General features: G+C 56.5%; 41 protein-coding genes, 2 tRNA genes and 1 pseudogene (1 of these 44 running past the window's edge). 27 read left to right on the plus strand and 17 right to left on the minus strand.

The genetic code is table 11. The features are described 5' to 3' along the window. Positions 1 to 154: methane monooxygenase/ammonia monooxygenase subunit B (locus B2A78_RS21980; RefSeq protein WP_240502543.1), on the plus strand; the 154-nt coding region annotated here is incomplete at its 5' end. 211 nt (positions 155 to 365) lie between these two features. Beyond that, positions 366 to 1,145, plus strand: coding sequence for a TatD family hydrolase (locus tag B2A78_RS21985; protein ID WP_077732199.1), 780 nt, complete (start codon positions 366 to 368; stop codon positions 1,143 to 1,145). On the opposite strand, the gene B2A78_RS21990 is transcribed toward B2A78_RS21985, so the two are convergent. The 3 genes from B2A78_RS21990 to B2A78_RS22000 are packed head-to-tail and all read right to left on the minus strand — an operon-like array spanning position 1,142 to position 5,037. Continuing rightward, positions 1,142 to 2,260: an aminotransferase class V-fold PLP-dependent enzyme gene (locus B2A78_RS21990; RefSeq protein WP_077732200.1), complete on the minus strand. Its 1,119-nt coding sequence runs from the start codon at positions 2,258 to 2,260 to the stop codon at positions 1,142 to 1,144. The two genes, B2A78_RS21985 and B2A78_RS21990, sit on opposite strands and share 4 nt — an antisense overlap. A gap of 32 nt (positions 2,261 to 2,292) precedes the next feature. After that, positions 2,293 to 3,117, minus strand: a complete 825-nt coding sequence (locus tag B2A78_RS21995; RefSeq protein WP_077732201.1) for an undecaprenyl-diphosphate phosphatase — start codon at positions 3,115 to 3,117, stop codon at positions 2,293 to 2,295. A gap of 33 nt (positions 3,118 to 3,150) precedes the next feature. After that, complete coding sequence (locus tag B2A78_RS22000) at positions 3,151 to 5,037, minus strand: potassium transporter Kup (protein WP_077732202.1); 1,887 nt, start codon at positions 5,035 to 5,037, stop codon at positions 3,151 to 3,153. 787 nt (positions 5,038 to 5,824) lie between these two features. On the opposite strand from B2A78_RS22000, the gene tpiA reads away from it, so the two are divergent. From tpiA to B2A78_RS22045, 9 genes are all read left to right on the plus strand, one after another. Next, entirely contained in the window at positions 5,825 to 6,577 is a 753-nt protein-coding gene (gene tpiA / locus B2A78_RS22005; protein ID WP_077732203.1) for a triose-phosphate isomerase, read from the plus strand. A gap of 11 nt (positions 6,578 to 6,588) precedes the next feature. Next, a complete protein-coding gene (gene secG, locus B2A78_RS22010) occupies positions 6,589 to 6,969 on the plus strand; it encodes a preprotein translocase subunit SecG (RefSeq protein WP_077732246.1) in 381 nt (126 codons plus the stop codon). Between the two features lie 23 nt (positions 6,970 to 6,992). Further along, positions 6,993 to 7,077, plus strand: a tRNA-Leu gene (locus B2A78_RS22015). 74 nt (positions 7,078 to 7,151) lie between these two features. Beyond that, a complete protein-coding gene (tgt, locus tag B2A78_RS22020) occupies positions 7,152 to 8,279 on the plus strand; it encodes a tRNA guanosine(34) transglycosylase Tgt (protein ID WP_077732204.1) in 1,128 nt (375 codons plus the stop codon). 24 nt (positions 8,280 to 8,303) lie between these two features. Continuing rightward, the gene (gene yajC, locus B2A78_RS22025) at positions 8,304 to 8,648 is read left to right on the plus strand and encodes a preprotein translocase subunit YajC (protein WP_077732205.1); all 345 of its coding nucleotides are present in this window, start codon (positions 8,304 to 8,306) and stop codon (positions 8,646 to 8,648) included. A 68-nt stretch (positions 8,649 to 8,716) separates the two neighbouring features. Further along, the gene (secD, locus tag B2A78_RS22030; RefSeq protein ID WP_077732206.1) at positions 8,717 to 10,561 is read left to right on the plus strand and encodes a protein translocase subunit SecD; all 1,845 of its coding nucleotides are present in this window, start codon (positions 8,717 to 8,719) and stop codon (positions 10,559 to 10,561) included. Positions 10,562 to 10,593: 32 nt separating this feature from the next. Next, positions 10,594 to 11,532 (plus strand): protein translocase subunit SecF, encoded by a 939-nt coding sequence (secF, locus tag B2A78_RS22035; protein ID WP_240502636.1) that lies wholly within the window; start codon positions 10,594 to 10,596, stop codon positions 11,530 to 11,532. Between the two features lie 244 nt (positions 11,533 to 11,776). Then, positions 11,777 to 12,667, plus strand: a complete 891-nt coding sequence (locus tag B2A78_RS22040; RefSeq protein WP_240502637.1) for a M28 family peptidase — start codon at positions 11,777 to 11,779, stop codon at positions 12,665 to 12,667. Positions 12,668 to 12,678: 11 nt separating this feature from the next. Then, positions 12,679 to 13,389: a hypothetical protein gene (locus tag B2A78_RS22045; RefSeq protein WP_143735281.1), complete on the plus strand. Its 711-nt coding sequence runs from the start codon at positions 12,679 to 12,681 to the stop codon at positions 13,387 to 13,389. Positions 13,390 to 13,490: 101 nt separating this feature from the next. Here the strand turns inward: B2A78_RS22045 and mmoC are convergent, their stop codons facing one another. Both mmoC and hcp read right to left on the minus strand, forming a co-directional pair. After that, positions 13,491 to 14,528 (minus strand): aromatic/alkene monooxygenase hydroxylase FAD-binding subunit MmoC, encoded by a 1,038-nt coding sequence (gene mmoC, locus B2A78_RS22050; protein ID WP_077732208.1) that lies wholly within the window; start codon positions 14,526 to 14,528, stop codon positions 13,491 to 13,493. Between the two features lie 224 nt (positions 14,529 to 14,752). Continuing rightward, the gene (hcp, locus tag B2A78_RS22055) at positions 14,753 to 16,417 is read right to left on the minus strand and encodes a hydroxylamine reductase (protein ID WP_077732209.1); all 1,665 of its coding nucleotides are present in this window, start codon (positions 16,415 to 16,417) and stop codon (positions 14,753 to 14,755) included. A gap of 112 nt (positions 16,418 to 16,529) precedes the next feature. Here hcp and B2A78_RS22060 point away from each other — a divergent pair, with 112 nt between their 5' ends. Both B2A78_RS22060 and B2A78_RS22070 read left to right on the plus strand, forming a co-directional pair. Further along, the gene (locus tag B2A78_RS22060) at positions 16,530 to 17,219 is read left to right on the plus strand and encodes a Crp/Fnr family transcriptional regulator (RefSeq protein WP_077732210.1); all 690 of its coding nucleotides are present in this window, start codon (positions 16,530 to 16,532) and stop codon (positions 17,217 to 17,219) included. 399 nt (positions 17,220 to 17,618) lie between these two features. Then, positions 17,619 to 18,512, plus strand: coding sequence for an NAD(P)/FAD-dependent oxidoreductase (locus B2A78_RS22070; RefSeq protein WP_077732212.1), 894 nt, complete (start codon positions 17,619 to 17,621; stop codon positions 18,510 to 18,512). Between the two features lie 49 nt (positions 18,513 to 18,561). Here B2A78_RS22070 and B2A78_RS22075 read toward each other — a convergent pair whose 3' ends face one another. From B2A78_RS22075 to B2A78_RS22095, 5 genes are all read right to left on the minus strand, one after another. Beyond that, positions 18,562 to 21,999: a DUF748 domain-containing protein gene (locus tag B2A78_RS22075; protein ID WP_077732213.1), complete on the minus strand. Its 3,438-nt coding sequence runs from the start codon at positions 21,997 to 21,999 to the stop codon at positions 18,562 to 18,564. 888 nt (positions 22,000 to 22,887) lie between these two features. Beyond that, positions 22,888 to 23,676, minus strand: a complete 789-nt coding sequence (locus B2A78_RS22080) for a CpsD/CapB family tyrosine-protein kinase (protein ID WP_077732214.1) — start codon at positions 23,674 to 23,676, stop codon at positions 22,888 to 22,890. Between the two features lie 109 nt (positions 23,677 to 23,785). Next, positions 23,786 to 25,537, minus strand: a complete 1,752-nt coding sequence (locus tag B2A78_RS22085) for a GNVR domain-containing protein (protein WP_077732215.1) — start codon at positions 25,535 to 25,537, stop codon at positions 23,786 to 23,788. A 17-nt stretch (positions 25,538 to 25,554) separates the two neighbouring features. Next, entirely contained in the window at positions 25,555 to 26,874 is a 1,320-nt protein-coding gene (locus tag B2A78_RS22090) for a hypothetical protein (RefSeq protein WP_143735282.1), read from the minus strand. A 75-nt stretch (positions 26,875 to 26,949) separates the two neighbouring features. Then, positions 26,950 to 27,537 carry a polysaccharide biosynthesis/export family protein gene (locus B2A78_RS22095; protein ID WP_077732217.1) on the minus strand — a complete coding sequence of 196 codons (588 nt, stop codon included), beginning with the start codon at positions 27,535 to 27,537 and terminating at the stop codon, positions 26,950 to 26,952. 332 nt (positions 27,538 to 27,869) lie between these two features. Here B2A78_RS22095 and B2A78_RS22100 point away from each other — a divergent pair, with 332 nt between their 5' ends. Continuing rightward, complete coding sequence (locus tag B2A78_RS22100) at positions 27,870 to 30,266, plus strand: tetratricopeptide repeat protein (protein ID WP_168175521.1); 2,397 nt, start codon at positions 27,870 to 27,872, stop codon at positions 30,264 to 30,266. 88 nt (positions 30,267 to 30,354) lie between these two features. Here B2A78_RS22100 and B2A78_RS22105 read toward each other — a convergent pair whose 3' ends face one another. Beyond that, positions 30,355 to 31,176, minus strand: coding sequence for a hypothetical protein (locus tag B2A78_RS22105; RefSeq protein WP_077732219.1), 822 nt, complete (start codon positions 31,174 to 31,176; stop codon positions 30,355 to 30,357). A gap of 214 nt (positions 31,177 to 31,390) precedes the next feature. Here B2A78_RS22105 and mscL point away from each other — a divergent pair, with 214 nt between their 5' ends. The 10 genes from mscL to B2A78_RS22155 all read left to right on the plus strand — a co-directional run bounded on the left by mscL (position 31,391) and on the right by B2A78_RS22155 (position 42,770). Next, on the plus strand, positions 31,391 to 31,837 hold the full coding sequence (gene mscL, locus B2A78_RS22110) for a large-conductance mechanosensitive channel protein MscL (protein WP_077732220.1): 447 nt from the start codon (positions 31,391 to 31,393) through the stop codon (positions 31,835 to 31,837). Beyond that, entirely contained in the window at positions 31,813 to 32,808 is a 996-nt protein-coding gene (locus B2A78_RS22115; protein ID WP_077732221.1) for a cation diffusion facilitator family transporter, read from the plus strand. The genes mscL and B2A78_RS22115 overlap by 25 nt, the downstream gene beginning before the upstream one ends. A gap of 103 nt (positions 32,809 to 32,911) precedes the next feature. After that, positions 32,912 to 32,988: transfer RNA gene (locus B2A78_RS22120), tRNA-Pro, on the plus strand. Between the two features lie 189 nt (positions 32,989 to 33,177). Then, the gene (locus B2A78_RS22125) at positions 33,178 to 34,275 is read left to right on the plus strand and encodes an AAA family ATPase (protein WP_077732222.1); all 1,098 of its coding nucleotides are present in this window, start codon (positions 33,178 to 33,180) and stop codon (positions 34,273 to 34,275) included. Continuing rightward, the gene (locus B2A78_RS22130) at positions 34,275 to 34,961 is read left to right on the plus strand and encodes a DUF4276 family protein (RefSeq protein ID WP_168175522.1); all 687 of its coding nucleotides are present in this window, start codon (positions 34,275 to 34,277) and stop codon (positions 34,959 to 34,961) included. Before B2A78_RS22125 ends, B2A78_RS22130 begins: the two co-directional genes overlap by 1 nt. 244 nt (positions 34,962 to 35,205) lie before the next feature. Further along, complete coding sequence (locus B2A78_RS22135; protein ID WP_077732224.1) at positions 35,206 to 35,421, plus strand: hypothetical protein; 216 nt, start codon at positions 35,206 to 35,208, stop codon at positions 35,419 to 35,421. A 15-nt stretch (positions 35,422 to 35,436) separates the two neighbouring features. Further along, a complete protein-coding gene (locus tag B2A78_RS22140; protein WP_077732225.1) occupies positions 35,437 to 37,626 on the plus strand; it encodes a class I SAM-dependent DNA methyltransferase in 2,190 nt (729 codons plus the stop codon). Next, entirely contained in the window at positions 37,626 to 38,969 is a 1,344-nt protein-coding gene (locus tag B2A78_RS22145; protein ID WP_077732226.1) for a restriction endonuclease subunit S, read from the plus strand. The genes B2A78_RS22140 and B2A78_RS22145 overlap by 1 nt, the downstream gene beginning before the upstream one ends. Next, entirely contained in the window at positions 38,962 to 42,006 is a 3,045-nt protein-coding gene (locus tag B2A78_RS22150) for an HsdR family type I site-specific deoxyribonuclease (RefSeq protein WP_077732227.1), read from the plus strand. The genes B2A78_RS22145 and B2A78_RS22150 overlap by 8 nt, the downstream gene beginning before the upstream one ends. Continuing rightward, positions 42,003 to 42,770 (plus strand): SprT family zinc-dependent metalloprotease, encoded by a 768-nt coding sequence (locus B2A78_RS22155; RefSeq protein ID WP_077732228.1) that lies wholly within the window; start codon positions 42,003 to 42,005, stop codon positions 42,768 to 42,770. Before B2A78_RS22150 ends, B2A78_RS22155 begins: the two co-directional genes overlap by 4 nt. A 729-nt stretch (positions 42,771 to 43,499) precedes the next feature. Here B2A78_RS22155 and B2A78_RS22160 read toward each other — a convergent pair. After that, positions 43,500 to 47,543 carry a VCBS repeat-containing protein gene (locus B2A78_RS22160; RefSeq protein ID WP_077732229.1) on the minus strand — a complete coding sequence of 1,348 codons (4,044 nt, stop codon included), beginning with the start codon at positions 47,541 to 47,543 and terminating at the stop codon, positions 43,500 to 43,502. Between the two features lie 784 nt (positions 47,544 to 48,327). Between B2A78_RS22160 and B2A78_RS22170 the strand changes: the two are divergent. Next, a pseudogene (locus B2A78_RS22170) lies at positions 48,328 to 48,983 on the plus strand (IS1380 family transposase); the annotation flags it as partial. Between the two features lie 1,054 nt (positions 48,984 to 50,037). On the opposite strand, the gene B2A78_RS22180 reads toward B2A78_RS22170, so the two are convergent. The 4 genes from B2A78_RS22180 to B2A78_RS22195 all read right to left on the minus strand — a co-directional run bounded on the left by B2A78_RS22180 (position 50,038) and on the right by B2A78_RS22195 (position 54,511). Further along, positions 50,038 to 51,303: a hypothetical protein gene (locus B2A78_RS22180; protein WP_077732233.1), complete on the minus strand. Its 1,266-nt coding sequence runs from the start codon at positions 51,301 to 51,303 to the stop codon at positions 50,038 to 50,040. 105 nt (positions 51,304 to 51,408) lie between these two features. Then, the gene (locus B2A78_RS22185) at positions 51,409 to 52,971 is read right to left on the minus strand and encodes an MBOAT family protein (RefSeq protein WP_077732234.1); all 1,563 of its coding nucleotides are present in this window, start codon (positions 52,969 to 52,971) and stop codon (positions 51,409 to 51,411) included. Between the two features lie 510 nt (positions 52,972 to 53,481). Further along, positions 53,482 to 53,814 carry an EthD family reductase gene (locus B2A78_RS22190; RefSeq protein ID WP_077732235.1) on the minus strand — a complete coding sequence of 111 codons (333 nt, stop codon included), beginning with the start codon at positions 53,812 to 53,814 and terminating at the stop codon, positions 53,482 to 53,484. A 115-nt stretch (positions 53,815 to 53,929) separates the two neighbouring features. Continuing rightward, positions 53,930 to 54,511: a TetR/AcrR family transcriptional regulator gene (locus B2A78_RS22195; protein ID WP_077732236.1), complete on the minus strand. Its 582-nt coding sequence runs from the start codon at positions 54,509 to 54,511 to the stop codon at positions 53,930 to 53,932. Between the two features lie 330 nt (positions 54,512 to 54,841). Between B2A78_RS22195 and B2A78_RS22200 the strand changes: the two genes are divergently transcribed. Both B2A78_RS22200 and B2A78_RS22205 read left to right on the plus strand, forming a co-directional pair. Beyond that, a complete protein-coding gene (locus B2A78_RS22200; RefSeq protein WP_143735283.1) occupies positions 54,842 to 55,306 on the plus strand; it encodes a trypsin-like peptidase domain-containing protein in 465 nt (154 codons plus the stop codon). 124 nt (positions 55,307 to 55,430) lie between these two features. Continuing rightward, complete coding sequence (locus B2A78_RS22205; protein ID WP_077732249.1) at positions 55,431 to 56,225, plus strand: hypothetical protein; 795 nt, start codon at positions 55,431 to 55,433, stop codon at positions 56,223 to 56,225. Positions 56,226 to 56,509: 284 nt separating this feature from the next. Here B2A78_RS22205 and zwf read toward each other — a convergent pair whose 3' ends face one another. After that, on the minus strand, positions 56,510 to 57,671 hold the 3' portion of the coding sequence (zwf, locus tag B2A78_RS22215) for a glucose-6-phosphate dehydrogenase (protein WP_077732239.1). 314 nt of this gene lie beyond the right edge of the window; 1,162 of the gene's 1,476 nt are visible here — the last part of the coding sequence; its start codon lies off the right edge, out of view; the stop codon is at positions 56,510 to 56,512.

Here is a 57,671-nt window from a genome sequence, read left to right on the forward strand (position 1 = left end):
CACCGCCAGCGATGCGGCGTGGGAAGTCTATCGTTTGTCCGACATCATCTACGATCCGGACAGCCGCTTTGCCGGTCTGTTGTTCTTCTTTGACGATGCGGGCGGCCGTCAGGTCACCCAGATCGACGCTCCGCTGATCCCGTCCTTCATGTAAGACCAAGGGGGCGCCGGGTCCCGGCGCCCTCGAGGCTTTACGACCGACGGTCGGCACTGAAAAGCCCTCCTTCTCTGAAGGAGGGCTTTTTTCTATTGATCAGGTATCAGATAGACTCGGATCTAGACCAAACATGCGCTGTCTAGAGAAACAGAGATAGCTAATTTAGTTGACGTTCGCCCATTTCTTAAGAGGGCGCAGTATTTCCCTTATGTTCATAGATTCTCATTGCCATCTTGATCGCCTGGATTTAACGCCTTTTGAGGGTGAGTTCGCTTCGTTTATGAGAGAAGCGCGAGCGCAGCAGATCGAACACATGCTGTGTGTATCCATCGATCTTGACAGCTACTCCGAAATGCGCCGTTTGGTGGATGGATACGACGATGTCTCAGTATCGGTTGGTGTCCATCCTAACGAGCAGGTTTCAAGAGAGCCGAGTGTCGAAGAGCTTGTCGTCCTCGCGGAAAATGACAAGGTGGTCGCTATCGGTGAGACCGGATTGGACTACTACCGGAGTTCGGGCAGCCTGGATTGGCAGCGTGAGCGGTTTCGGCAACACATCCGAGCCGCCAAAATCGTTGGTAAGCCGTTAATTATTCACTCGCGTGAAGCCAAGGACGACACAATCAATGTGCTGAAGGAAGAGGGGGCAGATCAAGTCAGTGGTGTGTTCCATTGTTTTACCGAGGATTGGGAGACGGCGCGGCAGGTCCTGGATCTGGGGTTTTTTATCTCATTCTCGGGGATCGTCACTTTCCGGAACGCTCAATCGATACAAGAGGTCGCCAGAATGATTCCGGAAGATCGTTTCTTGATCGAAACGGATTCGCCATACCTTGCTCCGATCCCGTTTCGTGGAAAACCGAATTATCCTTTTTATGTAAGACACGTGGCGCAGTGTGTCGCAGAACTGAAAGGAATTTCTATCGAGCGCGTTGCAGAGCTCAGCTCGGACAACTTCTTTCGGTTGTTTCCAGGAGCTCGAGCCTAAGCGCGTAGCACGATATCGACCGCTCGTTCGAGCGCATCTAGGGGCGTATAGAAATGGGGCGAGAAACGGATGCCGCCGCCCCGCAATGCACAGACAACGCTATTTTGATTCAGGTGCTGATAAAGCCGTTGGTTTTCCAGAGATCGGTGGCGGAACAGCACGATGCCTGAACGACGTTCGGAAACGCTGGATGAGAGAAGTTCCAGTGCCGGGTGATTCATGATCGTTTCGACCAAGTAAGCGGTTCGCTCCAACAGTAAGGTTTCAATTCTTTCTATGCCGGTTTCCAATATCAGCGAGAGGCTGGCGGACAGCGCATGTATTCCCAGCATATTGGGGCTGCCGCATTCGAAGCGACGGGCGTTCCGTGCCGGAAGCCAAGACCGGTTATCGTAATCCCCAGCGTTCTCAACCATGTGCCAGCCGTATTGCATTAGACCCAGCAAGCCTCTCGCACGCGGCGAGGTATAAAAAACACCTAGCCCTTCCGGTCCGAACATCCACTTATGACCATCAGCCATGACAAAATCTGCGTGGCACCTTTGTACGTCGAAACGCAATGCCCCTAAGCTTTGAATGGCGTCAATGCAAAATAAAATCCCTTGGTCGCGGCAGAACCGGCCGATTTTGTCCATATCGAGGCGTAACCCCGAAGCGTATTGAACAGAACTGACGGTGATAAGCTTTGTGTGTTCGTCGGCTAGCTCAAACAAGGCATCTTCAGGCGTGCGAGCGGCATTTAGATCTGCCTCTTTGAACTCCACTCCTCGATCGCTTAGTGCTTGCCACGGAATTCGATTTGACGGGAACTCCTCGTTGCTGGAGACGATATTGTCGCCGGGTTGCCAGTCGAGACCAAAAGCCACGAGCGAGATGGCCTCGGAAGTGTTCTTGACTAAAGCGATATCGTCCGTGGATGGCGCATTGAGCAAGTCCCTCAACTGTTCCCGCAATAAATCTTCTTGTTTCACCCATTCCAAGTAACGGGACGCACCGTATCGGGCGTTTTCCTCTGCGAACTGGCTTACCGCCAGGGCCGTCCGCAAAGGCCACGGTGCCACGGCCGCATGATTCAAATAGATTAAGTCCGGGGACAATGGGAATTCGGGGTGCATCTGGTTGGAAACCGGGCAATGAAATCGTTGAATCAGAGCGAAACAGTGAGTCCGGTCGTCGACAGAAAATAGACCAATACCAATGAGCCGAACAGTATTCGATACCAGGCAAACGCTTTGAAACTGTGTCGGGCGACGAATGCCAGCAACGCTCGAATAACCAGCCAAGCGCTGAAAAAAGCCGCAACGAAACCGGCTGCCAACATCTCCAGATCTTCAGGTCTCATGATGTCGAGATTCTTGTACAGGTCGTAGAAAGTGGCGGCGAACATCGTCGGAATAGCGAGAAAGAACGAGAACTCCGTCGCAACTGACCGTGACATGCCACTTAGCAACCCACCCATGATCGTCGCGCCCGCTCGAGATACGCCCGGAAACAAGGCAAGGCTTTGAGCTAAGCCCACTTTGAGCGCCACATGCCAGGTCAACTCGTCGACGTGCTCGACATGATGAGTCCGGCGCCGGCTTTCGATCAACAGAATCACGAGGCCGCCGAGTATCAGCGCCCCGGCTACGGTAATCGGGTTGAAGAGCTGAGTCTTGATGGTTTTGTGAAGAAAAAGACCGAGTAGAGCTGCCGGTAGAAACCCGATCAAGACATTAAGCGCGAAACGGAATGCGGCTGGATCCGAGAATAGCGACCCGGACACGCGAGTAATGCGCTGCCGGTAATGCCAAACGATGGCACAAATCGCCCCAAGCTGAATAAATATGTCGAACGTTTTCGCCCGTTCCCCGGTGAAAGACAATAGATCATTGGCAATGATTAAATGACCGGTACTGGAGATCGGAAGAAACTCGGTGGCTCCCTCCAAAATACCAAGCACGATTGCCTTCAAATAAAGGGGAATGTCCATAAACTTCCTTAAGTAAAAATGCTTAAAACTCAATTACAGCATGCGTTGTACGCCCAGTTCAACGACGCGATCGGGCGGAATCCGGAAAAAACTTACAGCACTGCTCGTATTGCGGGACATGCCGATGAACAGCTTCAGGCGCCAAAGCGGCATTTTCGGAACCGTGCTGGGAATAATGGTTTCGCGGCTGAGGAAAAAGGTCGTATCCGAGATATCAATGTCAAAATCTCGACTGCTTGATTTAAGGACTCGTGGGATATTGGCCGCTTCCATGAATCCATAATGTAGATTGATTCTAAAAAAGCCTGCGCCGAGGCGGCGGATTTCGCGGCGTTTTTCGGGAGCTACGCGGGGAACGTTTTCGGTAGTGACAGTCATAAGCACGACAGTCTCGTGCAGTACCTTGTTGTGTTTTAGGTTATGCAGCAACGCGGGTGGAATGCCTTCGCGGCTGCTCGTCATGAATACGGCCGTGCCGGCGACGCGCAACGGAGGATTATTGACGATTTCGGCTAAGAATTGATCAACTTGTACCGAGTCTTCGCGTAGGCTCTCCCGGAGAAGATCGCGGCCGCGTTTCCATGTCGTCAGGAGCGTAAAGGCGATAAGCCCGATGACTAACGGGAACCATCCGCCTTCAAAAATTTTCGCTGCATTAGCGACCAAGAAGGCCAAGTCGACGGTAAGGAATCCAAAAGCCAGCATGCCGCTAATGATCGGATTCCACTTCCATAAGCTGTACACCACGACGAAAGCCAAAATCGTATCGATGGCCATCGTGCCGGTGACGGCGATGCCGTAAGCGGCCGCTAAGTTGGATGAAGACTGAAACCCTAGAACCAATCCGATGATAGCGACCATCAATGCCCAGTTGATCCAAGGAATGTAGATCTGACCCTTTTCCTCTTCAGAGGTGTATTGAATGCCGAGCCTAGGGCAGAAGCCCAACTGAATCGCTTGAGACGTAAGGGAAAAGGTTCCAGAAATTACCGCTTGGGAAGCGACAATTGTGGCTATCGTAGCTAGGCCGATCATGAAAACCAGCGCCCCGCCAGGAACAAGGAAATAGAACGGATTTTGAACCGCCGACGGATTTTGGATGAGAAGAGCCCCCTGGCCGAAGTAGTTCAGCATCAGTGACGGAAGGACGAACAGAAACCATGCCTTGCGAATCGGTTCGCGGCCGAAATGTCCCATATCCGCATACAATGCTTCGCCGCCGGTAACGGCCAGCACCACCGCTCCCAAGATCAAAACGGAAGGCCAGCCATGCGCTGCAAAGAAGTGAAAGGCATGTACCGGATTCACGGCAGCTAAAACGGCTGGACTTTTTATCAAACTGAGCGTGCCAAAAACTGCGAGACTACAGAACCAAATTGCCATAATCGGCCCGAATAGCGCACCGACGCCCGCGGTCCCTTTTCGTTGAAAAGTGAAAAGCCCTATTAGGACTGCAAGAGAAATCGGAACCACATAGGAATGAAGCTCCGGCTGAAGGACTTTGAGTCCTTCGACTGCACTCAAGACCGAGATGGCCGGCGTGATCATCCCATCGCCGTAAAATAGCGATGCGCCTATCAATCCGAGCCCGATCAGTAAAAATCGGAAGCGGGTACTTATTTCCGCCTTCTGCTGGACAAGGGATATCAGGGCCATGATACCGCCTTCGCCTTTGTTATCCGCTCGCATGATGAAGATGACGTACTTCAACGATATGACGATCAGAATGGCCCAGAAAATAAGCGACAAGATGCCGAGGACATTTGCCGGCGTTGGTTCTAGCGCCAGAATGCCGCCGAAGCACTCTTTAAGTGTATAAAGCGGGCTGGTACCGATATCGCCGAATACGATGCCCAGCGCGGCGATCACCAAACTTTTTTGTTCTCGCGATTGAGATGGGGCTAGGGTTGCCGAATTCATAGATTTTCTCCGTCGCCGACGCGAAAAGAGCATGTGCTTTGTTTAGGACACCTTCCGATACGGGTTGCGCTAATTCGTGCGTGGATCCTTCCTTCATAGATGAGACGGCCAAAGGCTATCGGTGTGCTGCCGGTAGGCAACTGGTGTGTTCGAGCGGGAGCGGGCACTAGCGAATGCGCCCGTGCGCGTCGGCTCAGGTTCAGCATCGGCAATCAAATTCGCCAAATAGAGAAAGAATAGCTTTCGTCATTCGGGAGAGGCGTTTTCCGCTTGAACGCAGTTCATGCACGACTACCTCTGCTATGGAAATGCAGATGCACGATCGCTCAGATTAGGCGGTGAAGTATAGGCAGGCAGGCGAAATATCGTAGCTCAACAAGTTTGATCATGCCTCGGCTCCATCCAATCGCATTTTTCGAGCATAAAGATTAAGCGTTGGGGTAAAAAGCTGTAATGTCGCGCTAAAAGGCTTTAGAAAAAATAGCGAAACGTCTCTTGCCCATGTCCATTGGGCAATATCGGGGGATGTTACCTGAGGCTTTCGGTTTACTGAACCACCAGAGAGTCTCATCCAGTGAATAGCAATTTTCTATGAGCGAAATTCTGGGCTGGTTGTAAAAAGTTGTGGGAGCTTAATCCAATAGACCGAGAATGTTGAGTAAGACTCTAGAATATTCTTATAACTTTTTGATAAGCGCAGGCACGCAGACCGAATATAGATCCTTTCAGCTTGAAAAACAGGCTCTGAGTCATTAAGCTTCTACGGTTTTACAACAAGGAGCGCTCAATGGTTCGTCGTCCTCTGGTCGTCGGAAACTGGAAGATGAACGGCACTCGAGAAAGTAAAAAAACATTGCTGACGAACATTCTTTCCGGCATTTCGGAAACCGCTCCGGCAGAGGTCGGTGTATGTGCGCCTTATGTATTCATACCCGAGGCAGCCGAACTGTTGGAAAACAAAGCGATTTTGCTTGGCGCGCAAAATGTAGCGGATGAGGACGAAGGCGCCTATACGGGTGAAATCTCCGCGCCCATGTTGCGTGAGTTCGGGTGTGACCTGGCTATCGTCGGGCATTCGGAGCGGCGACTGCGGTACGGAGAGTCCAATCAACTGGTGGCTGCGCGTTATAAAAAAGCGCTCGATCACGGTCTTACGCCAATCTTATGCGTGGGTGAGACTCTGGAGCAGCGTGAACAGGGTAATACATTTACTGTCATAGACGAGCAGTTGGAGGCGGTGTTTGATATGGCTGGCGTTGAATCGCTGGCAAATGCGGTGATCGCTTACGAACCCGTCTGGGCTGTCGGGACCGGGCGAACCGCGACAGTCGAGCAAGTGCAAGAGATACACGAATATTTGCGGCGAAAGATTTCGGAGCGGGAACCCGAAGTATCGGCTTCAGTCCGGATTCTATATGGCGGTAGTGTAAAGCCCGAAAATGCCCGTACCTTGTTCGGTATGCCCGACGTGGACGGTGGATTAATTGGCGAAGCGTCCTTGGATGCCGAGTCCTTTCTCTCGATATGCCATTCGGTTTAGGTGAAGTTTTTATGTATCAGGCATTGACAATTATTCATGTCGTGGTCGCCTTGGCGGTCATCGGATTGGTGCTTCTTCAGCAAGGCCGGGGCGCCGATGCCGGAGCGGGCTTTGGCGGTGGAGCGTCTAATAGCCTGTTCGGTGCACGGGGCGCAGCTTCGTTTTTGTCTCGCACGACCGCGGTGCTGGCTACACTGTTTTTTGTGACCAGTTTGAGTCTTGCGTACTTGGCAGATAAACAGGATAATAAACAAGTTGATATCATTGATGGTCCTGGTTTGGACCCGTCTCAACGCGATCTTCCTCCGGTAGTGGAAGAGCCGCCAGCAACTGACAAGGCCGATTTGCCCGATAGCGCCGATACGCTTCCGCCGGCAGAGCAAGAGAAATAGCCAACCTTGTTAGACCATGTTTAGCCGATGTGGTGGAATTGGTAGACACGCCATCTTGAGGGGGTGGTGACGCAAGTCGTGTCGGTTCAAGTCCGACCATCGGCACCAATTACGTCGATTCGAGATGGCCTGCCTATTTCAGATAGTCAGGCCTCTTTTGTTTTTGCACATCTAAAAATCCGATGGAGTTTATCGTAAGCAGCACTGACGGCAGGGCCCGACGGGGCGAGCTTATCTTTTCGCGCGGAAACGTGCGGACTCCGGCATTCATGCCCGTCGGCACCTACGGCACCGTCAAGGCAATGACGCCTGAAGAGCTCAAGGAGCTTGGCGCAGAGATCGTGCTGGGAAATACCTTTCACCTGATGCTCCGCCCTGGTACCGACGTCATCCGCCGCCACGGCGATCTGCATGATTTCATGCATTGGGATCGCCCGATCCTGACCGACTCCGGTGGATTTCAGGTGTTCAGCTTAGGTGCTATGCGCAAGATTACCGAGGCCGGCGTCCGGTTTCGCTCGCCGGTGGATGGCAGCGTCACGTTTTTGGGCCCCGAGGAATCGATGGCGGTTCAGCGGGACTTGGGTTCGGATATCGTGATGATCTTCGACGAGTGTACTCCTTATCCCGCTAGTTACGAGCAAGCCGCCGATTCCATGCGTCTTTCGCTCCGCTGGGCCGAACGGAGCAAAGATGCGCATGAGGGCAATCCGTCGGCTTTGTTCGGTATCGTTCAAGGCGGCGTCTACGAAGAACTCCGGTTCGAGTCGGTAGAGGGCTTGAAGAATATCGGATTCGACGGGTATGCCATCGGCGGTCTTTCCGTGGGCGAACCCAAGGAAGACCGGGCGCGCATTTTGAATTCGCTGTTGCCGAACATGCCATCCGATAGACCCCGTTACTTGATGGGAGTCGGTACTCCAGAGGACATCGTCGAGGCGGTGCGGCTCGGCATCGATATGTTCGACTGCGTTCTGCCGACACGTAATGCCCGCAACGGTCATCTGTTCACGCGTCATGGCGCAATCCGCATCCGCAACAGTTGCTATCAGAACGATACCCGCCCGCTGGATAACGAATGCCGTTGCTACACCTGCCGAAATTTCAGCCGGTCCTATCTCCGCCATTTGGACAAATGCGGCGAAATTCTAGGGTCTCGGTTGAATACCATACACAATCTTTACTATTACCAGGAGCTTATGGCCGGCCTCAGGCAAGCGATCGAGGACAACAGGCTGAGTGAATTCGTTGCCCGGTTTTATGAGCAACGAGGAAAAGGCGAGGTTTTGTGTAATAATGCCGCGTTTTAAAAGAAAGATAAGCAAGGACCAAATATGAGTTTCTTCATTTCCGACGCATTTGCTCAAGCCGCGCCGGCCCAGCAAGAGCCGGGGTTGGCTGGTCTTATTCTACCGCTGGCTATATTGCTGATTTTCTTTTTCTTATTCGTTCTCCCGCAGCAAAGACGGGCGAAAGAGCAAAAAAGAATGATCCAGTCGCTGACCAAAGGGAGCGAAGTCGTGACCAATGGCGGGCTGCTGGGTAGAGTAGCGGATTTGGATGATAACTTCGTTCAGTTGGAAGTGGCTGATAACACCTACGTATACGTTCAGCGCCATGCCATAGCATCACTGATGCCGAAGGGTACCTACAAGGCTAAGAAAAAGGCCGAAAAATAAAACGGCTAAGCAAGTTAATTCAACGGCGGATGCACTATACCGTGCATCACGCCTCATAGGCAGCTATCATGCGAAACCGCTTTCCACTTTGGAAAAACCTTCTGATTATCGCCGTATTGGTGTTGGCGACGATTTACTCGCTGCCCAATTTTTTCGGCGAGGATCCGTCCGTTCAGCTTTCGCCTTTGCGGAGCGCTAAGCTGGACGAAGCTACTCGTGTTCAAGTCGAAAAACTGCTGACCGACGCCGGGATGCAACCGAAGTTGTTGGAATTGTCTGAGAAGCGGCTTCTGGTGCGTTTTACCGAAACCGAGACCCAGCTCAAAGCGGCCGATTTGCTCACCGGATCGCTGGGAAATAACTATACGGTAGCACTCAACCTCGCGCCGTCGACTCCGGATTGGCTCAGAGCGATCAGCGCCCAACCCATGTATCTGGGATTGGACCTTCGGGGCGGCGTGCACTTTTTGATGCAGGTGGATATGGACGCGGCCGTCCGCCAGGCTGAAGAGCGTTATGCGGAAGACATTCGTTCACTTTTGCGCGAAAGCAAAATCCGTTATCTCTCCGTCGATAGAAGTAACCAGACCATCGAAGTGAAGTTCCCGGACGGCCAAACGCTGGCCCAGGCCAGGGATGTCATGCAGCGAGAACTTCGCGGTTTGGAGCTCGGCGAGGACGGCACCGTGATGCGCGCCAGATTGTCGGAACCCGAACGCCGGGAGATCCGTCGTCTGGCTGTGGCGCAAAACATCACGACCTTGCGTAATCGCATTAACGAACTTGGCGTCGCCGAGCCGGTGATTCAGCAGCAGGGCGAAGACCGCATCGTGGTACAGCTCCCCGGCGTCCAGGATACCGCCCGCGCCAAGGAGATTCTGGGGGCCACCGCGACGCTGGAGTTTCGCCTGGTGGATACCGAGCACAGCGCCCAAGGCCTGGAAGAGGGCAAGACGCCGTTGGGCGCCAGGCTCTACCAGGATCGAAGCGGCAGGCCCATTTTGCTGCAGCGTAAGATCATCGTGACCGGCGATCAGATCGTGGATGCTTCCTCCGGGCTCGATTCTCAGTCGGGTTCTCCGGCCGTGTTCGTGACACTGAACGGCATAGGCGCGCGCAAAATGGCCGATGTTACGCGCGAGAACATCGGCAAGCCGATGGCGGTCGTCTATATCGAAACCAAGACGGAAACCAGAGAAGTGGAAGGCCGGAAGGTGGCCACCAAGAAAAAGGTCGAGGAGGTCATCAACGTCGCGACCATTCGGGACCGCTTCAGCAAGCGCTTCCAAATTACCGGTCTGGATAGTACCGAAGAGGCGCGTAATCTGGCCTTGCTGTTGCGTGCAGGAGCTTTGGCCGCGCCGGTGGACATCGTCGAGGAACGAACCGTCGGCCCCAGCTTGGGTAAGGAAAATATCGAGCAGGGTACCCGTTCGTTCATCATCGGTTTTGCCCTGATTGCTGCTGTGATGATCCTCTATTACAAGGTGTTCGGGATCATCGCCAATATCACCTTGCTCTTTAATGTCGCTTTGATTTTGTCGATTCTGTCGTTGCTCCAAGCGACATTGACCTTGCCGGGTATTGCAGGCATCACCCTGACCATAGGTATGGCAGTAGACGCCAACGTGCTCATTTACGAGCGCATCAAGGAGGAGCTGCGTAACGGCAATTCCATTCAGTCCAGTATTTACGCCGGATTCGAGCGCGCGTTCGGCACCATTTTCGACTCCAATATCACGACGCTTCTTGCGGCGATCATGTTGTTCAGTATCGGCTCTGGTCCCGTGAAGGGGTTCGCCGTGACCTTGACGATCGGGATTTTGACGTCGATGTTCACCGCGGTGATGTGTACGCGGATGCTGGTCAATTTCGTCTACGGCCAGCGGCGAGTCGCCAAACTGTGGATCTGAGTCCGATATAAAGAATTCAGGAGATTTGATCAGTGTCCGATACTAATACTCGCGGCTACGCAATCGACTTCATGCGCTGGCGCGTGCCTGCGGTTGTCCTGTCCGCCGTGGTCAGCCTCGCGTCGATCATCGCACTTGGCTGGCAAGGCTTGAACTTCGCCATCGATTTTACCGGCGGCACCATTGTCGAAGTCGGTTATCAGGAACCGGCGAATCTCGAGGAGGTGCGTCAGCAGCTGAAAGAAGCCGGTTTCGCCAATCCGATAGTGCAACATTTCGGAACGTCCAAGGAGGTTCTGATCCGTCTCGCCCCGCAAGCGGAAATCACGAGCACCGATCTGAGGACGCGAGTCATGGAGGCGCTCCGCAAGAATCCGGAGGTTCAAGCCGAACTCCATCGCATCGAATTCGTCGGACCCCAGGTGGGCGAAGACCTCGCCGAAAGCGCCGTGGTCGCCTTGCTATTGGCGATACTCGGGATTCTGGTCTATGTCGCGTGGCGTTTCGAATATCGCTTTTCGTTCGGTGCGATTCTGGCCACCATGCATGATATCACCGTAATCCTGGGCGTGTTTTCCATTCTGCAGTTGGACTTCGATCTGAGCGTACTGGCCGCCGTCCTAGCCATCTTGGGCTATTCGCTCAACGACACCATTGTGGTATTCGACAGAATTCGCGAAAACTTCCGGAAAATCAGGCGCGGCGAGGTTTTGGACGTCATCAACCTGTCCATCAACGAAACGCTGAGCCGTACCCTGATGACCTCCTTCCTAACCTTACTGGCCTGTATTTCGATGGCCATATGGGGTGGAGAAGTGCTTCGGAACTTCGCTCTGGCCTTGATTGTCGGCATCGCGGTGGGGACCTATTCGTCCATCTACGTCGCCAGCGCATTGGCCTATCGGTTGGGTATCAGCCGCGCGGATCTTCTGTTGCCGGAGAAAGAGGGCGCAGCCGATAACCGTCCGTAAGTGCATTTGAATCAGACGAAAAAGGCCGCTTCGAGCGGCCTTTTTTGTGCGCAACTTTTTGGAATTTTCTTCAATCGAATTGGAGAGGCTCCCGAGCGGCATGTCCTTCTCCACAAGGTGCCGCAAACGGCAACGGCCGATGCAGCCGAGGGACGTGACGCCCTTATTCGTTGACAGATAAGGGAAGCCTGATTTCAGGTTTTCGTGTCGTATGAGCCCCGTGGACCCGTTATAAGACACCCTTATGAGGGGCCGGCAAGCGATGGAAAAGGTGGCCGATGCATTGAAAATGCACGTTTACACTTTGGCCGATCAAATAGGCGAGCGAAACCTGATGCTGCCGGAGGCCTTGCATGCCGCCGAGCGCTACATCGCGGGGCAATGGGAAGCCCAGGGTTATCCGGTAAACCGGCTCGCCTATACGGTGAAAGGGATCGAATGCGCCAATCTTGAGGCAGAGCGGCATGGAACCCGTTATCCGCTCGATATCGTCTTGATCGGAGCCCATTACGACACCGTATTCGGAAGTCCCGGTGCGGACGACAACGCCAGCGGCGTCGCGGCGCTGCTGGAGCTGTCGCGCTTGTTCATGAGCTCCGAGCCGGAAAAGACCGTCCGCTTTGTGGCCTTCGTGAACGAGGAAGCGCCGTTTTTCGCGGGACGCCATATGGGCAGCCTCATTTACGCCAAAGCCGCCAAGGAGCGGGGCGATCGGATCCGCTTCATGGTTTCGCTCGAGATGCTGGGATGCTATTACGATACACCCAATAGTCAGCGATATCCGGTGCTGCTCAAGTACGTTTATCCCGACCGCGCCAATTTCATCGCCTTCGTGTCCAACCGACATTCTCGGAGCAGTTTGCTACGCCTCGTGCGTGCATTTCGCCGGAATTCGGAATTTCCGATCGAGCATCTCGCGGCTCCGTTCTTCGTGCCCGGCGTTGCGCTCAGCGACCACTTTTCCTTCTGGAGGCAGGGCTATTCGGCGATCATGGTGACGGACACGGCCTTTTATCGAAATCCCTGGTATCACACGGCTGGCGACCGGCCGGATAGGCTTCATTACGAGTCCTTTGCAGCGGTCGTCCGAGGCTTGTATCTGGCGCTGCTGGATTGTGCGAATGGCGCATCCTGAGGTGGTAAGGCATGACCGAATTGGCTCAAACGGAAACCGAACATTTGTCGCCCGCCGATTTGGTTGCCGCTCGCCGCGGCCGCTTTTCCGCCGAACTGGGTATCGATGTCGCCGGGCTGGATGACGGCGAACTTTTCAGATGGCTTCTTGCGGCCGTTTTGTTCGGAGCGCGCATTTCCGAACGGCTGGCGGCGCGCACTTACCGGGCTTTCGCGGAGAGGAAGCTGACGACTCCCGAAGCCATTATCGAATGCGGCTGGAACGGATTGGTGGCGGTATTGGATACGGGCGGGTATACCCGTTATGACTTTAAGACCGCCACCAAGCTCCTAAACCTGTCGCGGTCCTTGCTGGAGGACTATCAGGGAAGTCTCAACAGGCTGCATGCGAAAGCGGAATCCGCGGAGGATCTCGAACGAAGGTTGATCGCTCTGGCGAAGGGTATCGGACCCACGACGGTCAATATCTTCTTGCGCGAACTGCGCGGAGTCTGGGCCAAGGCGGCACCGGCTCTATCCGATCTCGCTGTAGATGCCGCCAAGGCGCTGGGTTTTCTGCCGGAGGGGGAATGCGAGAGCCGCTTCGCGGCAGCGCGATTGCAGGCGCTTTGGGCGAGGGCCGGCGGGTCTGCTCGCGATTTCCCGGACTTCGAAACCGCACTGGTCAGGGAAGGCATCTTATTGCGGCGGGCGAAGGCGCATAGCGGTAGATCGGCCCGTTGATGATTCATTGCTCAGTCGTTCGATTAGGCCTGGGGGAGTGAGTAATCGATATCACCTCGCGCGAACGATGGGAAGGTCGATTCCGCGAGTGGACCGGCTCTTCAGTTCGAAGGCAAGAACCTCTCGCTGAAGATGTGTTCATCGGAGATTCCGAAAGCACGCGCCGTCTCCGCCGCAGCATCGATTAGCGCGGGCGGACCGCACAGATAAAGATCCGGCGCCGGTCCGCCTTGTTCGAGGTCGCGCCGTAACGCATCGACCGGGGTGCCGCGAAATCCGGCCCACGACGGCTCCGGATGCCACACGCAAAGCTCGATTTTAAGCCGAGGCAGAGCCTCGGTGAGTTCCCGAAGCGTGTCCAGGCAGAACAATTCGGCTTCGCGATTGACGCCGAAATAGAGCCGCGCCGGTTGCGGTTCTTGCAACTCGGCCATATGGCGCAGCATGGACAGCAAAGGCGCCAAGCCGGTGCCGCCCCCGACGAAATAGCGAGGCCGTAGGCTCTGCGCCTGCAGCACGAAATGGCCGCTGGGGCCGCGCACGTCGATGCGCTGGCCGGTCTTCGCCTCCCGCTCCAGATAGGTGGAGAATGTTCCGCCCGGCTGCAGCCGGATCAGAAACTCCAGCTCTCCGGTCCAGTTGGATGTATTGGCGATGGAGTAGGCGCGGCTGATGCCGGAATCGGGAATTTCCAGACTCATGTACTGCCCCGGTTCGAATTCCGCGGCCTGTCCGCCGCTGCTGTCCGGTTGCAGCCGGAGCAGCAGGCGCACGGTGTTTTCGGCAATGGGCGCCAACTCGACGATTTCGGCGGGGCGGCTCGCCAGCGCTTCGAAGCGGATGCGGTCGAAATCGTAAGGCGCTTCGAGCGAAAGGTCGCTTTGCGGATGGGCCCGGCACAGCAGCAGGTCGCCGCGAGCCGCGGCGTCCGGGGGCAGCGCCTGCGGATTATAGCTGTCCAGATGGTAATCGCCGTCGACGCGGGTACAGAGACAGGCGCCGCAACCGCCGTCCCGGCACAAGGATGGAAGTACGATGCCTTCCTCCTCGGCGGCGGCGAGAAGATTCTGTTCGGTTTCGCAGGTGAAACGAACCTGCTGCCCGTCGCGGGTGGTGAGCGTTATGACGTGGTTGGTCATGGGTTCTCCAATGGAAAGTCGTGATCGCCCTGAGAGCAAATCGATGGGAGCGGGCTGTAGGGTGGGTTAGGCCGTGAGGGCGTAACCCACCGAGCGACCTCGAATCGGTGGGTTACGCGGAGCCGAGGGGCTAACCCACCATCGATGGGTTTCGCTTCGCTCTACCCATCCTACGATTAATGTCCATTCGAATGCTGAATGGAATAAGCCCTTTCTTCAAACGTTCAGGCTGCCCGGTGAAGCGCTGCCTCGATGTCCGCTTCGGCAGTAGTGATCGGTTTCAGGTCGAAGCGTGCCGATAGCTGCTCCAGGAGCGCAGGCGTCAGAAATGCGGGCAGGCTCGGTCCGAGTCGGATGCCCCGAATGCCGAGCGAAAGCAGGGTCAGCAGCACTGCCACGGCTTTTTGTTCGAACCAGGACACCATGAGGGACAGCGGCAAATCGTTCACGCCGCAGTTGAACGCTCCGGCCAGGGCACTCGCGATTTGAATGGCGGAATAGGCGTCATTGCACTGACCGATGTCCAAGAGGCGCGGAATGCCGCCGATAGCGCCGAATTCGTGCCGGTTGAAGCGGTACTTGCCGCAGCCCAAGGTGAGAATGACGCTGTCCTCGGGTACGTGGTCCGCCAGATCGGTGTAGTAATTGCGTCCCGGCACTGCGCCGTCGCATCCGCCGATCAGGAAGAAGTGGCGGATGGCGCCGGTCTTGACGGCATCCACGACTTTGTCGGCGACTCCTAGCACCGTGTTGCGGGCGAATCCCACGGTAATGGTTTGTTCCGGGGCATCTTCCTGAAAACCGGGGAAAGCCAGGGCCGCTTGAATGACCGGCGAGAAGTCGCCGTTGGCGATGTGACGTACGCCGGGCCAGCCCACGGGGCCTGCGGTGAAGATGCGTTGCCGGTAGCGGGGTTGGGGCTCGACCAGGCAATTGGACGTCATCAGGATCGCACCCGGGAATTCGGCGAATTCGCGGGTTTGGTCCTGCCAGGCCCCACCGTAATTGCCGACCAGATGAGGATAAGCGCGCAGCTTGGGATAAGCATGGGCCGGCAGCAGTTCGCCGTGGGTGTAGACGTTGATGCCCATGCCCTTGGTTTGTTCCAGCAGCGCTGCCAGGTCTTTCAAGTCGTGGCCGCTGACCAGGATCGCCTTGCCTTTGACCGGCGTCATCCGCACGCTGGCCGGTTCGGGATGCCCGAAACTGCCGGTGTTGGCGGCGTCCAAGAGTTCCAGCGCTTTCAGATTCAGTTGGCCGACGGCTAGCGCCTGGTTTACGAGCGCTTCCGCGTCGATGGGTTCGCCGGCTAGAAAATCCAGGATTTCCTCGAAGCGGGCATAGAGTTCATCGCTTTCGTAGCCGAGCACATGGGCATGGTGGGCGTAGGCGGCGACTCCTTTGAGCCCGTAAAGGATCATTGCTCTGAGGCCAATAATATCGTCGCCCACTTGTTCGCGGCCGGCGGTTATGGCGGCCGATGCTGCCAGCATCAACAAGCCGTCCATGTCGTCTACCGGCTGCCAGGCGGCGGGGCCGGCCAGAACTTCCGGCGCAGTGCCTCGATCCCGAGCGGCTTCTTCGTAGCGAGCCTTGATTCGGTCGCGCAGGCGTGCGGCCTCCTGAATCATGGCGATGAACCGGGCAGGGTTGAAGTTGACGTTGGTCAGCGTCGTGAACATGGCATAGAGTATGAACCCGTCCGCCTCGCGGTCGGAGATGCCGAAAGCACGCGCGCGGCGGGCATACTGGGCGATGCCTTTTATCCCGTAAATCAAGAGGTCTTGTAGATCGGCAGTGACTTGATCTTTGCCGCAGACGCCTTTGGCGCTGGCGCAGCCGTTGCCGGAATCGGTGCGGGTGGTTTGTTCGCATTGATAACAAAACATGGCTTTTTTCCTTTGAATAGACGGTCAAATCGATTCGGACGGTGAACAACATAACGACCGCCCATTCGTTTCTCCTTGACCTAGATCAAGCGGTTTTTCGTGGGAGATTTGCATGAAGAAATCCGTACCCGACTGGCTGTACAAGCACCTGCTGTTCGCCGAGCTGGAAGAACCTCAATTGACCCAGGTGATCGCCGCCGCGCTTCCGGTTTGGCTAGAGGCGGGAGAGGAGCTTTTCAGCCACGGCCAACGGGCTAGCCGTTTCTATATCTTGGAAACGGGGACGATTCAGCTTTACCGTCTTTCGGCGGCGGGCGAGGAGAAGGTCATCGAACTCATTCAGCCCCGCCAGTCTTTCGCCGAGGCGGTGATGTTCATGGAGGGCAATCTTTATCCGGTAAGCGCCCGCGCAATTGTTCCCAGCGAGCTTTGGGGATTCGACATGAAAGTCTTCCGGACCGTGTTGCAGACTTCGCCCGCCGTCTGCTTTCGACTGCTAGGCCGTATGAGCCAGCGCCTTCACCAACTGCTGCAAGAAATCGACGAGCTGACGCTGCAGAACGCCACGATGCGGGTCGCACAATACCTACTCAGGTCCGCGCCCGACCAAAACTGCACGTGCTACAGCGTGCAGTGGGAAACGCCTAAGCAGGTGCTGGCTTCGCGACTTTCGGTGCGCCCGGAGACCTTTTCCCGCATCCTGCAGCAATTGGTGCAGGCCGGAATGATCCAGGTTCGCGGTAAAACAGTCGAAGTGCTGGATGCGGCGCGTTTGAGGAACTGGGCGGGACAAAGCGACTAGAGCATTTTCATACCTACTGTACGGGCATTCGCGCGTAGGTCGGGAATCCCTCCCAATTGCAAACGGTCGCTTTAGTCGCGACCTTCCAATCGCAAACGGCGTCTTCGGGAAGGGGCTGGCCGGCGCTCCCGGCCAGGCCGTTTGCGATTGGAGCGCCGAAGCCGCCCTTCCCGACGCCACGTCCCGGCCGAGCGTCTTCGTCGGCAAAGGATTGCCGACCTACGAATGCTTGAATCCATTCACCCGAGCCGAAGGCGCCAACGACTTCGGCCAGGCCTGTTTTGCCGTACGAGCGAGATGAAAACGCTCTAATCGCCCTCAAGGAACGGCCGAGTTCGGTTGGTAGTCTCACTCTCGGAGGCGCGGACTACCGGCGGATATACCACACGTGAGGCGGATATGGACGATGCGGCACTCGATTGTCTGATCGTAGGAGCGGGGCCCGCGGGCCTCACGGCGTCGATTTATCTCGCGCGCTTCCGCCGCAGGATCAAGACCGTTGATGCCGGTTTCAGCCGGGCATCGCTGATTCCGATCTCGCACAATTATCCGGGCTTCCCGGACGGAATTTCAGGGAACGACCTGCTGATGCGGTTTCGTGCCCAAGCCGTACGATACGGCGCGAGCATCGATTCCGGTCTGATCACTCGGATCGAAAAGATCGAAGGCGGGTTTGCGGCAAGCTGTGGCGACGACCGGTTCACGACGCGGACGGTATTGCTCGCGACCGGCGTGGTCGATATCGAGCCGGTTCTGCCGAACCTGAAGGACGCGATTCGCAGCGGATACATAAGGCATTGTCCGATCTGCGACGGCTACGAGGTTATCGACAAAAAAGTTGCGGTGATCGGGTTCGGAAAAGGGGGGCTCAAGGAGGCGCTGTTTCTGAAGTGCTACACCGGTGATCTGACCCTGCTGACGCTTGGAAAGGATATGGCGCTCACCGACGAAGATCGGGAAGTTCTGCGAAATGCTCGAATCCGGGTAATCGAAGAACCTATCGAGGAGGTGTGCTTCGAGCAGGGGAAAATCGGAGCGATACGAATGGAGAGTGGCCGGACCTATAATTTCGATACCTTGTATTCCGCATTGGGCGCGGCGATTCGGTCGGATCTGGCCGTTCAGGTCGGCGCGGAGTGCGACCCGGAAGGCCATCTCATCGTCGACGATCATCTCCGCACTTCGGTGCCGGGCTTATATGCGGCAGGCGACGTGGTCAGCGCCCTCAACCAGATCAGCGTCGCCACGGGCCATGCGGCTATCGCGTCTACGACGATTCATAACAGTCTCTGAGGCGCGGCGTCGGCCATCTTCATTTGTCTCGCCTCCACCCGATTTTCGTTTAGCCGCCCACCGCGCCCAGTTCGAGCCGCGCAGGAACTTTTCCGTCGATGTTGTCCGACGTGGATTCGGCTTTTCCGATGCCGATACGAGTGCGATCGACTCCGGGGAGGCCGATCAGCTCTTGCTGGATCGCTTTCGCCCGGCGATCTCCCAGAGCTTCGAGCTCGGACGTCGATATTGGGGCGGCGGTATTCACCAAATTCTCGAACAGGCGTTCATAGAAATCCTGGTCCTCGCTACCCCGGCCTAAAAGAGCCAATATTCTGCCGACTCGCTGAGGTTTCCTTCCGGTCTTCTTTTCGTAAGCGGCCTGAAGCTCTTCCAGCGCCTTGGGGCCTCCTCGCTCGATCGTGAGGTCTTCCAGAGCGCGCTGGGTCTTGGCATTGGTGAACGCCAGAGGTCCCGGATCTTCTCCAGGTTTAAGACCCAGATCCAGTTTCTCCGCGACGGCCTGCCGCACGTGTAGCGATCTTAGCGCCTCGCCGTCCCGTTTGGGGTCGAACCGGCCGTGTATGGTCAACTTGAGCATGGGGCGTTTTTCCATTGCTTCGGCGACCTTTTTGAGCCTTTCCCGCTCCGGAGGCGGCAAGGCATCGCTGCCGGGCTCGAACAGCACCGTGTCGGGGTGTTCCTCGCCGCCCGCGAACACCGAACCGATCATCCGAAAGGGTGCGGTTGCGGCTTTTTGCAGTACGGTGACGAAGGCCTCCCAAACCACTTTCCCGTAGCGGAATTTGGGACTGTCCACATCGCCTTCCACGGGGACCGAGACGTTGATTTGGCCTTGGCTGTCGGTAAGTACCGCTACCGCGAGATCCAGCGGCAAGGAAACGGCATTGGGGCTTTCGATGCGTTCACCCAAGGTGAAATTGTCCAAAACGATCTTGTTCTCGCTTTTCAGCATGCTGTCTTCGATCTTGTACTCGAGATCGAGGTCGAGCTTGCCGGATTGTATTTTGCGTCCGGCGAATGTCGCGCTGTAAGGCGAGAGAGAGGTCATCGAGACGTTACGGAAGACCACCGTAATATCGCTGAACTTTTTTTGCTGCATGGGATTCAGCGCACCGTCGACCTTGACCGATCCAAATTGATCGACGCGCCCGGTGAACGCCAGATGCGTCCGGCCGGAAGCCGCCGTCGAAATATCGGTGATCGTCCCGTCGAAGTCGTGGACGAGCGTGGAAAAGGGAATGACCAGGCTCAGATCGCTGAAGTCGACGACACCGTCGTTGACGCGGACGCGCTCCACCGTGACCGGAAACGGTTTTTTCGAATCTTGCTTCGATGTTGTCTTGGGCGAGGGCGCTTTCTTCGCAGGAGTCTTCGGACTTTGTTCCTTGAATATGGCGGCAAGATTCGTCGAGCGGTCCTCGAATATCGTGATCTTCGATCCCGGCTGATCGACTCGCACTTCCTGGATCGAAAGACGGTTCGGTTCGAGCGAAAAATCGATCTCGTTTGCCGAAAGCTTCTTCCATGACAGAAAAGGCTTTCGGCTTTCGGTCTCGATCAACAGAAGGTCGAAGACGCTGAGGACGCCTTTGCTCTTGACCGACGGGCCTTTCGGAGTCCGGGTGAAATCCACGTCCACGGCGGTGGACAAGTCGCCGCTTTCGAGCTTGAGCTTAGCGAATTTGGCGACCACGGGGTGCAGCGCCTTCAGGTTTACCCGGTCGACCTGAATCTTGGCTTCCGCCCGATCGCCCGTGGGAGATGCGGTGCCGGTCGCCTTCAGCGCGCCACCTTGTTTGACCTTGAGGTTGGTATCGAACTCGACCGGTGTCTCGCCATCGTTGGTGATGCTCTTGAGGCCGATATTGATGTCCTCGAAATCGTAGGCGACTTCGGAAGAGAAGCTATGGTCGACGACGCCGAGATCGAATCCCTCCAGTGTGAATGTGTTGAGCGCGAAGTGCCACGGCTGTCCCTTGGATTCGGCAGGGGCTTCGGCAGCAGGCGTTTCCGCGCCGGTATCGCCCGACTTAGGCGCGAAGAGTTCGGCCAAATGAATGGTACCGGTCTTGTCGCGGACGACTTGAGCCTTGCCGCCTCTAAGTGCGGCCCGTCCAATGGTTGCCTCGCGCTTTTCGAGGCCCACTTGCCCTTCCGCCAGTTCGAACTGATCCCAAGCGGCCAAGGGATCGGAAGAATCAGGTTCGGTAAGGGCGATTCCGTTCAGAACGGCCGTCAGCCCGTCGAGATTTGCTTTGGGCGTACCCGCGCCGACTTCGGCCGTGGCCTTGAGATCGAGACCGAACCGGTCGACCGAAACGACATAAGGCGACCGGCGGCTGGCATCGGCATAAGCGAGACCGACATCGGCGATCTTGAAATTTTCGACCGCCAGCTTCCAGGGGGGGGCGGGCTCGGCGTCGGGCGGCGGATCGGCCGGATTCGAAGCGGTACCGTTCGCGTCCTCTTTCACCAGATTCTGCCAGTTCAACGACCCGGTTGCGTCGACCGATGCGTTGACCTGGCCGTTCTGGATGATGAAGGAGGGTACGTTAAGCGATCGGCTGGCCAGGTCGAAACTGGCATTACCGGCTTCGATCTTCTCCAAAGCGAGGATCGGATCGGCCGTATCGGGCATGGCGAAGCGGAGCCCTGACAGCGTCAGCCCCAGATTGGTCACCGACAGATCGGTCTTTTCGGGGCTCTGGCTATACCGATAATGCGCCGACAACGCAGCCCGGCCGGACGGTTCGGCCAGATTGAGGCGGTCCCGGAGGAATTTCCAGGGGAGCGCCAAGTTGAAAGCGTCGAGCCGTACGTCGCCGTCGGAAAGAATCGGTTCCAGCGAAAGATTTCCCCGCCATTCGAGAGTTCCGCCGTCCGGAAGCTTGAAAGCGAGTTCATAAGTGCCGGTTTTCTCCGGCAGGGTCGTGAGCGTATTGAGCTCCAAATCGATCGGACTCACCGTTTCCGTTATGTCGGCGTCCTTCGAGTAATCGGCGTATTCCACCGAACCGCTCGTCAATGCGAGATGCTTGACCAGAAGGCGGGGCAGGGGCTCGTCGGGCTTTTCGGGTTCTTCGGACTTTGGCGCGGCTTCGGCGATTTTGGCCAGATTGAGTTTTCCGTCTTGTTCGACTATCGCCCTCAGTGAAGGGGCTTCAAGGCGGAAATCGGCAAGCGTCCACGCACGCCGAAATATGCTTTCCAATTCGAAGTTGACGAACAATCGGGCAAATCGAAAGACGGATTGGCCATTCGAGTCATTCAGGTTGAAATCCTGGGCTTCGAAAGTGAATGTGAACGGATTGAAGGCGACTTTGCCGACGGAAGCATCGCGCTTAAGCTGCTCGGCGGCGATTTTGGGAACATAACGCTGCACGAGATAGGGGACGAGTGAAAACCCGGCAAGCGCATAAAGCATGAGCGCTGCCGTGACAGTTAGTATCCACGGGTTTCTAGCAATTCGGACCAGCCGATTCATGCGGATTAAAACTCCCTAGCTCAGGTTTGGCGGAGCGTGACGGCTAAAGTGTAGTATCAAGGATGTAAGCCGTTAATTTTCCGCCGCCGACAAGCTCTTTGTCTCGATTTGATAACACCTGCCTCCGAGAAGGTATTGTTATATTGGACCAGGATAAGCGAGAAGCTTCTTCCGGCGTCAGCGGGAAATTCGGAGCGTATTCTTGCTCCTCGCAGCCGCCAGGAAAAAGAGCTACGATTGACCTTCCGGCGAAGTAAATAACTTGCGGGAATATGAATTGAAAGACACCTATCCAGCCCTTTCGGAGTTGGCAGAATACTGCCGCGACACGTCTATGCGGACGTTTTTATAATAAGACGAGCGTTAAGAGCTTATGTTATATTTTTTCAGCCCATGTCTCGAGCATCTGCTGGAATCAGTTGCTAACTAATTAGGTGTTGCCGCGTGGTTGGACCTGTTGGTAACGCTAGACAGTAGAAAAATAAAGCCATGTATAAAGCTGATCGTGTCTTCTGGGAACGTAATAGTACAACCGGGAGAACCGAATGGTTCTTTCTGACGCGGGAAGGCGTAATGGGGCCTTATGAATCCGAGATATTCGCGAGAAAATCGCTCGACGAGTTTAAAGATCGCTGCGCACTGGTCGGAAATAATGTGCACAGAGCCGCCGATTCGAATAGTCATTTCGAACTCGTCCGAGACGGAAACGGTTTAACGATCCGGAGAATGGAACCGGAAAAGTCAAGTTGATATTGGCCCGTGAAGCTATTCGACTTTGGCACCCGTAAGCGTCAAGAAACTGCTTGAATAGCATTAGGCAAAAAACTCCTCTCCCTCGCCAGCCAAGGCAAAGGATATAAAGTCCGGCGTAAGCTTTGGTCTCGGCGACTATTCCACCGAGCCGTTTTCCGCTTTATTCAAGACCAGACCGACCAGCGCGGTGTCTTGAAGAGCCGCTATGGCTTGGGAGAGTTCGTCCTGCGTCGTTTTCCCTTCCTCAACGACTAATACCACGGCATCGACATAAGGCGTAAAAGACAACGCGTCCGCCGTTCCTAAGTGGGGAAGGTCGAATATGACAAATCGCGACGAATAGCGCTGCTTCAGTTCTTTCACCAGCTGTGCCATTTTCGGCGAGGCAACGAGTTCCGAAGAATTAAATATCGGCCGTTTCCCCGGCAGAATGACAAAACGGCCTATGCCTTTCGGATTGATCAGGATTTTCGATATGGGAACGTTGTCCATCAAGTGATCGCTTAAGCCCGCGACCGGGTCGATACCCAGATAACGATGAATGGTGGGATCTCTGAGGTTGGCATCGGCCAGCAGTGCGGTTTGGTGAGCCTCGAGGGCGATGCTGAGCGCGAGGTTGATGGCGGTGAGACTTTTTCCGCAGCCCGGCCCGGGGCTGGTTATCGCCAGGGTGTTCCAGCCCTGTTCGCGCATTTTATGTAGGACCCGGGTACGGAGGATTTTGTACGCGTCCACGAAGGCACAGGGGCTATAGCCGGCGATAACGCGTTGGCGGCGCAGCAACTCCCTCGAGAGCGTTACGGTTCTGGTTTGCGTGTACTGGATGTTTTCCAATGAAACCAGATCCGCCTTGGGGATTTGTGGGCTGGCCACTGCGGAATCCTGGTGCTGCTGTTGTCCGAATGCTCTACCGATGCTTTCCATAGTTATATCCTTCCCTGGTTAGGTTGGTTTCGGGAACCGGCCGATCCGTCGTCAGTGTCGAAAGCGGCCGATTCGGGTGATGGTTGCAGCGCAACCGAATCTCAGAAGCTCAGCTTAAAAGCGAATCCATCTTGCGTAAACCCCTGAACCACAGGACGTCCAGCGGTATCCAGAGCCAATGGACCAGAGCTAAAATCAGCAGGATAAAACCGAGGCCCGCCAACATGCCGACGCTCCTCATTTTCTGCTGCTGTGAGATATCCTCATCGGTTTCGAAGTAGGGGATGACGGCAAGCGGCGGTCCGCCGGCCAGCCCCGTTATCAATTTCGCTCCTCGTATGGACTTGTCCATGTTTTCAATCAGCAGCACGTAACCGAATCCTCCCGCGATCGCCAGCATCACGCCAAGAAAAGCAATCGCAGGCCGGTTCGGTTTGATCGGTTTCTCGGGCAACAGCGGAGGCTCGATAATGGAAAACCGCTCACCCTTGCTTTTTTTCTCGAGCTGCTCGGCCACTTCGGCTTCCATCGCTTTGGCCCTCAGCTCGCGGTAACGGGCGGTGGCATTTTCATAATCCCTGACCAGCTCCAGGTATTGCCGTTCCACTTTGGGGCTTTGCAGCAATCGGCTTTCGTATGCGCCGAGTTTTGCCTTGACTTCCTCGCGCCGCTGTCTCAGAACCCGCAAATCCTGAAGAGTGCCGTCACGCTGGGCTTGCAGCGTAATGTAGGCAGGATTTTCGGGCTGGCTGGCTGCAATGTCCCGGACTGCGCGGGTCGTTTGCGCCTTTCTCAGTTCCGCCTCCAATGCGGAAATCTGTTTTCTTAAATTGACGATGTCCGGGTGATTTTCGGAATATTTTTCCCGGAGCGACGCTAACTGACCGTCCAGCTGGGCGAGATGCTTGGCCATTTCCAACCCGCTGTCCGAGTCGCCTGCATCCATTTTGAGCGAAGCGATTTCCAAGCGAGCTTTGACGACGTCGGGGTGTTTGTCAGAATAGCGGCTTACCATGGCCAAATACTCCGTCTTGAGACTCTTCAACCGGTCCTGAGGGCTCAGAATGCGCTCTCCGGTTGAAGAGATGACCGGAACATCGGGTTTTATTTGGGCCAATTGGCCATCCAGATAGAATTTCCGATCTTCGAGGGAAAGAATTTCATTGTCAATCTGCATTAATTCGCGCTCGGTTCTATCCATGAGCTCGATATTGATTTGTTTCTGTTCGGGCAGGCTGTTCAGGTTCTGCTCCTTGAAGTCGGCCAGTTTTTTCTCCAAGACCGAAACATAATCCCCCATCTGCCTGGTTTCTTCCTTGAGGAAATCCGAGGTTTCAGCGGTCCTTTGAGTGCGAGTCTTGAGGTTTTCCTCCAGGTAAAGCGAAGTGATTTCGTTGGCAACGCGCTGGGCGAGATCCGGATTGCGGCTATCGTAAGCCAGCGTGAAGGCAATCGTTGCGGTAGACGGCCTGCCGGTACGAGGGTCGATAATGTCGGCACTGATCGTGTCCAGTGCTATATCGTCACGCATTCGCTTGATGATTTCCTCTTCCGTTAGCCGGTGCCGCGCGTCGGCGTATAGGTCGAACTTCTCGATAATTTTGTTCAGGTTGCTGCGCGTCATGACCCGCTGGCTGATCATTTGCAGCCGCTGCGTGGCATAGGTCGTGATGGTCGAGCGTACCAACTCGGGCGGTATTTCCTGTTCTTCGATCAGAATCGTTGCGGTGGAGCGGTAAGTCGGCGGAAGCAGGACGGCGAGCAAGAGGGTCAGAAACAAGATGCCGGTCAGAATTGCCGCAAATTGGGATTTGCTGCGCTTGAACCCGGCCATGTAGTCGTGAAGTCCTTTTTCTTCCATGATTCCCTCGCTATCGGTCAGTACTGTAGCTTATCCCATCGATAGCGGATGGTCAGATAAGCGGCGTGTGATTCGGGAATATTCGAGATGACATCGATCTCCTGTCGACTGTACTGATACGACGCGATCACTGACCAATTTTCGCTCCAATTCCAGATCAGCTCGCTCCTGGCACGAAAAAGTTGGCGATTGAGCTCTACGTTGCGCTGATCGGCTGTCTTGCGGTCCGTGTAAGAAAATTGAGCCGATCCGGTCAGTGTCGGCGTAAATTTGTGCTTTCCAGTTAGCGTGACCGTATCAGCCTCGATCAAGTTCCCGTAAATGTTCGGGCTGACCGTGTGCGCATAGTCGAGGTTCAGTTCGTCCACTTCGAAGCGCTTGGTTGCGCGCGCGTCTATCAGATAAGTCAAAGAGCTGCTGCTGATGTGCTCAGCATCATCGAGTATCGGATCACCGAACGCAGTTCTGAAAATCGTTCGGGAGCCGGCTTCGGTCTTGTTGTATTGGCCGCCGGCGGCAAGGCTGACGTCGAATGTTTCGTCGATGGAATAGGAGAATCCGACGATGGCCGTGGCGTAATCGATCATGATTTCTTCAGTGCGATTTTCATATGTTCCGGGAACACGGAATATTTGGAAATCCAAGGTTCCTGGGATGAAAGTCGTGCTTTCCGGTGCCGAATAGCTCGTGTAGGAGAACGAACCATTCATCTTTAAGTATTCGCTGTATTCATGAACCACACCGACCGAGCCGAAATGGATTTGATAATGAGGAAAGGCGGTATTGTCTTTGTTCCGATATTCGGTGTTGTCATATTGATAGTTCAGACCAAGCCGGGTGTCTTCGCTCAAATAATATGTCCACGACGGGTTAATCGTTTGCCTGTTTCTCCTGACTTGCTCGAATACCAGATCGTTGGTTTCAATGAACGAAGTTCGGCTCGAATCCCTGATGTAATCGCCTCGAAGAGCGAATTGGCTACGCTCGGTGACGAAATAACTGCCGGTCAAGGAAACGAATTGATTCAGGGTATTCAAGCCCTTTTGATCGTAAAAATAATTGTCGAGACGGATACTTCCGTCGAGCTTCCATATTTCTTCAGCGGCTGAGAATTGTGTGTTCAGGCCGAGTTTCGTGCCCCAGACATCGGTATGTGGGCCGGGTGTGAGAAAGATATTGGTGTTGTACTCCTCTTCCACGTTGGCATCCGCTTGGAAGGTATATTCCACTGCATTGACGTCCGTTGCGATAAGTAATCCGATGATCCACGTGATGTAGAGTGGAGGGTTTCCTCGTCCTTTATTGCTTATGGCGTTGACCGGTTTTGCGTTATGCATGGCTGTCAGAGCCAATCAAACGAGTCGGCAGCGTCAGGAATTTCGTCGATCGATACAGGGATAACTCGTGCGACATCACGGAACCACTACAACGTCTCCTCTTTGCAGCAGGATGTCTTGCTCCAACGCGTTTCCATTGGCGACTTCATCGTAGTCGAAGGGTAACGCCACCTCCTTTTCGCCTATCCGGCGTATGATCTTGATATCGTCATCGTCGGCAAAAGGCGTCAGGCCGCCAGCCATCGACAACGCCTGCATGACCGAAACCTGATTCGGGGTAATGAATTCACCAGGCTTGTTGACTCTGCCAACCACATAAATCTTGTGGTTCAAATTGATCAAAGCGACACTGACTTCCGGCTCGGCAAAGAAATCGGAGAGTCTTTTGGCGATTTCGGATTTGATCTGACGGACGGTCAGACCTCCCGCTGCCAACTCACCGATTAAAGGGAACGTAATTCCGCCATCGGGACGTACCAAGGTCTGCTTCGTTAGCCCGTCTTCTTTCCAGACGGAGATCTCCAGAACATCCCCGGCGCCGACGATATAATCGGGAGGTACGGACGCCGATGAGTCGACCGATAAGGAGGCGGGAGCCTGAGCAGCGGATACCGAGAAGGCGAAGTGAAGGATAAGCGCAAAAGCCAAAAATCCATTTTTCATATGCGCATCTACACGATGTTACGAGAGACCGGACGGATGAATCGGTCCGTATCCCATGGACCATGACCGTATGTAACGGTATAGTCGGAGAATACTACAGCTTATTACATTTTTCACGCCCGTAACAATCCAGATTGCGGAAGGAGATGGAGCCAAGGAGATGGCTGCGGTCTCCTTCGCGTTACAAAGCTGTTGTCATCAGGACTCTCGGAGCGGCGATGCGCCCGCACGCCCCAGGGGAAACCTGGCGAATTTCCGGAAGTCCGCTGTATCGTGCTCGAGATCGAGAAATCGAGCTGATTTCAACCGCAAATACATTAGGGACGATATCCATGCTGATCAGGACATTAGCTTTCTTAGGTCTCTCACTGAGTGTAATCAACGTTCTGACCGGGTGCGGCGGCGCCGAAGAGCGCAAGGCGGAGCATCTGGAGCGAGGCAAAAAATACCTCGAAGAGCGGAACTTCGATAAGGCCAAGATCGAGTTCAAAAACGTCTTGCAGATCGATCCCAAGGTCTCCAAGCCCTACTTCTATTTGGGGCAAATAGAAGAAGCGCAGAAGAATTGGCGAGATTCCTTTGCCCTCTATCAAAAGGCCGGCGAGCTCGATCCGAACGACCTGGACGTCAAAGTCAGGCTGGCGAAACTTTATATGCTGGGCAAGCAGCTCGATAAAGCCGACGCTCTGTTGAGTGCCGTTTTGAGTGTTAAGCCCGAGGATATCGATGCAAGAATGGTGAAAGCGGGTTTATCGACTCTCAAAGGCGATCAAGCCGCTGCTATCGACGAACTCAGCCGCATCACGGCGGAGCAGCCGTCCCGCGCCGAGGCGTTTTTCGTTTTGGCGATGCTTCACAGTCAACGGAACAACCTCGATGAAGCCGAGAGAGTCTTAGAGCAGGGAGTAAGCGCCAATCCGGGCGATACCTCGCTGCAATCGGGGCTGGCCAAGCTCGCCGCTCAGATGAAAAAGCTCGAAAAGGCTGAAAATATCTATAAAGAGATGATATCCGGCGATCCCGCCAACCTGGAGCACCGGAAACTATTGTCCGAATTCTATATTCGACAAAAACGCTGGAGCGACGCGGAGCGGGTCTATCGCGAAGCCATTCAGGCCAGCCGCGACGACAGTCAGCGTTACATCTTGCTTGCGGAATTCTTGGCAAAATCCGGCAAATCCGACGAGGCGGTCACCGAGCTTGCCGAAGCGATCGAGGCTTATCCAGAAAAACCGGACCTGCGCTTCGCCTTGGCGAGGCTTCACGAGCAACGCAGGGAAACCGATAGAGCAGAGCGGCTCTATCGAGAGATCATTGCCTTGAAAAAATATGCTCCGGATGCCTTGAAAGCGAAAAACCGTTTGGCCTTGCTCGCTTTGGCCGAAGGACAAGTCGACAAGGCCGCTACATGGATCAATGAAGTTCTGGAGGCGAATCCGGGGGACCGCCAAGGGCTCTTGCTACGGGGGCGCATTGCCTTATTCCGCAAGGATGGCCAAAAGGCGGTCGCGGCCTTTCGTTCGTTGCTCAAAGATCAGCCCGATTCGTGGGAAATACTCAAGCTGTTGGCCGCTGCGCATACGCTCGACGGTAAGCCGGTGCTCGCGCAAGAAAGTCTCGAGAAAGCCGTGGCGGCGAATCCCGATAAATTCGAGGCATACAAGAATCTGATCGACTTTTTGGCGGGGCAAAAGAATTACTCGTTAGCGCTGGAAAAGATCGACGAGTTCCAAAAACGGAACTCGGCTAGTCTGGATGCGCTGGTGCTCAAGTCGGAAATTTTGGCGGCAGCCGGGAGGACTGCGGAGCAGGAGACGGTTTTGAAGCGGATCAAAGCGGAGTTTCCGGAAAATCCAACCGGAGGCTTCCTTTTGGGCAAGCTTTATCAGAGCCAGAAAAAATATGACTTGGCGTTGGCCGAATATGAGGAATCGCTTGGAAAATCCAAAAACGATTATGAGATTCTGAAAGCGATTTTCGGAAGTTATGTCGAAAAAAGGCAGGCCGAAAAGGGCGTGGAACGAATCACCAATGTTCTCAGCAACAATCCGAAACATGCGGGTGCCCACCAATTGCTGGGATTGTATTACCTGGGCGAAAAGCAAGAAATGGAAGCCGTCAAGTTTCTGAACATGGCCATTCAGTCCAACCCCCGTTGGTTGCTCCCTTATGCAAATCTCGGCGCTTATTACGAACAAACGGGCAGACGGGACCTGGCGCTCAAAACCTATCATCGGGCACTCGAAGCACTGCCTGGGGAACCCGCCGTCCTCATGAACTTGGCGCGGGTCTATGAAATTTCCGGGGACTATGAAAACGCGATCAAACAGTACGAAACCATTCTCAAGCTAAACCCCGGCAACATGCTCGCCCGGAACAATCTTGCCAGTTTGCTGAGCCTTGACCATTCTCGGAAAGACAAGCTCGATCGGGCTTTCGAGCTTGCGAAGGAGTTCGATAAGACCGAGGAGCCGGTGTTTTGGGACACGCTGGCTTGGATCTATTACCAAAAGGGTGCGTACGAAAAGGCTTTGCCTTTACAGTTGAAAGCCGCCGAGAAATCTCCGGACGTGCCGATTTACCAATACCACCTCGGTATGATTTACCTCAAGAAAGGCGAGCGTGCGGCAGCTGTGGAGCATCTTCAAAAAGCGGTGAACTCGGGCAAGGAGTTCGTCGGTTTGGAAGATGCGCGAAGCGCATTGATCTTAGCCACAGACGGCGGTTGAGGCGTATCCGGGTTCGGGGTCAATGCTCCAAACCCGGATTCCCACCACGGTGGTCAAAGCCGAAACGTTCGGTCGGAATGCGAATGGGCTACCGCCAAAGCGTAAGCTCTTGCGGCTGATAACCGGAAGGCACCTGCGGACGATCGTCGGGGGATATCGAGTCGGTTATCCGGTTCAGAGCCATAACGGTGGGATGCTTGCCGGAAAAGTCCACCATTTCGACCGGAACGCCGGCCAAATCGCTGAGTTCGATCGGCGGTAGCGATATTCCGAACTGGCTCGCGAAGCCTTGTGCTTTTGCGGCTATTCGCTGAGTGAAAGCGAGGAGCGAGCGAATCGTTGCGTAATCATCCGTGGATAACTGCATCGATGATGGATTCGCGAGGCATACTTCTGCCAGCTTGGTCGCCCCCTTCAGTACGTCCAGCTGTTCGCAGCTGATGCCGGCCACTTGCTTGGCCCGTCCCGTCTTTACGAGGCGCGAGTCATTCGCCGGATTTTCGGCGGAACCGAGCTGATCTATGGAGATCCCTCCCAGCATGTCCTCCCATTTAGCTCGTTGCTTCGGTGACAGTTTCTTGAGTTGATCGCCCAAACCTTGAAGAACCGGTTGAAGATCCTGGGTTTGACGAGCAATCCGATCGATCTTTTCTTCGGTTATCGGCGTGAACTGCTGCTTCTTGTGGTCGATCAAGACCAGCTGTTCATTTGCCCGCTGATAAAAAATGTCCAGATTGCGATCGCCGCCGGCGCCTTTGACCATAATTTGGCCATCTTTGACGACAACCGGTTGAACAGACCTCTTTTGTCCTTCTTCCACGTTGAATTCGATAGTGCTGTCCGCATTGGAAGGAGAGAGCCAAACGAGATTGGCTACTAGGGCCAGATTGAAAAATTTTCGATATTGCATACGGAGATTCCGGAGGTGTTCGCTTACCGCTCGATAGACGAATCGAAGCTGTCGTGTCCTCGTCTAAATGCGGCAAGCAAATAATGGATGTCTAACTCAGGTTAGAATGGAACGGTAGAACGCATTGTGACATGCGTATTCGACTTGCGACAATCGGCGGGGTGATTTTAGGATTGCGTCAAGACGTAACCAGTTCCATAAGGAAGATAACCAGATGTTAAAAGAATTCAAAGAATTCGCCATGCGTGGCAATGCCGTCGATATGGCGGTGGGCATCGTTATCGGGGCTGCTTTCGGTGCCATCGTAAAATCGTTGGTGGACGACGTCATCATGCCGCCAATTGGTTTGTTGTTGGGGAATGTCGATTTTTCGAATCTTTTCGTCGTACTCAAGGATGGTGCAACAACCGGCCCGTACGCGTCTCTGGCTGAGGCCAAGCGGGCTGGAGCCGTTACCATCAATTACGGCGTTTTCTTCAATTCGGTAATCAGTTTTTTGATCGTGGCTTTCTCGATTTTCTTGCTGGTCCGGAGCATCAACAAATTGCGGCGTGAAGCGCCGTCTGCGGCTCCGGCTACAAAAGAGTGTCCCTATTGCCTGTCGGCAGTCGCACTGAAGGCGACACGCTGCCCTCAATGCACATCCGAGCTCAAGTTATAGGTCAGGCCGTGGCGGGCGGACACACGCATGTTCATGTCGATACGATCGGAGGGCGTGCAAAATTCCGATTGGGACTCTCGGCCGCTCTGACCATCGCGTTCGTCGTCTTTGAAGTCCTGGCGGGGCTGATTGCGAACAGCTTGGCGCTATTGACCGATGCGGCACACAACCTGACGGATGTTCTTGCATTGGTGCTGTCATGGTATGCGCTTCATTTGGCCGAGCAGCCGTCCCATGCCGGCAAAACCTTTGGTTATCATCGTGTCGGCATTCTTGTCGCCCTCATTAATTCCACGACGCTGACCCTGATTTCGGCTGGAATATTTTATGAGGCCTACGAACGTTTCGTGTCTCCGCCGCCCGTTGCCGCCGACATCTTGATCGCCGTCGGCGCTGCGGCGTTCGTCGTCAATGTCGTAACGGCATGGTTGGTCAGCCACGGCGCCGAGCACGATTTAAACATCAGGAGCGCCTTTATTCACTTGCTGGGAGACGTATTTTCGACGGCCGGAGCGGTCCTCGCCGGCATCGGAATCTGGTTTACCGGCTTTTATTGGCTCGATCCCTTGGCCAGTGTCCTGATCGGTCTGCTCATCCTCTGGAACGCTTGGGTGATCTTGCGAGAGACCGTCGACATTTTATTGGAAAGCACGCCTCGCGATATCGAAATGAGCTCCATGGTGCGCGATCTTCTTCAAGTCGAAGGCGTAAAGGGCGTTCATGATCTCCATGTTTGGAGCATCTCGAAAAGTTTTCGCTTTCTATCGGCGCATATCGTCATCGACGACGTTCTGATCAGCCAGGCCGCGTTAATACAACATGAAATCAAGGAGATGATCCGGAGCAATTACGGCATCGGTCATTGCACCTTACAGCTCGAGTGCGAAGGATGCGATCCGGATTCCCTGTACTGTGACATCAATCATTACGGCCGCCATCAACACGCCGATAACCATCATGCCGCAAGGTGAGCGGATTGAATAAAGCCGCACCGCCGGTTTGAAACCAACTACGCGATCGGCGATTCTCGGATTTTGCTTAGAATTCATAAACGCGGTATTATTGTCGCCTTCACGGGGCGTAGCGCAGTCTGGTAGCGCACCTGTATGGGGTGCAGGTGGTCGGAGGTTCAAATCCTCTCGCCCCGACCAATTGAATCAAAGGCTTATCGATCATGTCGGTAAGCCTTTTTTCGTTTGGGACCAATTTTAGGAGCCTATCCCGTAAACCGGTGGCGTGCCCGGTGAGGTAAGCTGGAGCAAGTGGAGACCCAGGTTTCACACCATGAGACGGAATGTCGACGGGCAAAGTTACCAAATCGAACCTTTGGAGTAGGTGCCATGGCGAAAGAGAAACGACCTTTGGAAAAGATTACGCTCTCGGGCTACAAGTCCATCCGCGAGCTGAAGGAGTTTCCGCTCGCTAGCGGCCTCAATGTGCTCATCGGTGCCAATGGCTCGGGCAAGACCAATTTCATTCGCTTTTTCGAGCTGCTCGGCCACATGATGGACCCGAACAAAGGCCTGCAGAATTATGTGGCGTCCCGCGGGCGTGCCGACGCCTTTCTATTCCGCGGCACGAAGGTGACGCCGGAATTGAGTGCCCATCTCAAGTTCGGGCTTAACGAATACCGATTCAGCCTTCGCGCCGCTGCTGATCGGTCGCTGTTCTTTTCGCAGGAATCGGCACCGTTCGATGGCCCTTATTTCGGGCATGTAGCCAACGACCAGGGGAGCGGCCACGTAGAAAGCGCGCTGGTGCGGAAGACCGGACGCAGCGCGAGTGAGCAATGGGTGGTGGATACCATTCAGGGATGGCGGGTATATCACTTCCACGACACTTCGCCATCCGCGCCGGTAATGGGGGTTTGCAACGTGGTGGATTCCGACGTGCTGCACAGCAATGCGGCAAACATCGCGGCGTTCCTCATGCGCATGGCGCGAACCCACGCTGATCACTATGCCCGGATCGAGGAGACCGTTCGCCAGGTTGCGCCGTTTTTTGGGACGTTCGTGCTCAAGGAGATTTCACCGGGTCAGACCCAGCTCTTGTGGAAGGATCGCTACTCCGACCTACTCTATTATCCGTATCAGCTCTCGGACGGCACGATCCGTTACATTTGCCTTGCCACGCTGCTGTTGCAGCCGGAGCCAGCCTCGACGCTCCTCGTGGACGAGCCGGAACTCGGTCTCCATCCCTACGCCATCAAGCTGCTGGCCAGCATGCTGCATGAGGCGGCGCAGCATACCCAGCTCATTATTTCCACTCAGTCGTCGCTGCTCATTGACGAGATGAGCCCGGAGGATGTCGTCGTCGCGAATCAGCGGGATGGCGAAACGGTACTGGACCGGCTGGACTCCGACAGACTCGGGGAATGGCTGCAGGAATACACGCTGGGCCAGTTGTGGGAGAAGAACGAGCTGGGAGGCCAGCCCTGATGGCGTGGCGGCGCCTCTATATCACGGTCGAGGGCCAGACAGAGCGGAAGTTCGCGGACGAGGTGCTACGGCCCCACCTGGCGCAGTACTCGCTCGATGCGCGCACGCGGGTGGTGCTGACCAACCGCACATTGGGCAAGCGCGGCGGCGTTCTGGACTTCGCAAGAATCCGCGATGATCTTCGCCGATTGATGCGCGAGGACGGCAATGACGATGCCCTGTTTACGACCATGGTGGACCTTTACGCCTTGCCGGCTGAGTTTCCCGGCTGGGACGAAGCGCGCAAGAAGACGGTTCCGCTGGAGCGTGTTTCGGTTCTCGAAGAGGCATTCCGCGCGGAGATGGGGGACGGACGGTTTCATCCCTACATCCAGTTGCACGAGTTCGAGGCGCTGCTTTACTGCGATCTGACTCAATTGCAGCGGCGGATTCCCGAATCCGGGCAGGCGATTGCGGCCTTGGCGCAAGAGGTGGCAGGTTTCGCGCCGGAGGACATCAACGAAGGTGCCGCCACGGCCCCGAGCAAGCGGATCATCCGCTATCTCCCAATCTACGAGAAAACGAAAGTGCGCATCGGCGCTCCCGCCGCTGCCGCGATCGGACTGCCGACATTGCGGGTGCAGTGTCCGCATTTCGACGACTGGGTGCGCAAGCTGGAAGGGCTCGGCGAGCCGTTCGCCGGCTGAGGGCAAGGCATAGCTCATCAGGTTTGCCTTCCTTCATGGCTGCAAATTCCGGATTGCAAAACAGCCCTCGCTCCTGAAAGTAACGGGCAAGCAGAGCATTGGGCATCTGCCGAAAATAATCCTTGGTGGAATAGTGCCGAGCCATTCTGTCCCCCCTTTGGCAAGTTCTTGTCAAGAACTTGGTTCGTATCGGACTTTACTGTACAGTGCAGTACATTCACAGTCTACCCGTTGAGATGGAATCATGGCTACCGGCAAGACCACCACACTGACTTTTCGCATTGAGCCGGCCCTGAAAGAGGCGTTGCGCATCGCCGCTGCCCGTGAGCATCGATCCCTGGCCAATATGGTGGAGGTGCTGATTCGGGATTATTGCGGGCGGAACGGGATTGCGATTCCGGAGCAGGATGACCTGTTCGATGACGCCGGAAACCGGACCGACACAGAAAATAAGGGCTAACGGAACGGAGCACTCATGAATCTGAACGAACTTCTCGCCATGCTCGATGCGCCGATTGTGGTCCGCCCGACCCGGCGCATGACCCAGAGCGAGTTGGAGAGCTATCTCGACAAGGCCGCCGATATCCTGCGCGGCAACGCCGACCATTCCGAGTTTCGCGGTTATGTGTTTGCCTTGCTGTTCTACAAGCGAATCAATGACTGCTATGAGGAGGAGGTCCGTACTCAAGCCGCGAAGTTGAAGCAAGCCGGGGTTGCGGAAGACCAAGCCGTCTACCTGGCCCGCCAACCGGAACTACACCATTTCGTGGTGCCTGAGTCCGCCGCTTGGAACAAGGTCGCGCGCACCGCCAAGGGGCAGCTCGGCCAGGCGCTGAACGATGCCATGCTCGCCATCGAGCGGGCCAATGCCCACCGCCAGAACAACTTCGATGGGATTCTCACCGGCAAGATCGATTTCAACAAACAGGACGAGCTGCCGCGGGACAAGCTGGTCAACCTCATCAATCACTTCGGCAGTCAGACCTTCGACCGTGCCCATGTGTCCGACGACCTGTTCGGAAACGCCTACGAGTACCTGATCCGAAACTTCGCCAGCAAGGCGGGCAAGTCGAGCGGCGAATTCTACACCCCGGCCGAGGTGGGTTTTCTCATGTCCGAGATGCTGGAGCCGAAGCCCGGCATGAGCATCTGCGACTGGGCCAGCGGTTCGGGCGGGTTGCTGCTCCAGTGCATCCGCTACGTGAAGAAACATGGCGGCGATGTGCGCCAGCTCTTCCTGCATGGCCAGGAGTCCAACGTCGCCACCTACAACATCTCCCGCATCAACATGATCCTGCACGGCGTGCCGGTCTGGGATCACAAACAGGGCGACAGTCTCCGCGATCCGCGCCAGCTCACGTCGGCCAACCGTTTGAAGCAGTTCGACCGCATCATCATGAATCCCCCCTTCTCGCTGGAGGACTGGGGGTACGATACCGTGGTCTCCGGCGACAAGTTCGGCCGTTTTTCCTTTGGACTACCGCCCGCGTCCAACGGCGACTGGGCTTGGTTGCAGCATATCGCCAAATCGCTCAGGGACCACAATCCGGAAACCGGAGAGGCCGGCAAGGGCATGGTGGTGATGTCCCAAGGCGTGCTGTTTCGCGGCCAGCCGGAGCAGACCGAGGAAGAAGACGGCCAGAACCAGAAGGCCGACACCGAATACCTGATTCGGCGCGGCTTCGTGGAGGCGGACCTGATCGAGTGCATCGTGGTGTTGCCCTCCAAGCTCTTCTACGGCAACGGCGTGCCCGCCTGCCTGCTGTTGCTCAACAAGAACAAGCCGGAAGCGCGCAAGGGCAAGACACTGATGATCTGGGCTTCGCGCCATTTCCAGAAGTCCAACCCGCAAAACCTGCTGCGCCCCTCGGACCTGATGCGCATCCTCGTGCCCTGGCGCGCCTTCGGCGATCTGGAGCAAGCCAAGGCCCTGGTGGACAGCCATACGGCGCAACTGATTCGCGAGGTGGAAGAAAACCGTGACCAGCGCCTGACCGATATCGAGGACGCCTACGGCCCGGTACTCGCTCCGCTGGCGAAGCTGGAAGCCGAGCAGGCCCAACTCGCGTTGCTGGATTTGAAGGCCAAGGCGGTGGATGAAGCGGTCAGCCCCGATCACTCCTGGTTTCACCCTTTGGCACCGCTCAAGGCGGAGGTGGAGAAGGTGCATGCCGAGATCGACGCCGCAGGGCGCGGCGACAAGGCCGCCCTGAGGACAAAGCTTGCCAAGCCGAAAAAGGCCTACGACGACGCTCGCAAGCAACTCATCGACGCCATCAGGACGCACCTCAAGCATCTCAACAAGGCGGTGAAGGAGCTGAAAAAACTGCAAGAGGAGCGGGAAGCCCGCGAGCAGGAGATTCGCCTCGCTGCCGAGCGCGAGATCGACCATATCAACGAGACCGCCGCCGACCTGCGCCGCATTCTGAACGATCCGGATGAAGCGCGCCGTTACTTCGCCGTGGTGGACAGAGCCGAGATCGAGGAGAACGAATTCAATCTCAATCTACCGCGCTATGTGGATACCTTCGAGCCGGAGAAGGTGGTGCCGTTGGATGAGGCAATGAGAAATCTCAGTAACGCTTCCGACGCTGCCAGCAAAGCACAATCAGCGTTGCAAGAAATACTTTCCGCCCTGACGTCAACATCAGCGGAGGTCACCTGATGCTGACCCACCGCCAGGACACCATAATCAGTGACATACCGGAAGATTGGCTGTCAAAACCATTGCGCTCGCTACTGGAAAAGCAGTTCTCCGGCGACTGGGGATCTGATGAAGGTGAGCAAGCCGTTTCGGTGCTGCGGTCCACCAATTTCACCAGCAGTGGCGCACTCGATTTCAGCGATGTCGCAACCCGCTATTTCAACCAGGATAAAGCCGAGACCTTCGGGCTAAAAAAGGGTGATCTCCTTGTTGAGCGTTCCGGCGGCGGCCCCGACCAACCCGTCGGACGCATCGGATTCATCGCGGACGATCTGCCCGGCAATACCGTCTCCAATTTCGTGCAGGTTTTACGACCCGATCCTGGGAAAGTCGATCCCGAGTTTCTTGGCTGGGTTCTATATGAATTGCAGCGCACCGGGATTATCGAGCGCGTACAGCAGCAGTCTACGCAAATGCGCAATCTCAATTGGCGCGACTATCAAAGGTTGCTGCTTCCGTGGCCCGAACCCAACGAACAACGCCGCATTGCCGCCGCGCTAAAACTAGCCGATGACGCCATTGCCAAGGCCAAGGCCGAGCTGGCGGCGACGCGGGAGTTGAAGGGGTCGCTACTTCGCTCTCTTTTCAGCGAGGGTTTGACGCAGCCGGATGGACTGCACAAATCCAAATGGATCACTTGCCCAACACACTGGAATATCAAATCCCTCAAGGCTTTTGCCAAAATTAGCTCGGGGTTCACAATGGGGCGTGATTTGTCACGGTACGGGACTGTAACAGTACCCTATGTCACCGTGGTGAATGTCCAAGATGGCCGATTTGAGTTGAGCGATATTTGCTCCATAGAAATAAAAGAAGAGGAACTTGAAACGGATCTGCTCCAATATGGCGACATTCTCATGACCGAAGGCGGTGACCGCGATAAGTTAGGGCGCGGCGGTATGTGGCGTGAGGAAATTACACCATGCAGCTATCAAAATCATATCTTCCGTGTTCGGTTAGATGCCGAAGAGTACAAACCTGAGTTGTTCCACTTCCTAATTCAAACCTATCAAGCAAAAAACTATTTCTACTCTCACGCGAAACAAACCAGCAATCTTTGCACAATCAATTCACGAGAGTTGAAGAATTGGCCTGTTCCGATTCCTCCTATGGAAGAGCAGGAAATAATGGTCGATGCTTTTCAGGCCGTAGAACGCCAAGAATCGGCAGCTGAAAAAAAAGTGGACGCACTCCAGCAGATCAAAAAATCCCTCCTGCAAAACCTACTCACCGGCAAAATCCGCCTGCCGATAGAACAGGGCGAGGCATTAGCAGCACCCACCAAAGAAGCCCGCTATGGATGACCTCGAAGACTTCTTGCCCGCCGGATACACGGCGCCCACCGTTTCACGCCTGTTCAACGAAGAAACCACCGTCGAGCGGGAGATCATCGAGCATCTGCAAACGCCTGCGCTGGGCTGGACCTACCGGTCCCGCGAGCAGGTGACGGAACTACGCCCGGATGAGCGCGAAGTGATGTTGCTGCCGTTGCTGCGGGAAAAGCTGAAACAGCTCAATCCCGGCGTACTGACCGACGAGGCGCGGGTGGACGCCATCGTCACCAAGCTGCGCGCTTGCCGCGACAACCGGCAATGGCTGGACTGGCTGCAAAACGGCGTCAACTACAAATTCGATCCGGCCGAGAATGCCCAGGATGTTAGGCTGATCGACTTCGATAACCTCGACGCCAACGACTGGTGGGTGACCAACCAGTTTCCGGTGGAGGGCAACTCGCCCCGGCGGCCGGATATCGTGCTCTTGATCAACGGCATTCCGGTAGTGGTGATCGAGGCCAAGACAGCCAGCCGCAGCAAGCCCGATTGGCGCGAGGGGGCCAAACAGCTCGGCATGTACGCCGAGGAGATCGACCAGCTCTTTTATACCAACGCCTACGGCGTGGGGGTTAACGAGACCCGCATGATGTATGGCGTGCCGGGGCGGCGCTTGCAGTTCTGGCTGCAATGGCGCGACCCCTGGCCGCACGACATCGACGAGTTCAACGAGATGAAGGTCTCGCTTTACGGACTGTTCGATCGGTCCAACATGCTGGACTTTATCCGTCACTTCATCGTTTTCGTCACCAAAGAGGGTAAGACCGAGAAGGTGGTGGTGCGCTATCAACAGTACCTGGCGGTAAAGGACATTCTCGGCCGCGCAACCGACCTGAACCTGCCGCCTGAGAAGCGACGCGGGTTGATCTGGCACACCCAGGGCTCCGGCAAGACTTTGACGATGATTTATGCCGCCCGCAGCCTGTGGGAAGACCCGAAGCTGAACCAGCCCACGGTGATCCTGCTGGTGGACCGCGAGCAACTCGGCGATCAGATGGACCGCGAACTGATGGCGACCGGGACGGAGAACGTTCACGTGGCGGAGAGCAAGCGCGATCTGGAGGCCAAGCTGGCGGGCGACTACCGTGGAGTGATTCTCACGACCGTGCACCTCTTCGAGGGCATGCCGAAGCGGATCACCAAACAGCGGAAGAACGTCATCGTGATGGCCGACGAGGCCCACCGCACCCAGGAGCGGGAACTGGGCACCTACATGCGCGCCGCGGTGGAGGGGGCATCGCTGTTCGGCTTTACCGGGACGCCCGTCGAGAACGACGACCATAACACGCCGGTAGCTTGGGGCCAGGTAAAGGACGACGGCACCATCGAGCGCTACATGGGCCGCCCCTACACCGTCACCGATGCGTTGCGCGACGGCGTGGTCAAGCCCATTCACTGGCAGCCGCGCATGACGGACTGGCAACTTTATGGCGCCAAGCTGGATGCCGCATTCAAACGCGAATTCGGCCATCTGCCCGAGGCCGAACAGAAAAAGCTGGTAAGCGGTTCCTCTACTCTGGATGTCTTGCTGAAACTGCCGAAGCGTATCGATCAGATTGCAGATGATGTGGTGAATCACTTCACCGCGCACGTCCGCCCCAATGGTTTCAAGGCCATGCTGGTATGCAAGGACAAGGAGGCGGTCAAGCTCTACACCAAGGCCTTGCGGGACCGGCTGGGTGATGAGACGGTGATGGCCGTCATCTCCGAAGCTCCCCAAAGCGACTCCGCGGAGATTCAAGCCCTCTATCTCGGCGACGCCAGGCGCAAAAAGCTGCTGAACGAATTTCTCATCCCGGCCCGATCCGAAGTGCAGGAGCACCAGGACAAGCCCTATCGCAAGGTGGAACTGTTGGTGGTGTGCGACATGCTGCTGACCGGCTTCGACGCCCCCATCCTGCAGGCGCTCTATCTGGACAAGAGCTTGCACGATCACGGTCTCCTGCAAACCATCGCGCGGGTGAACCGGCCCTATAACGAACTGAAGGGGTACGGTCTGGTCGTCGACTATTATGGCATTTTCGATCATTTGAACGAGGCGCTGAACTACCGACCCGAGGAACTGGGCGATATCGCGTTTCCCTTCGAGCGCATCCGCGAGCATTTCCGCAAGCAATTCGATGCCCTTTGGGCGCTCTTTCCCACCGAGACCGTGCCGCGCGACGGCTCGCATGACGCCTTTATCGCCGCCATGAAAATCCTGCGCGACGAGGAAGGCGCGGAAAAGGAGTTCGACACCGGCTACCGAAATCTGCGCGTGTTGTACGAGGCCTTGCAGCCCGATGAGCAACTGCGCGACTTTGTGCGCCCCTACGCCTGGCTGACAAAGCTTTACATGCTGTACCGGAAGAAGTTTCATCCAGACGCGGCGCTGGAGGCGACGGAAGAGGATGCCGCCCGCACCAGGGAGCTGATCCGCCGGCATATCGATGTGGAGGAGCTGGAAAAAGAGTTCCCCACTTATGTGCTGGACGAGCATTTCCTGACCAAGCTGAAAGACAAGAAGCCCGACGCCAAGGCGCTGGACATCGAGGCCATGCTGAGCGCCGAGCTGCGCATCCGTCTGGATCAGGACGAGGCCTTCCGGCCGCTTTCGGAAAAACTGCAACGCATCATTGATGAAAAACGGGCCGGGACACTGGCAGGCATCGCCCTAATCGCGGAATTGGAATTGCTCACCGAGGCAGTGCGGGCGGCGGTTGAGGAATCCAAACGCCCCATCGGTCAACAGCTGGCGTTGAAGGTCAAGACTCGAAACGCCGCGTTGAGCGAGACGCAAGCGGCGGAAGTGGCTGCTGCCATACTCGAAGAAGCTGACAAATACTGTTTCCCCGGCTGGTGGAACAGTAGTACGGTGGACCCGGAATTATCGAAGGCCCTGCTGTTCTTGATCGCCCAACGCTTTTCGGCCTTGGGGCTGCTGTCGGGCGATGCAATGGAATTTATTGTATCGCTCGTACAGGTGCTCAAGCGCAAGCATTACAAACCGGGAGGCAAGGACGCCGAATGACACGAATCGCACGAATCGATCTGCCCAACGGTCGGCAACTCGACTACGAGATCCGCTCCGCAGCCAAGGCCAAGACTCTGCGCCTGAAGATGACGGCACGGGAAGGCCTGACAGTAATCGCGCCCAAGGGTTTGAGCGAGGAGCGGATTGTTGAACTGGTGACCGGAAAGCGGGAGTGGATCGCGGCGCGCCTCGATCAATTCGACGAAGTGCGTCACTTGTTGGGCACACAAGTAAGCGTCCGTCCCGAAGCCTTCGACCTGCCTGCGCTGGCAGAGTCCTGGCGCGTGGAATATCGGCAAACGAAGGGCAAGACTGTCGCGGCGTGCACCGATCGACAGGGCCGGGTATTGGTCTATGGTGCGGTGAGCGAGGCGGAACGCTGCAAGGTTGCTCTGCGTCGCTGGCTGGCCAGACGGGCCAAGGAATCACTGGTGCCTTGGCTGGAAACAATGTCGGCCGATACCGGTTTGAAGTTCAGTCGTATTGCCATCAAGAATCAGCGCACCCGATGGGGAAGCTGTTCCGCCGATAATGCCATCAGCCTGAACGCCAAGCTGTTGTTTCTCTCTCCAGCCTTGGTGCGGTACGTATTGATGCATGAGCTCTGTCACACATTGGAACGAAACCACACGAGCCGTTTTTGGACTCATCTACGCCAGTTCGAACCACAAACCGATTTGCTACATGGACAGATGCGCGACGCCTGGAAGAGGGTGCCGGCTTGGGCGCATCCGGTGCAAGGCGGAAAGGAGGGAATTTGATCTGAACTCGTTTCTGCCTGAATTCGCAGTTTCCAATAGCGGGGCTGTCTCTACGCGCTGGCTGCCGTTTCGTGCGCGAATATCCGGAATCCTCGGGAATGCACCGCCTCGCACGTGGGCTCCGCTACGAATTCCGTCCTTGACCTCGCCCTAGAACGTTTTCATCTCGCTCGTACGGCAAAACAGGCTTGGCGGAAGTCGTTGGCGCATTCGGCTCGGGTGAATGGATTCAAGCATTCGTAGGTCGGCAATCCTTTGCCGACGAAGACGCTCGGCCGGGACGTGGTGTCGGGAAAGGATTCCCGACCTACTCGCGAGTGCCCGTACAGTAGGTATGAAAATGCTCTAGCCCTTCGGGCCGGCGTGCCGCGGTCGCGATTTGTTCCGGGCAAATTTGTCTTTGGTGTGGCCAAAAGAACGGAGTCAAAGACGAATCGGCCGGGAGCCGATTTGGGCGCGCGGAGCGCGACCGCCAGGGAGGGTGCGAGTCAGCGGCCATCCGGCGAGCGTCCTTTTTCCTGCGCGTTTCGCCTTGGATCGGGGACGCTCGAAGGGAACAAAAGCTGTAGCGTCCACTCTCGCGGACACTACGCCCAATCAGAAAATGCTTTAATCGGAAGAGGTCTTTTACTCCAGCTGGATTCGGCGCAAGTCCGATCAATACTCAGCCGGTGAATTTCCTGTAGCCGGGTGCCGATCGACGTCCGGCTACGGAAAATGCGCGTGTTTTCAGTTGATGATGCAGCCGAGGATCAGATCGACTTCTTCCAGCCAAGGCGCCGTGATTTCCGGCGAAATTTTCTTTCTGGCCAGTGCCCTGATCTCGTGCTTCAGAGCCGTGAGAAGAGACCGAGCGGCTGCGGTATGTCCCCGATCGAGAAGCTTTCCGGCCGTCTTGATTTGAGCCAGGAGGCCCTTCTCAAGTCCGCGCGGCAGGCCGGCCGCTTGGATGGCCTGCCCGAGCGAGGCCAGCTCGGCGGGGAAGTCCGCAGTCACCTGGACCGTGGCCGTTCCGGTCGCGGGCTCGGCCGAGCCGTCGGTGGGGATGGCTTGGACAAAGATCTGGTGCGTCCCGCAGGTGCCCGGCCGATAGGGCACGGGCGCCACGAAGGTGTCGCTGGCGCGGACCCTCGGAATGAGTTCCTGATCGAACAGCATGGCCCCCGCCTCCGGATCGCCGTCATAGAAGAGCGTGAGCACCGAGTCGAAGCGGGGGCCGCCGCTCCGGTGGCTGGCCCGAATCGTCACAGGCTGGTGCAGCAGCACCGGTCCCGATGGAGCCGCCACGTGGTCGATGGTCAGCGCGCCACTCCCTGTGGCTGGCGCCGGGCTGGCGGACGCCACATGGAAGACCTGATTGTAGAAGCCCAGGTTGTTGCTGTAGGTCTCGATCGGCACATCGGCCAGGGAGTTCAGCAGGCTGGCCGGAATCGATCTCAGGCCGTGGTCCTGGATCTCCGGCACGAGTTGTCCGCCCTGTTCCATCCAGGCCACCACCCAGAACTTCCAGTCGGTATCCGCCGCCACCGTGCTCGTATTCCAGGTGGCCTTCGCGTAGACCCAGTTCTGCGGCGGGCTGTCACCCGCACAGGGATCGACGTCTCCCTGCGAGCCTCCGCAGAAAGCGGGGATCGGCGCCAACTGGTCTTCTCCGATGAGGACCGCCGGAGCGAAGGCATCGGGGTTGCCGGCCTGGCTCTGGAATTGGCCGGTGGCGCCATCCCAGGGCTGGGCGTAAAACAGCACGTGCACCACGGTGCCCGCGGGCATGTCCGAGAGGCTGTAGTTGTACACCCGCGCCTGGAGAGTCACTGTCTGGCCTTGGGGCGTCTGGGTGATTTGCGGGCCACCGGGGGTGGTGCCGGGGGTCACGAACAGTCCCTTCATCTGGTAGAAAGGCGCATCCGCGACGTTGGCCGGCGTCGGCGTCTGCGAAATCGAGGTGCAGGCCGGAGAGGTCTGCGAGGAGGTGAAGCCCACCGGACAGTTGAACCACACTTGCTGAGGATTGGTGCCGGTAGGTGTTTTCTGCAGCCAGCGTTGCGGATGATTCAGCGCCACGTCCGGGAGGATGGGGTTGCCGTTGGCGTCAGTGTGGGCGTAGGCCTGTTTCCACCAGTTGCCCGACTGGACGGTGCCGGTGCTCAGGGGATCCGAGGCGAACCCGACGGCCTGGAAGCCTTGGGCCTGGACGGTGGTGTTCGTTGTGAGGGTGTCGATGGTGCCGGTCGGGGCGGCCTGGCCAAAGATGAAGCTCTGCCCCTGGTAGAGATAGTTTTCCGAACTGGTGGGTCCGCCCGGAATGCCGCGGTTGACGATCACTCCGGTGGAATCGGAGAAGGTGCTGGCCGAGGTGTTCAGGGTGCTGACCGACTGGCTCTGGTTGTAATCGAAGCTGGCGCTGCCGCTCAGCCCGAACCCCTCGATGTTGGTGCTGCCTGAAACGCTCACCGAGGTGTCGAAGGTGTGGGTGCTTACCGAGCCGCTGGTTACGTTATTGCCTCCGCCCTGTGTCCAGGTGATGGAAACCTGCTCGGGTGACTGCGAATCCCAAACTTCGTTGTCGGGCGACAGAGGCTGCAGCGGGTTCGCCGCGGGCAGATTGGCTTTTAGCAGCTCGAGGCTCCCCGGATAGGAAAGCGCATTACCCGGCTCATGCACCGGCTGGTACCACTCGATGGCCGCTCCCTCGGCGAGGTCGAGATAGACGACGTTGTCCGGCCCTGAGAACTGCACGTGGAGAGGTGCCGTGCCGGCCGGACAGCCGTCCAGCGGCGGCGCACCGCTCACCGGGACGCAGTGCCCGATGACCGGATAGCTGTAAATGTTGAATTGCTCGGCCGTCGCCGCCACGCGATCGTCGAACAGAGTCTGCGCCGTCAGTTTGAACGAGTTGCCCTGGTAGGTGTTGTAGGTTTTCGCGACGGTGTTCTGGTGGGTTTGTGTCGCGGCCTGCGTGAGCTTGACGCTCACGCTGTCGATTCCAGGTACGCCGTAGCTGACCTTTTCCTCCGCGGATTCCTTGAACGCGACCGTGTAGCTCGTGGTGCTCTTGCGGCTCGCCTGGGTGCCGGTGGTGTCCTGGAAGTTGTACTGGGTGTTGAACGTATTCGGGAAGACCGAGACGTTGAGTACGTCGGGCACCGATCCGCCGGCCGGGGTGATCCAGTCCACGTGCATGGGCGGGAGACCCAGGATGGTGTCGGGCTGGATGTGATTGGCTACGGTCACCTTTTCGGGCGGCCCCAACAACAGTGATCGCCCTTGGGTGTCGCCGGCTACCAAAAGAAGCGGGCTGTTGAAGAAAGGCGGAAAGCCCAAGATTGACGTATTCGAGGCAACGCTGAGGGCGAAGCTATTCGCCGGATCCGCCCGGAGGATCTCAAGGTACGGCTGGTTTTGGCTCATCGGAAGGCTAAATGACAGCACCCTGGCGATTTCCAGGTTGGGAGGGCTGTCAGGACCGAGGTCCTCGTCGAAGTTGCCTACGGCCAACCCCAGATTGACAGCGCCGCCGGTGTCGATGGAAGCCGCCTGGGCAATGTTGAGCTGGCTGTCCAGCGTGAAGACCGCCGCTTTCCACGAGAAGTTATTGCCAGTGGAATCGGTCAAATAAGTGTAGGCGGCAACGACCTGTTCGGCGGGGTTAAACCAATCCAGGTGGCCGCTGGTGGCGAGGAGCGGATCTCCCGCCGTGTTCCCGTTCGTGTACAGCGAATCCGGCGAGACGAACGTGTTAATCAGGGTGATATCGAAGTTGAGGGGGTTGGTCGACTGGGGCTGCACACGGAAGGACTGCAGCGTAAGATTGTCTCCGTTGTTCACGACGAGGACGATCTCGTCCGTGGGAAGGCCGGTCGTCGCGTTGACATTCCCGTCGAAGTTACCGGCCACGACTTTGAGGCTCCAGATAACCTGCCCGGAAACCGGACTATTCAGGACAACGGATGCGGCCTGCCGGAGCGCCTGGGACGCGATCTTGCCATCCTGGGTCGTGACGACCTCGTAGATCTGGAGGAGTAGTTGTGCACCCCCGGAAGAAAATGGCTGCGCGATTGCCGCCTCGGGCTTTCCGTCGCCGTTGAAGTCCCCCGTCGTGATCGAAATGGGATTGGTGAAGTTGAATTGAAAGGGGCCAACCCCGTTGCTGGCAAACAGGCCGGCATCGAGATTATTGACGTCGTTGGCGGTGACGATCCGGAGCAGGCCACTGGTGCTGCCGACCGCGTCAGCGGTAAGCAGGGCGATGTCGGCGAATCCGTCCCCGTTGAAGTCGTCCATGGCCATCCCCTGAGGGTTGCCGGAAAGCGAAAATCCTTTCGTGATGAAGCCATTGGGGTCCTGGTCCCGCACATTGACGAGACCCTCCGTCATCGTCACGATGACATCGCGCGGCAGATTGAACATCCGCCCGGCACTGGTGGCGAACGACGGAACGCCGCTGCCGGTGATTGCATACGGGAGTTGCGCGCTGACAGATGAATTGGCCGTTTGCAGCACCACGTTGCTGACCGCGGACCCTGGACCCTCTGGCTGGCTGGTGACCACCAGGTCGTCCACCGGCAGCAACCGGCGCTGCCCCTGTAGAATGTCGCTCACGTTCGCGAAACAGGGAGCACCGGAGTCACTTTGGGTGGCATTGTTGTTGCACCCGTCAGTTTGCGCCCAAACCGGAAGGCTGCCGAAACCCGCGGCAAAAACCACACCGGTCAATAGCCGGCTTGCCAGTACGCCGGGATGTCGCGCTTTTGGCTGAGTTTTCCCTGTATTCATCACGGCTCTCCCATTTTCAAAACGGCGCCATCGTCTTATCAATTATCACGCCAGATCCGTATCTATTTGTTTTTACGAACCGCTTTGAAATTACACAGTTTTTTTCTGTAAACTCCGCGAAACATTCGGCTCTCCCAGCGCTTCCCGTGAACCGAATCTCGGCGATCGCCGGACCTTGCCAAAGACCATCCGACCGATTGTAGGGAATTGATCGACAAAACTTTTTTCGACAGCAAGTGCGCCACCGCCACTCGATCCGGGACACGTAAAATTTTCCGACACCAGGATGGCGCCGCCTTTGTCGTATCGGCGATTCAGTAGGACCAAGAGCAGACGCGACCGGTGGCCCGAACGATGCCTTGGGCGATCCGGCGCTCGGACGACCGCTCCAGGAACGCGGCTAGCCCGTTTTCCGAATCGGTGTAAGGGATTCGGATATGTAGGTCGGCAATCCCTTGCCGACGTATCGGCTCGGCGAAGGGCTTTGTCGGAAGGGTCGCGACTAAAGCGACCGTTTGCGATTGGGAAGGGATTGTCGACCTACGTTCTCCCCTCCTGGAACGAATCCGTACACCGGGATGGAAAACGCTCTAAGTACATTCAGGGAAGTCTTGCGGCATAGGCAACCTGCAGGACAACCCCGCCAATCAAGCCAATCTGTCGAGAGTCCGCAAATATTTGCGGAATGTACTTAGCCCGGATATTTCACCAAGAAGAGGTCGGCACAGCGTTGAAATCCCCATAAAATCAAATTGCGAAATCAATTTTGTGGGGAGCTGTGCCGATGCCAAAGCGTACCGCGGAAACGATAGAATTTGGGCGTCTCGGACGCCGGGTGATCGAGGCGAATTTTTCGGGGGGTGCCGTCAGTTCGGATGGCGGGTTGCGGCTGTTGCGCCAAGTAGACCAGTACCTCGGCTTGTCCAAAGCCGTGGCAGAAGTTCTGACGGATCCCCGCGATCCGGAGCGGATTGTTCATTCCTTGCGCGACCTCGTTGCCCAGCGGCTCTATGGCCTGTGCTGTGGGTACGAGGACTTGAACGATCACGACCGGCTACGGCACGATCCGTTGCTGCAAACGGCCTTGGGCAAGGTGACGGCATTGGCCAGCAGCCTCACGTTCTCCCGCTTGGAGACCCGTGCGACGCGTGCCGATGTGGTGGCCTTGAACCGGGTGCTGCTCGAGCAGTTCATCGCCGGCCAATCTCGAGCGCCCCGTGAACTAATCCTCGACGTCGACGCCTCCGACGTGCCGCTGCACGGGGGCTAGGAACTGGCCCAGTTTCACGGCTACTACGACCACTACTGCTATTTGCCGTTGTATGTTTTCTGCGGCCAGGCCCTGCTGGCCTGCTTGCTGCGCCCGAGCCGGATCGATGGCGCCGAGCTTCGGCCGCGGTGATCAAGCTGCTGGCGAGGCGCTTGCGGCAGGCGTGGCCGATGTCTCACGGGCTTCTGCCTTCTTTGACTTCATCGAGGTCTGTTCGCCTACTCGCGTTCTACCAGGTTCGACCCTTCAGTCTACCGACCTACTATGGCTTCGGCTGACTTCTGGCAGACCCTCCCACGATCTCTCGACCGCAGTAGCACAAGGCAGACTGCCAGATCTCCCCGGGTATGACGCACCCGCCTTCACGCTTATACCTGTCGGATCTACGACACGGCGTTCCGTGCAAGTTTCGGGCTTTGACGATAATGGCCGCCTCACCCCACCGTGCCGCCTCCTATCCGCTTCCTGTGCGTCAGGCCACCGCTTTGCCTTCGGCTTCCTTCAGATTCGCGGTCACCCGCGAAACCCTTGCCGTTCGGCTAACTCTTCCCCTTGCCCGGCGAGTAGAGGACTTTCACCTCCAAATGAGTGTGCTCTGCCGGGCGCACCATAAAAAAAGACCTACTCGAAAGTAGGTCTTTTTGAAGGGAGGATCACGTACTAGTTATAGCTGTGGGGATACGGCTGTATTCGATAATTTCTGGGAATCCCCGTCAGGCGAACTTCCACATCCCGTTAGGCCAATAGCGGCAACGACGAGACAAACCGCAGCAAGTAGCTTCTTCATGATTCCCTCCGCATTAAGTATCAGTAATTAACTAAATTAGCCATTAATGACGCTACTTATATCGCCTATTTCAGGCGTAATTTGTTTACCAGTTCACGGCCACTTCCGTCAAGACGATATTTTCGATCAGATGGCTGTCCCAAAGTTCCTTCGTCAAGCATCGCGCTGGCGAACGGTCTTCTCTTGGAAGGCTTTCTCCTTGGAGCCCATCCCAGTAAGCCGTTCGCCCTGAGCCCTTCGACTCCGCTCAGGACAGGCCGGTCGAAGGGTTTCTTGAGCCTACTGGGATAGGCTCTTGGTCCGGAAGACATATGAGACTGCCTTTCTTCCTTTCGGTACGACCGTCATCAGTCGGGCATTCGGCCGAAAAGGGCGTAGTGCTTGCCAGAACATGGCTACGGTGGGTTGAATCGTCCGATTTTCATTACCCGGAATGTTCATTGGCTCTGATATTTCTTAACCAGATCTTGGATCTCGTCCACTTCTTCTCTATGAGCTTGACGATAAAGCTGATGAGCTTCGCGGATACTCGCCAGGTGCTTTTCGATATTCTCGGAAGTCAGCAAAACGCCGAAATCGTCAGCGATCCGACGATTCGGATCCGAGTAATTCAACACGCGATCGAGCACCAGGTCACCCAGCTCTTTCCGATAGTGAGAAGATTCCCAAAACCACCGCATCATGGTTTCCTTGTCACCCAAGGCCGGTACAGCCTCCATGGTATAGGTATTGAAACCGGAAAAGTCCCATAGAGGGAAGGGATTGCGTCTGCGTTCCCGTGCGACCTCTTCATTAAGTCGGACGATCTCTCTTTTCCAAGTCTCCCATTCATCCCAAAGCCCCGTGCCGGCCGTCAGTACCCATTGGCGTGCGTGAGCCGGGGAAATCAGAATATGGAATTCAATCTTGCTCCGGTGAGCCTCTTCAAGAATCCTTCGAAAGTAATCAAACGTATTCGTGCTTCCGTCTTCCGAAACAAAATCGAATTTCTTGTGTGGCCTTGGGAAATACAGGTGCGTCACGTAATTCAGTTCGCTATAAAGAGCCGCTTCGTGCCGTCCTCCGTGCATCATCATGATCGCTTCTTTATCGGGCTGTTCCACTTGTCCGCGCGGCAGAATCACATTATCCCGATTGGTCTGTTGAAACAGGGTCTTGAGGCTTGCTGTTGTGGCATCAACCGATGCCAAGGTTTCCAGCAGGTCCGTGGTTATAGCGATATTCCGTTTGGCCCCGTGAACATCCGACGAGAGTCGTTCCTCAGTGAAATCCGGAGCATTAGGTCTATAGGCATTGAATTGGAAGAAGTCGACGGCCAATACGACTTTCTTTAATCGTCGTTCTGCATTGGCGTGCTGAAAGTAGCGCAAATTTTCATAGATAGTCGCTCCATTCAACGCGAGGTTGTAGGTGTTAAATTCGGGGAACAGCGCCGGATGCTCCGGATCAAGGCCGTGTTCGGTGCGAGAGCTGCCGATGACCAGTACGTCGGGTTTTCGTGCTCTAACGGCGTGGGCCTTGGTCAGCCGCAGTTGCTTGAATAACTCCGGCTTATTGGCATTTATCCCTTCCCAGCTTGGAGACCCGAAAATGGAATAAGGGTCTACCAGGTAATTCATCAGGATGATTACAGTCAAAAGAACAACGGCACCGATACCGATCGTATCGAGATAAGCCGCGAATTGGCGTTCGCTTGGCGTCACTGGGCCCTTGCCCAAAAGCCGTGAAGAAATCGTAGCAGGCCCGGCAGATCGGAGTCGGGATAAAAGGGAGGAATCGGGCTTCGCGGCGGGTTTATTCACGGATTCTCAGAATTGAAAGTAGAGAAACTCGCTCACCTTGGTGAGGCTGAGCACGTCGAACACGAAGAGCAGCATGGTGAGGTTGGCCCAGATTACCGTCGGCCGCCATTCCATCCATCTCCAGCGAAGGCGCTGGATCTCGCCTTTATAGGTTTCGAATGCCGGGTGATAGTTGCGCATGAGTTGCTGGGTGTTGGGCAAAAACAGAACGAATATCGTCAATACCAACAGCCATGCACCAGCCATCTCGGGTTTCGCGCCGGCGACGTGCGCGAAGACCCCGTCGAAGGTGACTCCCAGTCCCTGCAGCCACTCGCCAAAGCGCCCGAGAACCCGAAGGGCTTCGGGTTCCAGGGACACGCCGTTGGCTCCGATCATTCCGAGCCATATGCTCTTCGTACCCGTAATCGTCTCCGCGCGAAAGGGCACCCAGGCGGCGATCACCGCGACGAATGTCAGCGTCCAGCCGAATGCCTTGCCCATCCGGCTGGCGGCTGCCCGACCGCCGAACAGCGATCGCCAAACATGATTGACGATGAGAAAGAATCCATGCAGCCCGCCCCACACCACGAAGTTCCAGCCGGCGCCGTGCCACAGGCCCCCGAGCAACATTGCGATCATGAGATTGGCATGGCGTCTTGTCGGGCCCTTCCGGTTGCCGCCGAGAGGAATGTAGATATAGTCCCGCATAAAACGGGAGAGCGTTATGTGCCAGCGCCGCCAGAAGTCGATGATATTGGTCGACTTGTAGGGCGAATTGAAGTTGAGGGGTAGCCGAATGCCGAACATCCGGGCTAATCCGATAGCCATGTCGGAATAACCCGAGAAGTCGAAGTAGAGCTGAAGGGTGTAGGCCAGGGCGCCCGCCCAGGCCTCGAAGAAGGTCAGCGCAATGCCGCTATCGGCCGCATGGAATGCCGGCGTGGCATAGGCGGCGACGCCATCGGCCAGCACCACTTTCTTGAAGAGGCCGATGGTGAAGATGGTGAAGCCGACGGCATGGCGTCGGACGCTCAGTTGATAGAGGTCATTCCGGGCGAATTGCGGCATCATTTCCCGGTGATGCACGATGGGACCCGCGATCAGCTGGGGAAAGAAGGTGACGAAGAGACAGAAGTGGAGAAAGTTATACTCCTTGGTTTCCCCTTTATAGGCGTCTACGAGATAGGCGATGGTCTGAAAGGTGATGAAGGAAATGCCGAGGGGCAGGATGATGGTCTCCACGCCGAGAATATCGCCGAATATGAAGTTGATGTTGTCGACGAAGAAGTTCGCATACTTGTAATACCCGAGGAGCGACAAGTTGGCGGCAATACCGAAAATCAATAGCCATTTTTTCTCAGAGGAATGACCTTCGCCGCTCAGGGAAACTCCAAGCGCGTAGTTGAACAAAATGGAGGCCAAGAGTAAGCCCAAGTAGGCCGGATTCCACCACGCGTAGAAAAAGAGCGACACACCGATCAGCCAGGCGATGGCAACCCGGTGGTGGCCGCGGCTTCCGATGGCAAAGAAGACGAACAGAGAAATGGGGAGTAATAAGAAAATAAACGGATAGGAGTTGAAGAGCATCGGAGTTGCTTGATTCGACGTGCGGGACTAAAGGGCTTTGATCGGTGATCGACTCCCTACTCGATGTCCACATCCCGCTGGATCTCCCCGGACGAAGGCGATCCCGGAATTCTCTACAAATAAATACTGCTTGTAAGACGGCAAAAGCCATCAAAGTTCCGCCTGCTGCTCAAGCGATGCCTCCCCAAGCATCGCTTAACGGAAACCTAGCCTATCCGGAGCTCAGCCCGAGAGCAAGACCGATCGGTGTGCCTTATAAGAGCAAATTAGAGCGGTTTTCCTGGGGTCGTAAGGCATAGCGCACTATCTGGACCAACCGCCCACATCGGAGGCGGTGATCGTGTCGAGGGACTCCTTCAAAGCCGCTCGTAGCGGGATTTGAAGCGCACCGGGCTTCCGGGCTGATTGGGGTCAGCGTAGCGGGTGGTTATCATCCTCAAATATAGTTGATCGATCGTTCAACAAAAGTGGCAAAAAAGGGGCGCCTGCGGTCGGCGCCCTGACCGGGTTTTACGGGGCATCGAAGTGGAAGGTCTCACTCTCTGCAATCAGAAAGATCGGCGCGCCGCCGGTCGAGATGTCGACGGCATGGGCGAGTGTTTCCTTGCCGCCTTCCGACTGCGCGCAGGCTTCCAGCGCCGCCATGGACGGAAAGAACACCTCGGCAATACGGTAGAAGGGCGCTGCGCCCTGGGGTGATCCCAGTACCCGGGTGGCGATGAACTTGGTTTTTCCGCCGAGCTTTTCCACGGCCATGGGAACATGCTCCTCTTGATAGCGCTTCTCGAAAGCAGCGATATCGGCGGGCGTTGGATAAATCACCATGAATTTGACTTCGGACATGTCGTTCTCCTTGAACTGAAGTTGGAAAAAAAGATTATCGAAATCTAGGGTTGCTGATTGGCGATTTCCTCCTCGGTATATTGATGAACGATCAGTCAAAAATAGGCCGAAAAAATCAGTCGAGCACGGAGAGGCCGACGGCGACGATGTCGGCCAGGACTTCCCGTTCCGGCCGCACTTTGCCGATAACCAGGAGTCCTTGCAAAACGCTGGTCAGATAGCGGGACAGCGCTCGGATATCCGCCTCCTCCCGCAGTTCGCCCGCCTTCCGCATCCGTTCCAACGTGCGCCGAAAGCCTTGTTCGAGCCGCTCCAGGCAACCGCCCACCTTGGCCGCCGTGTCCGGGCAGGACAAGCCACGTTCCACCGCGGAGTTGGTCACTAGGCACCCGCGCAGGGGGCCGGCCGTGAGGATGTGCTCGATCACGGTGGCGAAGAAAAAACGGATCGCGGACTTGCCTGAAGGTTCGCTGTCGAGTAATTCCAGCAGGCGCTGGACCACCACATGGTTGTAGCGGTCCAGAACTTCCAGGAACAGCGCCTGCTTGTTGCCGAAGGCCGCGTAGAGGCTGCCTCGATGCAGTCCGGTGGCATCGACCAGGTCCTGGATCGAGGTGGCTTCGTAACCTTTCGACCAAAAGGTCTCCACGGCTTTATCCAGGACGTGCTCGTAATCGAATTCGCGGGGTCGGGCCAAAGGAGACTCCTCGTATTCAGGTTGTAGCTAAGGCTAGTCTTTATTGAATAAGTGGTCAATAACAATCGACCGGTATATTGCCATAGGCGATGTGAAATTCGGAACGATCCGGGCGTAAGCTTCTGATCATCGGCCTCCTGGAAATGAGGCTGAACTTGCTGCTTCCGAACCGGAGGCGAGGGAGGAGGGGATTACTGTGGCACGGGAAGCCATAATAAATTTCTCTAAGCTCGTGTGTTCAAATTGGAAACTCTCCCTTCGGAAAAGGGCGAAAATGAAGAGACCGATGCGTCCGACTATATTGCTTGGCGTGGTGATTGGATCTTTAGCATGGACGGCGCGGCAGACGTGAATCACACGCTTGCACTCAGCGTCGTCCAGGTTCATGCCTATCCAAGGGACGGCAAGGCCTTTATCGGCTCCGGCGTGGTCCTCGATCAAAATCTGGTGGCCACGAACTGCCATGTCACGCGGCACGCCAACGCGGTCGTCGGGAAGGATGCGTTACGCTTTCGCGCCGCCAGCCAGCGTGCCGATTTGAAACACGAGCCGTGCATTCTCGATGCGCCGGGAATGCAGCTGTCGGCTGCGAGCCTGGGGACCGCATCCGGACTCTCCGTCGGCGACCCGATATATCGGTACGGTTATCCGCGGGCTATCGGCATCGCCTTCTACTTTCACGCCGCGTCCACGCTTGCCGACCGACCTCGATCCATCGCAGGTGCGGCATGGGGACCGGAAGTATTGAAAACTGCGGTATCCTGTCGTTCTCTCATTGCCGAAGGCATTCCTTAAGGAAGCTCTGAACAAGTTGATTCCGTTCATGCCCTTCGACAGGCTCAGGAGAGCGTTCGACAAGCCTGTCGAAGGACTTAATCAGAGCTTCCTTAACGCCGTTCACCGCCGAAACGGGGACCTCATGACTATCAGTAATTTCCGGCGTTTTGCCCGCTATATCGGCATCGACTATTCCGGCGCTCAAACGCCGACCGCTAGCCTGAAGGGGTTGCGCGTCTATCTGGCGGAACGGGAAGCGCTGCCCGTGGAAGTGCTGCCGCCGCCGGGCCCGCGCAAATACTGGAGTCGGCGCGGCATCGCCGAGTGGCTGGTCGAGCGCCTGTCGGAAGGCCAGCCAACGCTGGTCGGCATCGACCACAGCTTTTCCTTTCCGCTCCGTTATTTCGAGGTTCATCACCTGCTGCCCGATTGGCCCGCCTTCCTAGACGATTTTCAGCGGCATTGGCCGACCGACGAGGACCACACTTATGTCGACTTTATCCGCGACGGCCTTCGCGGCGATGGCGCCGCCCGCACCGGCAGCCCCCGCTGGCGCCGTCTTTGCGAGGAGCGCGCCAGGGCGAGGTCGGTGTTTCATTTCGACGTGCAAGGCTCGGTCGCCAAATCCACCCATGCAGGCATTCCCTGGCTGCGGTACCTCCGGCGGCAACTGGGCGAGCAAGTGCATTTCTGGCCTTTCGACGGCTGGGCCATCCCGACCGGAAAGTCCGCCATTGCCGAGGCATATCCCTCGTTGTGGAAGAATGTGTATCCAAGCGAGGGCCGCACCCCCGATCAGCACGACGCTTATACCATCGCTGCGTGGCTACGGGAGGCCGACGACGATGGCCGCCTGCAAGGTTTGCTCGAACCCGTGTTGACACCCCCGGAGCGTGCCGTCGCTGGAGTGGAGGGTTGGATTCTCGGAGTAGGATAGAGAGTCAGCTCAGGGGCTAACATCACCCACTTTGGCGATGTTGCTTTACGAAGGTCGCCGACGACGGCATCCCCTGCGAAAGCCGGAATTTCGTTCCGGCTTTCTTCATTCGAAACGGATGTCGTCGCTGGCCGGGAAAATCACCCAACTTGCTCTGCAAGCCGTTCATTCGGCAGCCTTTGCGGCTTTGCCGTCCTTGATGGCGGTGCATCGCCGTGGAATTCGCCGGAATCGTTTGCAAGCACGGGGGCTCGCATCCGCAAAGCGGTTCTTCAGCCCCGGTCTCAATCGTCCTCGTGCCAGCGATGGCCGCTGCGCGACAGCAGTTCCGCAGAGGCGGCGGGGCCCCAGGTGCCGGCTTTGTAGGCTTCCGGACCTTTGGGATCGGCGGCCCAGGTATTGAGGATCGGTTCGACCCAGCGCCAGGCCATCTCCAATTCGTCCTGGCGCACGAACAGCGATTGGTTGCCTCGGATGATATCGAGCAGGAGACGTTCGTAGGCTTCTTCGCGGCGTTCGCTGAATTTGCTGGTGAAATCGAGGTCCAGGGAGACCGGCCGCAATTCCATCGAATGGCCTGGCCGCTTGGCGTTCAGATAAAGGCGGATCGATTCGTCAGGTTGAAGGCGGATGACCAGTTTCGCCGGGGCGCGGGACCCGTTGCGGGGCAGCGGAAAGATGTGGTGGGGCACATCGTGGAAATGGATCACGATGTCGGCCAGGCGGGTGGGCAGGCGTTTGCCGGTGAACAGGTAAAACGGAACCCCGGCCCAGCGCCAGTTGGCGATTTCCGCCTTGATGGCGACGAATGTTTCGGTCTTGCTGCCGGCGGGGACGCCGCTTTCTTCGAGATAGCCGGGCACCGCCTGGCCGCCGCAAATGCCGGCGCGGTATTGGCCGCGCACCGTGTTGACCTGGACATCCTCCGGGGTGAAGGGTACCAGGCATTCCAACACCTTGAGTTTTTCGTTTCGGATCGCGTCGGAGTCGAGGCTGGAAGGCGGTTCCATGGCCACGAAGCAGAGCAGCTGCAGCAGATGGTTCTGCACCATGTCGCGCAGCGCGCCGGTACCGTCGTAGAATCCGGCGCGACTGCCGATCCCGACTTCCTCGGCGATGGTGATTTGGACGTCAGTGATCCATTGCCGGCGCCACAGCGGTTCGAACAGTGCGTTGCCGAAACGCAGCGCCATCAGGTTTTGTACCGATTCCTTGCCCAGGTAGTGGTCGATGCGGTAGATCTGCTTTTCCTGATAGTGGCGGCCGACCGCCACGGTGATGGCGTTGCTGGAAGCGAGATCGTGGCCCAGGGGTTTTTCCAGCACCACCCTGGAATTTGGCCCGTTGAGTTTCTGCCGTGCCAGGCTTTCGCAGATCATGGAGAACAGCGACGGCGCCACCGACAGGAAAAAGACGTTCACTTCGGCCGGGGTTCTTTCGAGCAGG

Source organism: Methylocaldum sp. 14B (assembly GCF_002005105.1).
In the GTDB taxonomy this organism is placed as follows: Bacteria; Pseudomonadota; Gammaproteobacteria; order Methylococcales; family Methylococcaceae; genus Methylocaldum.

Excerpts from the sequence above, each read along its gene's own strand:
- B2A78_RS22135 (WP_077732224.1), top strand. The coding sequence starts at position 35,206 with ATGGCTACCGGCAAGACCACCACACTGACTTTTCGCATTGAGCCGGCC.
- B2A78_RS22200 (WP_143735283.1), top strand. The coding sequence starts at position 54,842 with ATGGACGGCGCGGCAGACGTGAATCACACGCTTGCACTCAGCGTCGTC.
- B2A78_RS22190 (WP_077732235.1), bottom strand. The coding sequence starts at position 53,814 with ATGTCCGAAGTCAAATTCATGGTGATTTATCCAACGCCCGCCGATATC.
- tpiA (WP_077732203.1), top strand. The coding sequence starts at position 5,825 with ATGGTTCGTCGTCCTCTGGTCGTCGGAAACTGGAAGATGAACGGCACT.
- B2A78_RS22060 (WP_077732210.1), top strand. The coding sequence starts at position 16,530 with ATGAAGAAATCCGTACCCGACTGGCTGTACAAGCACCTGCTGTTCGCC.
- B2A78_RS22145 (WP_077732226.1), top strand. The coding sequence starts at position 37,626 with ATGCTGACCCACCGCCAGGACACCATAATCAGTGACATACCGGAAGAT.
- B2A78_RS22080 (WP_077732214.1), bottom strand. The coding sequence starts at position 23,676 with ATGGAAAGCATCGGTAGAGCATTCGGACAACAGCAGCACCAGGATTCC.
- mmoC (WP_077732208.1), bottom strand. The coding sequence starts at position 14,528 with ATGACCAACCACGTCATAACGCTCACCACCCGCGACGGGCAGCAGGTT.
- B2A78_RS21990 (WP_077732200.1), bottom strand. The coding sequence starts at position 2,260 with ATGCACCCCGAATTCCCATTGTCCCCGGACTTAATCTATTTGAATCAT.
- B2A78_RS22130 (WP_168175522.1), top strand. The coding sequence starts at position 34,275 with ATGGCGTGGCGGCGCCTCTATATCACGGTCGAGGGCCAGACAGAGCGG.
- secD (WP_077732206.1), top strand. The coding sequence starts at position 8,717 with ATGCGAAACCGCTTTCCACTTTGGAAAAACCTTCTGATTATCGCCGTA.
- B2A78_RS22000 (WP_077732202.1), bottom strand. The coding sequence starts at position 5,037 with ATGAATTCGGCAACCCTAGCCCCATCTCAATCGCGAGAACAAAAAAGT.
- B2A78_RS22105 (WP_077732219.1), bottom strand. The coding sequence starts at position 31,176 with ATGCAATATCGAAAATTTTTCAATCTGGCCCTAGTAGCCAATCTCGTT.
- B2A78_RS22045 (WP_143735281.1), top strand. The coding sequence starts at position 12,679 with ATGACCGAATTGGCTCAAACGGAAACCGAACATTTGTCGCCCGCCGAT.
- B2A78_RS22150 (WP_077732227.1), top strand. The coding sequence starts at position 38,962 with ATGGATGACCTCGAAGACTTCTTGCCCGCCGGATACACGGCGCCCACC.
- B2A78_RS22185 (WP_077732234.1), bottom strand. The coding sequence starts at position 52,971 with ATGCTCTTCAACTCCTATCCGTTTATTTTCTTATTACTCCCCATTTCT.
- B2A78_RS22040 (WP_240502637.1), top strand. The coding sequence starts at position 11,777 with ATGAGGGGCCGGCAAGCGATGGAAAAGGTGGCCGATGCATTGAAAATG.
- hcp (WP_077732209.1), bottom strand. The coding sequence starts at position 16,417 with ATGTTTTGTTATCAATGCGAACAAACCACCCGCACCGATTCCGGCAAC.
- B2A78_RS22100 (WP_168175521.1), top strand. The coding sequence starts at position 27,870 with ATGCTGATCAGGACATTAGCTTTCTTAGGTCTCTCACTGAGTGTAATC.
- B2A78_RS22090 (WP_143735282.1), bottom strand. The coding sequence starts at position 26,874 with ATGCATAACGCAAAACCGGTCAACGCCATAAGCAATAAAGGACGAGGA.
- B2A78_RS22140 (WP_077732225.1), top strand. The coding sequence starts at position 35,437 with ATGAATCTGAACGAACTTCTCGCCATGCTCGATGCGCCGATTGTGGTC.
- B2A78_RS22095 (WP_077732217.1), bottom strand. The coding sequence starts at position 27,537 with ATGAAAAATGGATTTTTGGCTTTTGCGCTTATCCTTCACTTCGCCTTC.
- yajC (WP_077732205.1), top strand. The coding sequence starts at position 8,304 with ATGAGTTTCTTCATTTCCGACGCATTTGCTCAAGCCGCGCCGGCCCAG.
- B2A78_RS22070 (WP_077732212.1), top strand. The coding sequence starts at position 17,619 with ATGGACGATGCGGCACTCGATTGTCTGATCGTAGGAGCGGGGCCCGCG.
- B2A78_RS22085 (WP_077732215.1), bottom strand. The coding sequence starts at position 25,537 with ATGGAAGAAAAAGGACTTCACGACTACATGGCCGGGTTCAAGCGCAGC.
- B2A78_RS21985 (WP_077732199.1), top strand. The coding sequence starts at position 366 with ATGTTCATAGATTCTCATTGCCATCTTGATCGCCTGGATTTAACGCCT.
- B2A78_RS21995 (WP_077732201.1), bottom strand. The coding sequence starts at position 3,117 with ATGGACATTCCCCTTTATTTGAAGGCAATCGTGCTTGGTATTTTGGAG.
- B2A78_RS22155 (WP_077732228.1), top strand. The coding sequence starts at position 42,003 with ATGACACGAATCGCACGAATCGATCTGCCCAACGGTCGGCAACTCGAC.
- B2A78_RS22125 (WP_077732222.1), top strand. The coding sequence starts at position 33,178 with ATGGCGAAAGAGAAACGACCTTTGGAAAAGATTACGCTCTCGGGCTAC.
- B2A78_RS22115 (WP_077732221.1), top strand. The coding sequence starts at position 31,813 with ATGCACATCCGAGCTCAAGTTATAGGTCAGGCCGTGGCGGGCGGACAC.
- secG (WP_077732246.1), top strand. The coding sequence starts at position 6,589 with ATGTATCAGGCATTGACAATTATTCATGTCGTGGTCGCCTTGGCGGTC.
- B2A78_RS22160 (WP_077732229.1), bottom strand. The coding sequence starts at position 47,543 with ATGAATACAGGGAAAACTCAGCCAAAAGCGCGACATCCCGGCGTACTG.
- B2A78_RS22075 (WP_077732213.1), bottom strand. The coding sequence starts at position 21,999 with ATGAATCGGCTGGTCCGAATTGCTAGAAACCCGTGGATACTAACTGTC.
- B2A78_RS22205 (WP_077732249.1), top strand. The coding sequence starts at position 55,431 with ATGACTATCAGTAATTTCCGGCGTTTTGCCCGCTATATCGGCATCGAC.
- mscL (WP_077732220.1), top strand. The coding sequence starts at position 31,391 with ATGTTAAAAGAATTCAAAGAATTCGCCATGCGTGGCAATGCCGTCGAT.
- tgt (WP_077732204.1), top strand. The coding sequence starts at position 7,152 with ATGGAGTTTATCGTAAGCAGCACTGACGGCAGGGCCCGACGGGGCGAG.